Source organism: Dyella sp. 05T440 (assembly GCF_056395965.1).
Window position 1 is genome coordinate 115,344 of sequence record NZ_JBFTKN010000009.1, and the last position, 56,422, is coordinate 171,765.

The window sequence follows — 56,422 nt, forward strand, 5'->3', positions numbered from 1 at the left end:
GCACCATCGAGCCGGTGGCCTGGTCGAGCAGTTCGCAGCTCACCTTGCTGCCGCTGGCGGTGCCGTAGCGCACGCACATCGGCACACCCCAGACCTGCTTGTCGTCACCCTTGCTGCCGGTGGGCAGGTAACGGCTCTGGCTGAGCTTGAGCACGGTCTTGCCGCCTTCCTGGGTCAGCTCGGTCTGCACATACGGCACGCCCGGCTGGTTAAGGAAGCTCTTGAACGCCTGCTTGAAGTTGTCGCCCTTGTCGGCCGCCTTGGCGATGGCGTTGATCAGATCGTCGGCCGTGGCGTTGCCGAACCTGTGCTCCTGGGTATAGGCGCGCATGCCCTGCTGGAACGTCGCCTCGCCGACGTAGCCTTCGAACATGCCCAGCACCGCCGCACCCTTCTGATAGGTGATGCTGTCGAAGGCGGTTTCGATGTCGCCATTGCCGGTGATCGGCTGGCGGATCTTGCGCGTGGTGACCAGGCTGTCGCCGTTCATCGCACCCTGCGCGCCGCGCACGCGGTCGAGATCGGCGCGGTATTCCGGATGCACCTTCTGCGTCACCTTCTGCTGCATCCAGGTGGCGAAGGCTTCGTTGAGCCACAGGTCGTCCCACCAGGCGAGCGTGACGGTATCGCCCGTCCACTGGTGGGCCAGCTCATGCGCAGTGACATTGAACGAGCCGCGCACGTAGTTGGCCGGGGAATCCGGATCGATCAGCAGCAGCCAGTCGCGGAAGGTGACCAGGCCCGCGTTTTCCATCGCGCCCGCGGAGAAATCCGGCGCGGCCAGCAGGTCGAGCTTGTCCCACGGATAGCCGAAGCCGTAGTAGTCCTCCAGCGTGTGGATGATCGTCGGCGTTTCGCCGAGCACATGCTGCAGGCGATGGCCTTCGCCCTTGGCAGCCACGCCGCGAAGTTCCAACGCAGCAGTGCGGTACTGGTTGGACGAAATATCCGGCCCCTTCACCACATCCCACGGACCCACGCCGAAGGCGACCAGATAGGTCGGCAGCGGCTTGGTGGTGGAGAAGGTCAGCCGCTTCCAGCCGTCGCCGGCCTTTTCTTCCTTCACCTGCTTGGTGTTGGCCACGCCCACTTCGTCGTTGGGAATGGTCAGGCGGACATCGAACGGCGTCTTGAAGCCGGGCTCGTCGAAACCAGGGAACGCGAAGCGCGCGCTGATCGGCTCCATCTGCGTCATCGCGTACGGCTGGCCTTCGTGGCTGACCTTGTGCAGGCCCTGCAGCTGCTGGTTGAGCGGCGCGGTGTAGTTGAACGCCAGCGTCAGCTCCTGCGGCTTGAGCGTGCCGCCGAAATCGATGCGCACCACGCCTTCCTTCGGCGCCGCTTCCACGTATTTCGCCGCGTGCGCCTTGCCCGCCGCATCGGTCACGGTGACCTTGCTGACCTTCAGCTCACGGCCGTGCAGCCACAGGTGATCGGACGCCTGGGTCAGCTTCACCTTGATCACGGTGGTGCCGGAAAAATCCTGCTGGCGCGGGTCCACCTTGAAGTCGAGCTGGTAGGACTCCGGCTGGGCCCAGCCCGGCAGGCGGCCATGCGGCTGGTCGTCGGCGGCAGGTGCGGCGAGGGCGGCGCCGCAGCAAGCGGCGAGGGCGGTAAGAACGAGTGGACGGACAAAACGGCGCATGCGCAAAAGCTCCCCTTGGGTAAAGCAAACGCCGACCCTAGGTGCTGCCGTGATTTTCGACACAGTGCCAAAAGGCATGATCGGGCTGTCTTCAGCCAAGTCCTACCACGGGCAGGCGCAGACCTCGGCGCTTGGCGCCCGGCGAGACTGATGGCGCCCCAGGCATTGCCTATGACGATCATCAACCCCACAATCATAGGCGACACCTATCACAAGAACATCGGCTCCGCCCATGAACCTGCGCGACCTCAGCTACCTCGTTGCTCTCGCCGAACACCGCCATTTCGGTCGTGCGGCGGAAGCCAGCTTCGTCAGCCAGCCCACCCTGTCCACCCAGATCAAGAAGCTGGAGGACGAACTGGGCGTGGCGCTGGTCGAGCGCACCCCGCGCAAGGTGTTGCTGACCGAAACCGGTCGCGAGATCGCCCGCCGCGCGCGCGGCGTGCTGTCGGAGATCGACGAGATCAAGGCGATTGCGCAACGCACGCGCGATCCGGAATCGGGCACGCTGCGACTGGGCATCTTCCCCACGCTGGGACCGTACCTGCTGCCGCACCTGGTGCCCCTGGTGCGAAAGAATTTTCCGCGTCTGGAGCTGCTGCTGGTTGAAGAAAAAACCGAGCAGGTGATCCGCATGCTGCGCGAGGGCTCGCTCGATGTGGGCATCCTCGCGCTGCCGCTGCACGAAGACAGCTTGCACACGCAGTTCCTGTTCGAGGAGCCCTTTGTGCTCGCCGTGCCGGAAGACCATCCGCTGGGGCTCAAGCACAAACGCCTGAAGCTCGACGACCTGGCCGACGAAAGCCTGCTGCTGCTCGAAGACGGTCATTGCATGCGCGATCAGGCCCTGGAGGTATGCCAGCTCGCCGGTGCGGGCGAACGCTCCGGTTTTCGCGCCACCAGTCTGGAGACTCTGCGCCAGATGGTCGCCGCGAATGTGGGCATCACCCTGCTCCCCACGCTCGCCATCAAGCCGCCGGTGGCGCGCACCGACAACGTACGTCTGCTGGAATTCGCCGGCCGTGCGCCGAGTCGCCGCATTGCGCTGGTATGGCGCAAGAGTTCGTCGCTGGGGACTTTCCTCAAGCGCTTCGCCGAAGTGATCGGCGATCTGCCGGAAGGTCTGCTCGAGCCGGGCATTGTCGAGGGCAAGCCCGCCGTAAAGTCAGGGCGCTGACGCAGCATGCAACGCTTCATCCTGGTCGGCCTGCTGCTGATTGCACTGCTCGGCGGCTTCAACTGGTGGCGCCATCGCGCCATCACGCACGCCCCCGGCATGCTGGCGACCGACGTGCCCGCGCAGATCGACCTCGGCGAGAGCAACACCTTGCAACGCGGTGACTTCAGATTGCAGACACGTGCACGCTTCGAGCTCATCGCACGGGTACTGTCACGCGAAGACTACCGGTTCGATGCCGGCGCAGCACTGGCGCCGACGGATCTCGCGCTGGGCTGGGGGCGCATGTCCGACAGCGACGTGTTGTCGCAAATCCAGGTCAGCCAGGGCAATCGTTTTTACCACTGGCACGTCGATCATTTTCCGATACCGCGTCGTGAGATCGAGCAATCCAGCGCCAATATGCACATGATTCCCGCCGACGACACCGCTCGCCGCGAGCTGGACCATGTGCGTGCGGGAGAAGTGATCCACCTGCAGGGCTTTCTGGTCGACGCGAGTCGTGCCGATGGCTGGCGCTGGCGCACGTCGATGACGCGCGACGATACCGGTGATGGGGCGTGTGAGCTGGTTTACGTGGAGAGTATCGAGCCGGTATCGCCGTGAGGCGAAGAGCGTCGCGCACAGGGTGCGCTCCCACAAGGTGCGACACCCTTCCCTGTGGGAGCGCACCCTGTGCGCGACGCTCTCCACGACGACAGATCAACCATCAATACCGCAACAACGCCTCCAACGGCGCACTCCCATCCTGCCACCGCTCGCGCCCCTGCAAGCTGGCAAGCTCGATCACCACGCTGGCGCCCACCAGATGCGCGCCCAGCTTCAACACCAGCGCACGCGCCGCGGCCAGGGTGCCACCTGTCGCCAGCACATCATCGACCAGCAACACGCGTTCACCGGGACGCAAGGCATCGTTGCGCGCCTCCAGCCGATCCACGCCATATTCGAGCTGGTAATCCACCGACACCACCGGCGGCGGCAGCTTGTTGGGCTTGCGCAGCGGCACAAATCCCGCGTGCAGTTTCTGCGCCAGCGCCGCGCCGAAGATGAAGCCACGCGATTCGATGCCGCATACCGCCTGTACCGCACTGCCCTGCCAGGGTTCGGCCAGCGCATCGATGCAGCGGGCGAAGCCGCCGGCATCGGCCAGCAGCGGAGTGATGTCGCGAAACATCACGCCGGGCTTGGGAAAGTCCGGTACGGCGCGAATCAATGACGCGATCTGTTGCAGCGTGACATCCATGGGGTGTGACTCCTTAGCAGCCGGGCGGCAACCCGGCAGGGTACCGTGCCACGCGAAACGGGCCGGGGCGACATGACAAACGGAATACCGGCGGCGCCGGCAGGGGGGACGCGCCGTTCAGCAGAAGGCGGGCTGCGGCGCGTCGGGGTCTTCGTCGGGGTCGTTCAGGGCCAGCCGGGCCTCCTGCAGATCCCGTTCGACCTCGCGCACCACTTGTTCGGCGGCGGCCAGGCTGGTTTCGGGAACCAGCACGGCTACGTAGTCCAGGGCAGGTAGTTGTCCCACCGCCCCGGTGAGGTATTCGCCGGAGACGAACGCCGGGATCTCGGCGCGCTCCAGCGCGTCCTTCACCAGGTGGGCGTCGATCAGGCTTTCGGCTCGGTACGCGATACGCATGGCAGCCACGCTACCCCTGCGGCGATATTCCGGCAAGCGCCGCCTGCTTGAGCGTTGCCGGTGCGAAGGCCGCGGTTCACCGAGGATCGACGCCTCTTCCCTGCCCCGGCCAGCCGCTGAAAAACCGCCGAAACACCCCCACGTACCGGACGAGGTAAACTTCACCGTTTCCGCCACCGCGACCGAGCTTCGATTCCCGATGTCCACCGAAAACGCCGCCGTTGAACCCACTGCCTCCGCCGCTGCAGCCCCGCAGGCCGAGGGTCAACGCGCCGATCTACAAAGGGATTTCATTCGCCAGATCATCCGCGAGGACCTGGCCACTGGTAAGCATCACGCCATCCGCACGCGCTTCCCGCCCGAGCCCAATGGCTACCTGCACATCGGCCATGCCAAGGCGATCTGCCTGAATTTCGGCATCGCCAAGGAATTTGCCGGCTGGTGCAACCTGCGCCTGGACGACACCAACCCCGGCAAGGAAGACCCGGAGTTCGTCGAAGGCATCAAGGACGACGTGCGCTGGCTGGGCTACGAGTGGCACGACCTGCGCCACGCCTCGGACTACTTCGAGGTGTTCTACGACTCGGCCATCAAGCTGATCAAGGACGGCGTGGCCTATGTGGACGACCTGAGCCCGGAAGATATGCGCGCCTATCGCGGCACGCTCACCGAGCCGGGCCGCAACTCGCCGTTCCGCGAGCGCAGCGTGGAAGAAAACCTCGACCTTTTCCAGCGCATGCGCGCCGGTGAATTCGCCGACGGCGCCAAGACGCTGCGCGCGAAGATCGACATGACGTCCGGCAACATGAACATGCGCGACCCGGCGATCTACCGCATCCGCAAGGTCACGCACCAGAACACCGGCGACGCGTGGCCGATCTATCCGATGTACGACTATGCGCATTGTCTGTCCGATGCGCTGGAAGGCATCACGCATTCGCTGTGCACGCTGGAATTCGAAGACCACCGCCCGCTGTATGACTGGTTCGTCGACAAGGTCGACCTGGTCAACCATCCGGAGCTGTGGCAGCACCTGCGCGAAGGCGGTTTCCGCACCGAGCCGGCCAAGCCGCGACAGATCGAATTCTCGCGCCTCAACCTGTCCTACTCCATCACCAGCAAGCGCAAGCTCGCCCAGCTGGTGAACGAGAACCTGGTCGATGGCTGGGACGATCCGCGCATGAACACGCTGCGCGGCCTGCGTCGCCGCGGCTTCACGCCGGGCGGCCTGCGCCTGTTGATCGAACGCCTGGGCGTGAGCAAGCAGAACAGCATCATCGATTACTCGATCCTGGAAAACTGCATCCGCGAAGATCTCGACGCGACCGCAGCCCGCCGCATGGCCGTGCTCGACCCGCTCAAGCTGGTGATCACCAATCTGCCGGAAGGCCACGAAGAACAGCTCACCTTCTCCAACCATCCCAAGGACGAGAGCTTCGGCACGCGCCACGTGCCGTTCTCGCGCGAGCTGTGGATCGAGCGCGACGACTTTGCCGAAGTGCCGCCGAAGGGTTTCCATCGCCTCAAGCCCGAGGGCGAAGTGCGCCTGCGTGGCGTGGGCATCGTCAAATGCGACGAGCTGGTGAAGGATGCGAACGGCAACATCACCGAACTGCGCTGCTCGCTCGACCTGGAGTCGCGCCAGGGCATGCCAGGCGCCGACCGCAAGGTGAAGGGCACCATCCACTGGGTGAGCGCCAGGCACGGCGTCGCCACCGAAGTGCGCGTGTACGACCGCTTGTTCAATGTGGCGGATCCGGACGATGAAACCGATGGCAAGACCTGGATCGAGCACATCAATCCGGACGCCAAGCGCGTGGTCACGGCGTGGCTGGAACCGGCCGCGGCGAACGTCGATCCGGAGCAGCGTTTCCAGTTCGAGCGCCTCGGCTATTTCGTCGCCGATCGCATCGACCACAGCTCGGAGAAACCTGTTTTCAACCGTACCGTCACGCTGCGTGATGCATGGGTTAAGCAGGCGGGTTGATATCCGCGTCACAAGGAACGTTGCATGCTGCGTCAACAGATACACCTGACCCTGCCGCCGTGGATCGACGAAGTGGTCGATACGCAAAAGCGCTACATCACCGACGAGGAACGCGTGGCTCTTGCCATCGAACTCTCTCGTTTGAACATCGAGCGCAGCCATGGCGGCCCGTTCGGTGCCGCGGTGTTCGATGGCCAGGGACGCGTGGTCTCGGTGGGCGTCAATCGCGTGGTGCCGCAGACGTGTTCGGTAGCGCACGCCGAAATGATGGCGTACATGAGCGCACAGCAGCGACTTGCCGCGTTCCGGCTCAACGCCGACGGCGGTCGCTACGCGCTCGCCACCAGCGCGCAGCCGTGCTGCCAGTGTTATGGCGCCACCGTGTGGGCCGGCGTGGATGAGCTGCTGATCGGGGCGCGTGCGCAAGACGTCGAAGAACTCACCGAGTTCGACGAAGGCCCGCTGCCGGCCGACTGGATCGGTGAGCTCGAAAAGCGTGGCATTGCCGTGCGCCGCGACATTCTTCGCGACGAGGCGCGCAGCGTGCTGGCGACCTACGGTCAGAGTGGACAGCACTATTGAGCCGCCTGCGCGCCGCTCTTCCGCTGATCCTGCTGGTGTTAGCCGGCATCGCCTTGTTCAGCTCCGGCCTGATGGACCGGCTGCATCCGGAGCAGCTGATCCAGCACCAGGACCAGCTGCGCCAGGAGATCGGGACGGCGCCGTGGCTTAGCCGCTTCACCTTTATCGGCCTGCTTACCCTGGCCATGTCCACCGGCATTCCGGGCACGGTCATCATCATCATCGCCGGCGGTTTCGCCTTTGGCGCGGTGGAAGGCAGCATCTACTCGTCCATCGGGCTCACCCTGGGCACCTTGATCCTGTTCCTGGCCAGCCGCTATGCCTTTGGTGCAGGGAGCAAGCATCCGCCCGCCCTGGTGGACAAGCTGCACCATGGTTTCGAGCGGCATCCCGTGGCCTACACCATGTTCTTGCGCTTTGTGCCGATCGCGCCGTTTGGCCTGATCACGGTGGCGCTGGCCTGGCTGCGCTGTCCGTTATGGCTGTTCATGGGCGCCAGCTGGCTGGGCGGTACGGTCTCGCTGATCTTCGAGACATCCATAGGTGCCGGCCTTGGCGCGGCTCTGGCGCAGAGCAACGGCCATTTCGGCCCGGAGCTGCTGATGCAGCGCGGCGTGTGGATGCCGCTGAGCGCCATTGCGGTGCTGGCCCTGGTTCCGCTGCTGGTGGAACGCTTTACCAGCCGACGCCACAAGACCGCCCTGCCGAGCAGGGCGGGCCATCCTCCAGAGTAAGACCGACAAGCGCCATAGCCCGTTCGGAGGCCCCCAGTCGGCCTGCTGCCTGACTCGAGAAATCGCGCTAGGCTGGCTCAGCCTGACGCATGCAGCGTGCAAGGGGACGTGATGGGTGCAGGGGTCAACTCGCGAACAGTGCAATGGTGGCGTCGCACGTCGCTGATGCAGCGGCTTGCCCTGGTGACACTCATCCCGACCTTGGTCACCGCCACCTTGCTGGTGGCCATGCTGGCGCCGCAGCAAGTGATGACCTTGCGCGGCATGGCGCAGAACACCGCCGATGCGATCGCGACGCAGGCCGCTTCGGTTACCGCTGCACCCTTGCGCGATATGCAGCGGCGCGAACTGGTGCGCATCGCCGAATCCATCAGCGACCTGCCGCACGTCGCCCGCGTGCAGATACGCGCTGCCGACGGCGAGATCCTGGCCGACAGCCTCGGCCGCAGCGGCGCCGACAACAACGAAGGCTTGACCGTGGTGCGCGACGTGATCGACAGCGAGCGCCCGGGGCAGCCCGTGCTCGGCTCGGTCGTCGTCGACGTGAGCCTGCGCGATGCGATTGCGATGCAACAGGCCAGTCTTCGCCACGCGCTGGTGGCGCTGGTGATCAGCCTGTTCGTGGCCGCCATCATTGCGTGGCAGGCCGCGCGCTGGATCAGCGCACCGCTGCGCCGCCTGGTCGATGCCGTGCATCAACTGGGTCGTGGCGACCGGCATGTAGAAGTGGAAGTCACCGACCAGACCGAAATCGGCGAACTGCAGCGCGGTTTCAACAGCGCCGCCATGGCGTTGTTCGACGTGCAGCGCGGCATGGAACGCGAGATCGAACACGCCACGGTGGAACTGGCGCGCAAGAACGCCGCACTCGAAGCGGCCAGCGTGGCGAAGGCGCGCTTCCTCGCGGCGGCATCGCACGATTTGCGCCAGCCGCTCTACGCGCTGACCCTGTTTTCATCGTCGCTTGCCGAAGACGAACGCGACCCGGTGCGCCTGGACCGCATCGCGCATATCCAGGAATGCGTGGAAGCACTCGATCATCTGTTCAGCGAATTGCTCGACCTGTCGCGCCTGGAAACGGGCGCCATGCAGATCGAGATTGCCGAGTTCCCGCTCGACCAGGTGTTCCAGGAAGTCAGCCGCAATTTCCGCATGATCGCCGAGCAGCATGGCCTGCGGCTGATCATGCGCACCACCGATCTGTGGGTGCGCAGTGACCGCACCATGCTTTCGCGCATCCTCAACAACCTGGTGAGCAACGCACTTCGCTACACCAGCCGCGGCGGTGTGCTGGTGGTGGCGCGCCAGCGTGCCGACGGCACAGCGCGCGTGGACGTGTGGGATACCGGCAGCGGCATCGCACCTGAGCATCAGGTGCGCGTGTTCGACGAGTTCTACCGGGTCGAATGCCACAGCAACGAACACGATGTGGGTCGCCGGCGCGGCCTCGGCCTGGGACTTGCCACCGTGCAACGCCTGGCCGAATTGCTCGACACGCAGGTGGAGCTCAAATCCAAGCCCGGGCGTGGCAGCGTCTTCAGCTTCCACCTGCCCGAAGTGCCCGCGCAGCACATCGCCGCGAGCGTCGAAGAGGCCTCGCCCGATGTATCGGGCATGCGCGTGCTGGTGATCGACGACGAGCCCGCCATCCTCTCTGGCATCCGCTACCTGTTGTCCAGCTGGGGTTGCGAAGTGGCGGTGGCCGAGGACCGCGTGCAGGCGTTGCAGGCGGCGGAAGATTGGAACGTGCCGCCGGATATCGTGATTTCCGACCTGCGCCTGCGCGACGGCGAAAGCGGCCTGGACGTGTTGGCCGCGCTGGATGCGCATTACCAGATCGACGGCAATCCGCCCTTCGCGCGCCTGCTCATCACCGGCGAAACGCGCAGTGATCGTCTGCGCGAAATCATGGCCGCGCGCATTCCCGTGCTCTACAAGCCGGTGTCGCCGGAACAACTGCGCGAAGCACTGATGGTCGCGTGGAGCGCCTCGCGCGCCACCACCGCCTGAAGCGCTCAGCCTTTGGGAGCGACGCGGCGCGCCAGCACGCGGTCGGCAGGCAGGAAGCGATTGAACAAGTCGTCGACGAAATCGCCGTTGGGCGCATCGCTGCGCGAGCCGCCCGTCACGTACAGACCTTGCCAGTGCAGACGGCGCTCGCCATGGACTTCGTTCGCCTGAAGCCGTTCGAGGAAACTGCGCAATCCACGCTGCACGCCATATAGGGACTGCAGGAACGCAAAGGCCTCGCGGCGTCGACGTGGATCGCGCTCGCTCGCCAGCACGGCCTGGGCGATGGCGAGCAGGCGATCGGATACGGCGTCGGCATGGGATTCCACGCGCGCATCGAGCACGCCGTCTTCGAGCACCGCGGTGTGGCGCCAGCCCAATACGCGTCGAAACACCGACAAGGGCAGCGCCGAGCGGAACGCCGCATGTCCCGGCAAGGCCTCCAGCCCCGTCACCACCACATACACCGGCAACTGCAATTGCAGGCGACGCGTGGCTTCATCGGCGAGGCGATGCAGGCGATCGGCATGTGCGGCGACAGCGCCGTCGGGCTCGCGCAGGCTCTGCGCGGCGATGCAGATCACCATGCCATCCAGCGGAAGCTTGCGACGCTCCTTGGCCAGCAGGGCCAGCGCCTTGGACCACGGCGCATCGCCATCGCCAACGGTGGCATGCGGATGCGAAAGCCGCGGACCGGGCTCGATCGCCACCAGCGCCCGAAACACCCACCAATGCCATGGCCGCGTGTCATTGGCTCGCGCCAGCTCGCGCGCATGCGGTGCAGCGGCGGCGGCCTGCAACAACGAACGGACATCCGCCGCACTATCGCCCACAAACAGCAACCAGGGGTGCCGCGACAGCTGCCGCCAGCGGCCGCGGCGGCGGAACGGATGCAGGATGGCGCCACGCAGGCGGCGGGCCGCGTCCTTCACTGCCGCCGAGATGCTGCCGACGCCATAGCCTGCTTCTGTACTGTCGGCCACGCGGGTATGGGCGCGCATCATCACCAGGGATTGCCAGGCCAGCACGCTGATCCAGCCCACCACCGCCAAGGCCGCCACGATGAGGCTGCTGGTGAACCATGCCTGCTCGGACAAGGCATGGCTGAAAAGCGGCGCCACGAAAGCGACGAATACCAACACCACCACCAGCGCCGCCACCAGCTGCGCGAGCCGGCGCCCCATCCAGCTCACGGGCAGGCGCAGTACAGGGGAACCGGGTGTCATATAGGGTTGCGGCGTCACCGATTCGCGCTGCAAGGACTGCAGCAGATTCGCCGCACCGGTGCTGGCCGGGCAGTAGAGCGCCTTGATGCGTCCCAGTTCGCCGCTGTCGCCCTGCTCGTAGTAATACTGGCCGGCGAAGCCAAGCAACAGCGCCATGCTGAACACTTCGCGGACTTCATCGTCGCTGCTGCCAAGGCGACCGAGCTGGTCGAAGAATTCGGTGGCCGCCCCGCCGGTACGAAACAGTGTCTGCTGCAGCGGGGTCACCTGGCGCCAGCCGCCGTGACGCGTGACTACTTCGTCAAACCATGCCGAGACGGCAAACGCCGCCAGCTCGACCTGGGCCAGCAGCTTGCCGCGCGCAAACGCCGCGCCGCGGCTTTGTTCCACCAGGGCGACTGCGCGAGCGTGCACGGACGGCAATTCGTCGTCGGAGAGATTCTGACTGGTGGCCTGCTCGTCGATCAGCAGGCCATATGCGAACAGAGGCGCAAAACATTCCAGCAGCCGCATGGCACCTATAGCCGTCAAAGCCTGTTGCATGTCGCTCCATTGCCCCCGCCGGACCACGTTGCCGCGTCGGACGGGGATGAGCGCCGAAGTCTACGACGATACGCCTCGTCGTGCCGACCAAGCAGTGCCCGCCATGAGACCCAGCCCGAAAAACCGGAGACGAGCGCGTCTCCGGGGAAGAGGGCCATCCATGGCGAACCGGCCGTCGCGGGCATTAGATCCCGCATGCCGGAGGTTCCAACGGGTTTCGGGGGAAGACTGGGCACAGCACGCAGTGGCTCGGGCAGGCCGGTGGCGCGTTGCGTGTCATTCATCTGGTGCCAAGTCTCTAGGTATGCGGTGGATCGTGCCAACGGCTTGCACGACCCGAACGCTCCGCTTCCACCCAGCGGCGGTATCGATGAGCGATTCCCCCGATCGCGGCGGCATTTTCACGATTGGCGCGGCGAGGGGCCATATCTCGTTGAGGCTATGCCGTTCGTACGCGCTTTGTGGTTGCCGCGCGAACTGGCTGGGGCTATGTTGCGTAGGCGGACGTGCGGTGATGGGATTACCGTACAGCGCCATGGGGAATGAGATGCGCATATTGATCGCAGACGACCATCGGCTGATCGTCGAGGGTGTCAAGCTCAAGCTGGCCGAGCTTGGGCCGGACACTGATTTTGTGATGGCCATGGATATGGCTGAACTACGCGAGGCCATCCATTCGCCGGAGGCGCCTTCGCTGTCGCTTGCGCTGATCGACCTGGCCATGCCGGGCGTCCAGGGCAGCGAGCACCTGGCCGAAGTGATCGAACATCTGCCTCACGTGCCGGTGATGGTGCTGTCCGGCTCGGAGGACGGCGCGCTGATGAAGAGCCTGCTGGCCATGGGTGTGCAGGGTTTCATTCCCAAGGCCTATTCGCCCGACGTGATGCTGTCGGCGGTGCGCCTGGTGCTGTCCGGCGGCGTCTACGTGCCGCCGCTGCTGTTGCAGGAGCGCGTGGACGGCACGGTGCCGACACCGCCGCCCGCCACGGCGTCGCAGCTGCCGCCCGGCGCCGACTCACTGGAAGAGCGGCTGCGCAAGTTGCTCACCGAACGCCAGATCGATGTGCTGCGCCTGCTCTCGCAGGGCAAGCCGAACAAACTGATTGCCCGCGACCTGGGCATCAGCGAGGGCACGGTGAAGATCCATCTGGCGGCGATCTTCCGCGCGCTGAATGTACGTAACCGCGTCGAGGCCGTGGTGGCCTCGCGCCGCATCAGCGGCCTCTGATCGCCACGCCGCTGATCCGACGGTAGCCCGCCCGCCTATGCGCCTCGCTCCGGATGCACTCGCCGAGAACAGCACAGACGGACAGTTTTCGCGGCCCATCGGCCAGCCTGCGCTGCCGAAGGCCGCCATCGCCGCCCCACGCATCAGGCCAAAGCGGCGCGGTTTCCTGAGGCTGCTGTGCGCGGCCACCCTGCTGCTCGCCGTCATCGGTACATCGGCTGTCGCTGCCGAAGCGCCGCAGCACAGCGGCCACATCAATGCGCTGACCTTCGGCATCCTGCCGATCGGCGGCCCGTCCGAATCGTTGGCGGCCTGGCGTCCCATGCTGGACGACCTCAGTCGTACGCTGCATCTGCCCATCCGTAGTCTCTCGGTCAGCACCTATGAGGGACTGGGCCAGGCCATGGCCGAGGAGCGCGTGGACTTCGCCTTTGTGTCGGGCCGGCTGGCGCTCGATGCAGTCATCCACGACCGCATGCAGGTCATCGCCCAACTCACGCGCAGCAACGGTTCGCGTGGCTATTACTCGGTGCTGCTGGTGGCCAAGGATTCGCCCATCCGCAACCTCGACGACCTGTTCCGCCAGCCGGGCAAGCTGCGTTATGCGCGCGGCGAAGTGTTGTCGGTGTCCGGTTATCTCGTGCCCGAGACCCAGGTCTTTGCCAACCGACGGCTGGACTCGGACACCTTCTTTGCCGGCGTGACGGTGGACAACCACCAGAACAATGCACTGGCGGTGGCCAACGACGAAGCCGACGTCGCTTCCAACAACACTGCCGACATGGAGCGCTTTGCCGAGCGCTTTCCCGATCAGTACGCACGCCTGCGCGTGTTATGGACGTCCAGCCTGATTCCCCATGCCGTGGTGGTGATCCGCACCGATCTGCCGGCGGAACTGCGCCAGCGGGTGGCCGCGGCGCTTACTTCCTATGCCAAGGGCAAGAACGCCCAGGCGGAACTGGCCAAGCTGCACCTGATCCACGACATCAGCGGCTTCTCACCGGCCGGCAACGAGACCCTGGTGCCGTTTGCCGACATCGAATTCAATCTCGACCGGCGCCGCGCCTATAGCGCGCAATGGGTGAGCGACGCAGCCATGCAGACGCGGCTCAAGAAGATCGATGCCGAACACGAGGCGCTGGTGCACCAGCTGATGGCGCCCAGCACCCCGTAGACATCGCCGGCTCAGTGCCCCGGCATATCCTTGATGTTGAAGGTCTGCCCATTGGGCATGATCATGTCGCCCGGCTTCTGCCCCGCCGCGCACTGGCCGATCCAATGGCCGCTGCTGGTCATGGTCATCTCGGCATGACCCATGATCGCCGGGTCGTACTTGATGTGGCCCTGCGTCGAATACGCCGAATCACCCTGATAGTTGGTCTCGCTGTGGCTGGTCATATTGACCTCGCCGCTGGGCGAATTGATCTTGCACACGGCATCGGTGATCACCTTGTTGCCCTGCACATCGATCTTGAACGTGCTGCACATCTGGCCGCTCATGTGCGTGCCCATCTTGTACATGGCGGTATCGGTATCGGCGTCCAGGCAAGCTTTGGTCGTCTGCGCCTGCCCGCCCATGCCGGAGGTCTGCATTTCCCACAGGCCAGGCTTGCGCTTGGGGATATTGGAGGGAATGTCCTGCGCCAGGACAGCACCGGTGAGACCCAGCAGGGAAACCGCAATCAACCAGCGACAACGTGAAGACATGGACTTCTCCGATCCGCCCGGGGTGGGCGTGCGGGTGGCAAGGTAACGCCAATTGCGGCCGCCGTCATGCTGAACCGTTCTGCAGTGCACCACGTCACACTTTCGACCCATAGTCCGTTAGCACTATGGCGCCTCGCGCTAGATCGAACTGTGTATCGAAGGGGCGTACTGGATTCTTTAGAGTGCCAATCAGGGCGCTTGCGTGAAGCGGTGCGCCCATCGAACCAACTTGTTCCCTGCCGGGATCCCGCGTGATGCTGTCAACCTGCCACTGTCTGTACTCAAAGCCCCGACGCCGGCACGACTGCCTGCCGCCGGTGCGCCGTTGCGACCGGGAGGTTTGACGCATGGAGCCGCGAGCGCATCTGCTGCCCCGCCTGTTCATTGATGTGGTCCTGCCCAGCACGATTGCCGCCCTGGCATTGATCCTGGCGCTGTGCCTGCAGCAGACGCACAGCCTGGCCGAGCGCGTGGATGCTGCCGCAAGCCTGCGCCTGGCGCGGCTTGCCGGTGAACTGGCGCTCGCCGAAGGCGTATCGCCGCAGGCGGCGCTCGATCGAACCCTGCACGACGGAAAGACCGACCAGGTGTTGCGCGTGGAATTGCACGGCTCCGACGGCCGCCTGTGGAGCAGCGGCAGCGCAGCGAGCGCCGACAGCGCTACCTATCGCAGCGAGGTGAAGCCGCAGGGCAACATCTCGACGTGGGTGAGCATGGATGTGGACACCCAACCCCTGCGCAAGGCGCAGGCCATGGTGTGGCTGCTCGGTGCGTTGTGCGCCACGGGCATCCTGGTGCTGGCATGGCTGGCGCGCGTGTCGATACGCCACCGCGTGCTCGAACCGCTGTCGCAGGTCCGCTACGCCGTCCATGAACTGGTCAATGCCAGGCATCCGCACATCGACGACACGCCGGTCAGCACGGAGTTTCTCGAACTGCGCAAGACCTTGCAGCGCCTGTCCGAGTTGCAGGAAGCGCAGCGCCGCGACTGGAGCACGATGCAGCACGACAACGCGGTCGAGGCACTCGATCGATTGCGACAGAGCCAGGCCGCCACACGCAGCAAATCGCAGTTCATCGCGCTGGTCAGCCATCACTTCCGCCAGCCGCTGCAGGCGCTGGAACTGTTCGCCGCCGGCCTCGACCAGAACGGGGGCAACGAGCCGCAGTCGCCGTTCCAGCAGATGCGCCACAGCATCGCCTCGATGACGCGCCTGCTCGATGCCTTGCTGGAAATCTCGCGCCTCGACGCCGGCGTGATCGCGGTGAAACCGATCGGCTTCACCGCCGCCGAACTCTTCATGCGCGATCGCACCTCGCTCAATCACGAAGCGCTGCAGCATCACGTCACGCTTGCATGGCGCGGCAGTCACCATCAGCTGCACGGCGATGCGGACGTGGCCGCCAGCCTGCTCTATCAGCTGGCCAGCAATGCCATCGCCAACGCGCCGGAAGGCCGCGTGCTGATCGCGGCACGCCGTCGCGGCCAGGCCATCCGCATCGAGGTGCGCGACAACGGGCCGGGCATCGCCGTGATCCACCAGCAGCGCATCTTCGAGGAATTCGTGCAATTGCAGGCCGGCGAAAGCGAACGCCGCGGCGGCTACGGCCTGGGCCTTGCGATTGCCGAACGCCTGGCGCGACTGCTGGGCACGCGCATCGGCCTGCGTTCGGAGCCCGGCCGCGGCAGCACCTTCTGGTTCGACCTGCCGCGCATGCCCGTGATGGAACGCCACTCCAGCGCCACTGCGCAGAAGCCGGCCGCGCCGGCCTGGCGCCAGGCGAGCTGAACTCGCCCCTGTTTCAGACAAAAAAAGACCCGCGTCGCCGCGGGTCTCCGAGATCTTTTGGTGGGTCGTCCGAGATTCGAACTCGGGACCAATAGATTAAAAGTCTACTGCTCTACCGACTGAGCTAACGACCCATGCGTCAAAAGCCAGCCCGATATTTTATGGGCTGGGCGCCCTGGGCACAAGCAAGAGCGTTCAGACGTAACGGGTGGGGTCCGGCAATCCGGCAGTCTTGAAGCCCTGGGAACGCAGCACACAGGCATCGCAATGCCCGCAGGCGCGCCCTTGCGCGTCAGCCTGATAGCAGCTCACCGTCTCCGAGAAATCCACGCCCAGGCGCTGGCCCTCGCGGGCGATATCGGCCTTGCTCATGCGCATCAGCGGCGCGTGGATGCGGATGCCCGCGCCTTCCACGCCGGCCTTGGTGGCCACGTTGGCCAGCTGCTCGAAGGCCTCGATGAAGGCCGGACGGCAATCGGGGTAGCCCGAATAGTCCACCGCGTTCACCCCGCACCAGATATCGGTGGAACCGAGCACTTCGGCCCAGCCCAGGGCGATCGACAGCATGATGGTGTTGCGCGCCGGCACATAGGTGACCGGAATGCCCTGCTCGCCGGTCTGATCCAGCGGCACGTCGATGTCGGCGGTGAGCGCCGAGCCACCGATGGTGCGCAGGTCCACCTGCACCGTCTTGTGCTCGACCGCGCCGAGCAGGCCGGATACGCGCTCGGAGGCGGCCAGTTCCGCACTGTGGCGCTGGCCATAGGCCACGCTCAGGGCATGCACCTGATAACCCTGTTCACGGGCGATGGCGATGGTGACCGCCGAATCCATGCCGCCGGAGACGAGTACGACGGCCTTGCGGGGAGTTGCTTGGGACATGGGAGAAATCCACTCAAGAGTCAGGCCGGTGATCCGGCCGATTTAGCACCGTCGGCAACACAGGCCGAAGCGCGGAGAGCCGAGTGAGCGACGTTCGATGAGCCATGCATCGGGCACGTTCAAGCGCCCGCTCTCATGCTCGTCTCACACCACTCGCCCGAGCTTTTAGTGTCCTGGCTCGTCGTTCCACAGCAGCTTGTGCAGCTGCAACTGGAAACGCACATCCAGTTTGTCCTCGATGATCCACTCGGCCAGGTCGCGCGGCTTGATTGCGCCGTGCACGGGCGAGAACAGCACCATGCAGCGCTTGACCAGATCATGTTCGGCGACCACGTCGCGCGCCCACTCGTAGTCGGCGCGACTGGCAATGACGATCTTCACCTGATCATGCGGCAGCAAGTGCTCGATGTTGGACCACAGGTTGCGCTTGGCTTCGCCCGAATCGGGCGCCTTGAGGTCCATCACCTTGCGCACGCGCGGATCGACTTGCGCGACATCCAGCGCGCCAGAAGTTTCCAGCGACACGTCGTGGCCGGCATCGCACAGGCGCTTGAGCAGGATCAGGCAGCGCTTCTGCGCGAGCGGTTCGCCACCAGTTACGCACACGTGCTTCGCGCCGTGCGAAGCGACCTCGGCCATGATGTCGTCGATATCGCGCCAGTCGCCGCCGTAGAACGAATACTCGGTATCGCACCACACGCAACGCAGCGGGCAGCCGGTCAGGCGCACGAACACGGTGCGCCAGCCGATGGCATCGGCTTCGCCCTGGATCGAATGGAAGATTTCGGTGATGCGCAGGCGCTCAGCCGGCGCCTGCGTCGACGTGGTGGGTGCCACGCTCGTGCTACTGCCAGTCACAACCACTACCTCAGTTGGCCGGCTGGGCCTGCAGGCGGCGCAGGCGCTCCTGTGCCAGGCCAGCGGCCTTGGAGCCGGGGTACTTCGCAGTGACGTTCTTCAGCGTGGCCTTGCCGGCATCGACCTGCTTGAGTTCGATCTGGCTGTAGCCGACCTTGAGCAAGGCGTCGGGCACCTTCTCGCTCTGCGGGAACTGGCTGATCAGGCGCTGGAAGGCTTCCATCGCCACCTGGTAATTGCTGGTGGCGTAGTAGGACTCGCCCAGCCAATAGAACGCATTGGGCAGCAAGGAGCTGTCCGGGTACTGCTGGATGAAATTGCGGAAATCGCGCGAGGACTTCACATAGTCGCCGGCACGCAGCGACTTGAAGGCATCGTCGTAAGCGGCCTGCGCGGTGGCATCGCCCTTCACTGCTGCCGCGCCAGCAGCACCCTTGCCGGCCGCTGCCGGTGGCGTCACAGCGGGCGGAGGCGGCGCGGCGTTGGCAGCCGGCGCGGTATTGGGATTGGCATTCCCCGCATTTGCGTTCGCTGCACCGGCGCCGCCTTCAAGGCGGCCCAGGCGCGAATCGAAATCCGTGGCCTGCGATTTGTTCTTGTCGTTGGCTTCCTGCAACTGGTGCTGCAGTTCCTCGATCTGGCCCTGCATCTGCTGCAATTGGGACTGCAGTGCCTGGACCTGGTTGACCAGCGTGGTGCCACCCTGATTCTGCTGGCTCTGCGCCTGCTGCTCGAGTCGCGATACGCGGTCGGCGAGGCTGAGCCGGGAATCCTGTGCGTGCACGGAGGCGCCAAAAAGCATGGCGGACGCGATTGCGCCCGCCATGCTCATCCTGGCTGTAAAGCTGTTAGCCAGTCGCTTCTTCATTACTTCGCCGTGTAGACGATCTCGACGCGACGGTTCTTGCTCCAGCAATCTTCGTTGTGCTCACGGCACACCGGCTTTTCCTTGCCGTACGAGATCACGTTGAGCTGGCTGGCCGAGCCGCCGTTGGACTGCAGCGCGCTGGACACGGCATTGCCGCGACGCTCGCCGAGGGCCAGGTTGTACTCACGGGTGCCGCGCTCGTCGGTGTTGCCCTCGAGGCGGATCTGCGCCATCGGGCGATCCTGCAGGTACTTGGCATGGCAAGCCATGATCTGCTGGAACTCAGGCTTGATTTCGTCCTTGTCGAAATCGAAGTACACAACGCGCTGACGGAGGCAGGCGTCGGTATCGAGATCGGCCGGGGTGTACTTGCCAGCGGTCGACGGAGCCGGGGTGGTCATCGGCGCTTCCGGCTGCGGCTGCGGCTTGACTTCCTGCTTCTTCGAGCATGCGGCCGCGCCAACGCAGAGCAGGGCGACCAGGGCGACGCGAACGGTCTTATTCATGGTGGACGTTCCTTCAAACAGGTTTGAGTTCCGACAGTCAATAATGATTGCGGTTACGGGACAGTTTTCGCCGGTGGACCGGCTGTTATTTTGCCATTTTGATGCCGGCGGTGCGCTGTCTCGCGCCGCCTGGCCCGCCTTCCGCGACGGATTGCCACGGCCGGCAAGCTGTTTGATCCATCCGTGTCGTCCAAGACTTCACGCCCGGATCACATGGCCGTGACGCTTACGCGTCACGGCATGAACTGCTTATCGCTGACGATAGGGACCCCAAGCCGGCTCGCGCACATCGCCATCTGCAAGTACCAGTCGCTGACGGACAAGGCCGTCGGCGGACACGGCATACAGCACACCACGGCGGCCTTCAGAGGCGGCATACAGCAGCATGCTTGCGTTTGGCGCGAAACTCGGTGTTTCGTCGATCGGACCCGGCGAGATGAAGCGCACCTGCCCACCCAGACTGCGGTCCATAATGGCAATACGATACACGTTCCCGTTGCCCTGCACCATCGCGATCTGCTTGCCGTCGTAGCTGATCGAGGCGTTGGCGTTGAACTGGCCCTGGAAGGTGATGCGCTCAGCCCCGCCGCCACCGGCCGACATCTGGTAAAGCTGCGGGCGGCCCGAGCGGTCGGAGGTGAAGATGATGCTCTGGCCATCCGGCGTCCAGCGCGGCTCGGTATCGATGGCCAGGTTGTTGGTGAGGCGGGTCTCCGCGCGGGAGCCCACGTCCATCACGTAGATCTCGGGGTTGCCCTGATAGGACAGCGCCAGGGCCAGCTTGCTGCCATCCGGCGACCAGGCCGGCGCACCATTGATGCCCTTGGCGCGGGCCGAGATCAGCTGACGCGAACCGGTGGTGACGTCCTGCACATAGATCGCCGAGTTGCCGCTTTCGAACGACACGTAGGCGATCTTGCGACCATCCGGCGACCACGACGGCGACAGCAGCGACTCGCGCGAGCGGGCCACGACCTGCGGGTTATAGCCGTCCGAATCGGCCACGATCAGCGAGTAGGTGGTGTTGTTACCCAGGCCCACCGCGGTGATGTAGGCGATGCGGGTCCAGAACGCGCCACGCACGCCGGTGATCTTCTCGTAGATGGCATCGGCGATCTGATGGGCGACGCCACGCAGGTCACCGGCCGGCGCGGTGAACGCCTGGGCCAGCAGGCTCTGCTGCTTGTTGACGTCCCACAGCTCGTACTCGACGCGCATCATGCCGCCGCCGGCATCGCTGATGCGGCCGATGGTCAGGTAGTCCTGCTTGAGCAGGCGCCAGGTGGCGAAGTTGACGTCCGCACCCTTCGACGGCGTCTCCACGATTTCGCTCTTGGCCAGCGAGCGGAATTTGCCGGAGCGGTTGAAGTCGTTGCGGATGACATCAGCGATGTCGGTCGGCAGCGGCGCCCCGCCCGCCTGGGCGAACGGCACCACGGCGATCGGCGTGGCCGTCGCCGTGCCGCCGACGATGTCGACGTTGAGCGACTGGGTCTGCTGGGCTGCTGCGGGACCCGCGAACAAGGCGGCTACCAGGAGCAGAACGAAGGAGTAGCTGAAGGTCAGTTTGCGCATGGGGTCCATCACTGCGGTCTGAAAGTGAAATCGATTTGACGCTGGAACACGCTTTCGAAGCCTTTGTAGGGCAACGGCTGCGCGCGCAGCACCGCGTTTTCGATGGAGCGCTTGCCGGCCTCGTCGTAAGGACAACTGGAGTCGACCTTGGCGCTCATCACGTCGCCTCCTGGCAACTGCACAATATGCACCGTGCACGGTGTGTTGGGCATGTTATCCGGGCGAAGCCAATTCTGAGTGACCGCGTTCTGAATCGCGGCCAAATACTGCGCCAGCAGGCCGGCATCAGGGCCGTTCTGGCCAGTCTGGCGCTGGGCTGCCACCGGCACATTGTCCAGGCCGTTGTCCTGGGCGTTCTTCAGGTCCTGCATCTGCTGCTTGGCCTGGTTCGCCTTGCTCTGGGCCTGTTTCACCGACTTGTCGGCCGCGTCCATCTTGGCGAACAGCTCGTCGAGCTTCTTTTGCTCTTCCAGCTTGTGCTTGGCCGCCTGGGCGTCCAATTCGGCCGCGCGCTGGCGCTGCTTCTCTTCCTGTTCCTTCTTGGCGTCTTCGGCCTTCTCTGCCGCATCGGCCACCACCTTCTCCTGATCCTTGGTATCGGGATGCTCGGGCGGCGGCGGCAAGGTCTTGATCTTCGGGGTTTCTTCCGAAGGCGGCGGCGGGATCGAAGGCGGCGGCGGCACGGTCGGCGGCGTCGGCTTGGCCTGGGCAGCCTTCGGCGGCGGCGCGCCGGTCGGGCCCACCAGGGTGGCTTCGATGATTTCGCCCTGCAGCTGGATCGGCTTGGCGCAGGCGATCGGGTTCCAGCTCGCCGGCAGATGCAGCGTCTCGAACAGGCTTTCGTAGAACGAGCACGGCACCACCGCGAGTATCAGGAAACCCACGATGCCCAGATGGAGGATGGCGGAAAGGACAACCGCCTTGGACGTGCCCTTGGGGGTGTCTTCCCTCATTTCTTCTTGCCCGACTCCGGTGCGCTCATCAGGCCGACCTTGGCGACGCCGGCCTGCTGCAGGTCGGCCAGCACCTGATAGACACCGTCGTACTTGCCGTCGCGGTCACCGGCGACGAGCACGCTGACATCGGGGTTCGCCTTGACGAACGCACCGACCTTGGTCTTCATGGTGTCCACATCGATCGGCTGGCGCTTCTCGGTACCCAGGGTGAGATAAAGCTGCCCGTTCTGGTCGACCGCGACGATCACCGGATCCTTCTTGTCCTGCAGCGACTTGGCGTTCGCCTGCGGAAGGTTGATGTCGACGTTCTTGTTGATCATCGGTGCGGTGACCATGAAGATGATCAACAGCACCAGCATCACGTCGATATACGGAACGACGTTGATCTCGGATTTCAGCTTGAGGCGCTTGTGGCGCGCAGAGCTTCGCATGATCGAATCCCTCAGGCCGCTTCGTCGGTCTGGATCTGACGCTGGAGCACCGAAGAAAATTCTTCCTGGAACACTTCATAGCGCGAGGCGACGCGCTCGACCTTGTTGGCGAAGCGGTTGTACGCCCACACCGCCGGGATCGCGGCGAACAAGCCCATCGCGGTGGCGATCAGCGCTTCGGAAATGTGCGGAGCCACCACGGCGATGGTGACGTCCTTCATTTCGCCCAGGCCCTGGAAGGCGCCCATGATGCCGATGACGGTGCCGAACAGGCCGACGTAGGGGCTGATCGAGCCGACGTTGGCGAGGAACTCGAGGTTGCGCTCCAGGCGGTTGATTTCGCGGGTGCCGGCCACGCGCATGGCGCGCTCGGAACCTTCGATCACCACGCGCATGTCATGCACGCGGCGCTGGCGCTGGCGCACGAACTCGCGAAAGCCCGACTCGAACACGTTTTCCAGGCCGCCGTTGCTGGCGCCGCGATTACTCACTTCGCGGAACAGCTGGGCGAGGTCGGCACCGGACCAGAAGCGCTCCTCGAAGCTCTCCGCCTCTTCCATCGCCGCCTTCAGCTGCGACACCTTGCGGATGATGATGACCCACGAGAGGAAGGAGAGCACCAGCAGCGCCAGCATGACGAACTGGACCAGGATGCTCGCTTCCGCGACCAGTTTGAAAATATTGACTCCACCGTTCATTGCTCGAAGGTCCTCCAGCACACGTACTTTTATTTAAGGGAAAAGGCCGGGGATAAGATCGGCCGGAATTTGCACCGGACGCATGCGGCGGACATCGACGCACGCCACGCGCACCTTCGCGCGGATCAGCTCCGCGCCGTCCGCCCGGCGGATCGTCTGGGCGAAAAGGATACTGGCTGCCCGCCGTTCTTTGACTTCGACGCTTACCGCCAGTTCATCATCCAGCAGGGCCGCGCGCAGGAAGTCGATCTGCATTTCGCGGACCAGGAAGGCCAGGCCGGTGCTTTCCTTCACCACGGACTGGTTGATGCCCAGGGCACGCAGCCATTCGCTGCGTGCACGCTCCATGAAACGCAGGTAGCTGGCGTGGTAGACCACCCCGCCCGCGTCGGTATCTTCCCAATAGACGCGCACCGGCCATTCGAAGGGCTCGGTCGCACTGGCTAGCTTGGTATCAGACATCGCTGTTGTCGGCCGTGAAGAGGTCGGCGGGCACCGAGGGTCGGGGCGGCGGGGTCAGGCCCAGATGACGCCAGCCCTTGGCGCTGGCCATGCGGCCGCGCGCGGTGCGCACCAGGTAGCCCTGCTGGATCAGATAGGGCTCGACCACATCCTCGAGCGTGCCGCGATCTTCGCTGAGTGCGGCCGCCAGCGACTCCACGCCCACCGGGCCGCCATCGAAGTTCTCGATGATGATGGTCAGCAGGCGCCGGTCGAGCTCGTCGAAACCCTCGGCGTCGATCTTGAGCATGTCGGTGGCGGCACGCGCGGCGTCGCGGGTGATCTGCCCTGCCGCGCGCACTTCAGCGTAGTCGCGCACGCGGCGCAGCAGGCGGTTGGCGATACGCGGCGTGCCGCGCGAGCGACGTGCGATTTCCTGCGCGCCTTCCAGCTCGCAGGGAATGCCCATGATGCGCGCCGAGCGCCGCACGATGGCGGTGAGCTCGTCGGGCGTATAGAACTCCAAACGCTGCACGATGCCGAAACGGTCGCGCAGCGGCGCCGTGAGCAGGCCGGCGCGGGTGGTGGCGCCAATCAGGGTGAACGGCGGCAGGTCGAGCTTGATCGAACGGGCGGCAGGGCCTTCGCCGATCATGATGTCGATCTGGAAATCTTCCATCGCCGGATAGAGCACTTCCTCCACGATCGGCGAGAGACGATGGATCTCATCCACGAACAGCACGTCGTGCGGCTCGAGGTTGGTCAGCAGCGCGGCCAGATCCCCTGCCCGCTCCAGCACCGGACCGGAGGTGGAGCGCAGGTTGACGCCCAGCTCGTTGGCGATCACATGGCTGAGCGTGGTCTTGCCCAGGCCCGGCGGGCCGAAGATCAGCACGTGATCGAGCGCACCGCCGCGCTTCTTGGCCGCCTCGATATAGATCGACAGCTGCTCGCGCACCGTCTGCTGGCCCAGGTATTCGGTCAGTCGCCTGGGGCGAATGGAGGCTTCGAGGGCCTCGTCGTCCATCTGGGCGGCAGCGGTAACGATGCGGTGTTCGGTCATGGGGCGAAATTATGGCAGAGCACGATGACGCAGGCTTGAAAAAAAGCCCGCTCAGCCAGTCCCCGCCACGAAAAAGGGCGCCGAAGCGCCCTTTTCCTCAAATCTCGACCTGGGCGCCCAGTTCGATCAGGCGATTGCCCGGAATCTGGAAGAACGCCGTGGCCGGCAGCGCATTGCGCGCCATGAAGGCAAACAGCTTGTCGCGCCACAAGGCCATGCCCGGACGCTTGGCGTCCGCGATGATGGTTTCGCGCGAGAGGAAGAAAGTGGTGTCCATCATGTCGAAGGGCAGACCCTTCTTGGAGCACTTGGACAGCGCATAGGGGATGTTCGGATCTTCCGCAAAGCCGAAGCGCAAGGCCAGTCCGTAGAAATCGCCGCCGAGCTCGGTGATTTCGATGCGCTCGCCCAGGTCCGCTGTTGGCGTTTCCAGCATTTCCACCGTGAGCAGCACGTTGCGCTCGTGCAGCACCTTGTTGTGCTTGAGGTTGTGCAGCAGCGCGTGCGGCACGGCGTTCTGGTTGGCGGTAAGGAACACGGCCGTGCCCGGCACGCGCAGCGGCGGATGCTCGGCGATGTTCGCAATGAACGGATCCAGCGCCAGGCCCGATTGCTTGATCTCGCGCACCACCAGTTCACGGCCACGACGCCAGGTGGTCATCACGATGAAGATCGCCACGCCCAGCACCAGCGGGAACCAGCCGCCGTACTCCACCTTGATCAGGTTGGCGCCCAGGAACGACAAGTCGATGGTGAGCAACAGCACGCCGGTTGCGATCACCGTGATGCGGCTCCAGTGCCACTGCCTGCGCGCCACGATCAACGCCAGGATGCTGGTGATGGTCATGGTGCCGGTCACCGCAATACCGTAGGCCGCGCTCAGGTTGTCCGAGCTGCGGAAGCCAAGCACCGCGATCAGCACCATGATCAGCAGGAAGTTGTTCACCCACGGCACGAAGATCTGCCCGGACATCTCGCGCGAGGTATGCACCACCGGCATGCGCATCGAATAGCCCAGCGACATCGCTTCGCGCGTCATCGAGAACGCGCCGGAGATCACCGCCTGCGAAGCGATCACGGTGGCAATGGTGGCCAGGCCGATCATGGGATACAGCAGCGGCTCCGGCGTCAGCTTGAAGAACGGGCTGTCGATGGCTTCCGGATGACTCAGCAGCAAAGCGCCCTGGCCAAAATAGTTGAGCACCAGGGCCGGCAGCACGAAGCTGAACCAGGCGAGGCGGATTGGACGCTTGCCGAAATGGCCCATGTCCGCGTACAGCGCTTCGGCGCCGGTCAACGCCAGCACCACGCCGCCAAGCGCGATGAAAGCCTGCATACCGTGGCTGAAGAAGAACTTCACGCCGTAGACCGGATTGATCGCCAGCAGCACCTGCGGATTCTGCACCACCATGCGCAGGCCCAGCAGCGCAATGACGATGAACCACACCACCATCACCGGGCCGAACAGTCGGCCGACGCGTTCGGTGCCATGACGTTGCAGCGCAAACAGGAAGAACAGGATGACCGCGGTGATCGGCACCACCCAGTGGCCCAGATGAGGTGCGGCCACCTTCACGCCTTCCACCGCCGACAACACCGAAATGGCGGGCGTGATGACGCCATCGCCATAGAACAGTGCCGCGCCAAAGATACCGATGATGGCAAGCAGCCAACGCTGGCGCGCATCGCCACGCACGCTGCGCAGCGCCAGTGCGAGCAGCGCCATGATGCCGCCCTCGCCCTTGTTGTCCGCGCGCATGATGAACACGACGTACTTGAGCGAGACCACGATGATCTGCGCCCAGAAGATCAGCGACAGCACGCCGTAGATGCTCTCGGGCGTCGGCTTCATGCCGTCGTGGCTGAGCGTGGTCTGCAATGTGTACAGGGGGCTCGTGCCGATGTCGCCATAGACCACGCCGATCGCGCCGAGCGCGAGCGTAGCCAGCCGACGTTTGGTGTCAGCGTCGGACATGCCGTGAGAGGAATCAGGGGTCACGTCTCAATGTCCTAGTGCGGCGCGCAGCGCCTTGCGAATGATAGCTTCGGCCGTGTCGCCATCGGCGGCGACCTTCTGCACCAGGCGGGTCACTTCGGCCGGCTTGTAGCCAAGTTGCTGCAAGGCCACGGTGGCTTCGCCCGTCGGGTCCAAAGGTGCGCCATTGGGCGCCGCATGCGAGCCCGGCAGCGTGGTGGCCAATCCGTCCACGCGGTCGCGCAGCTCCACCACCATGCGTTCGGCGGTCTTCTTGCCGATGCCCGGAATCTTGGTGAGCGCCACCACGTCGCCCGTCTGCACGAGACGCGCGAAGTCGTTGGTGGACACGCCCGACAGCACGGCCAGCGCAATCTTCGCGCCGATGCCGCTGACTTTCTGCAGGTTGCGGAACAGGGTGCGTTCGGACTCGTGCATGAATCCGTACAGCGCCACGCTGTCTTCCTTCACCGCGTAGTGCGTGAGCAGGGTGACTTCCTTGCCGGTCTGCGGCAGGTCGTAGATGGTGGACATGGGCGCTTCGAGCTCGTAGCCCACGCCGCCCACTTCCACCATCAGCCACGGCGGCTGCTTGGACACCAGGGTGCCGCGCAAACGACCGATCATCGACGCCTCCAGGCGGTACGGGGAATGCCCACGCGCGCGAGGCTGGCACGGGTATGTGCATGGGTCACTGCGATGGCGAGCGCGTCTGCCGCGTCAGCCTGCAGGGGGCCCTTGAGTCCGAGCAGGACGCCAATCATGTGCTGCACCTGGGTCTTGTCGCCGCGGCCGCTGCCGACCACGGCCTGCTTTACTTCTGTCGCCGCGTACTCGTGCACCGCGATCCCCTGGCTGACCACCGCGCAGATCGCGGCGCCCCTCGCCTGCCCCAGCTTCAAGGCCGAGTCCGGGTTGCGCGCCATGAACACGCGCTCCACGCCGCACTCGTCCGGCCGATGGGCGGCGATGATGGCACACAGCTCGTCAAATATGCGTTTCAGGCGCAGCGGGAAGGTGGCCTCGCCAGCCACCGCCAGCGCGCCATGGAAGACATGGGTCAGCTTGCCTGTGGCGTCGACATCGATGATGCCTACGCCGGTGCGCTGACTGCCCGGGTCGATGCCGATGATGCGGGTCATGGGCGAAGAGTCGTSGCGGGCCGATGAAGGGCCCGCGAACTTAGCTCGCAGCCTCGGCCGGCAGCAGCGCGTTGTGCGAAACCTCGCTGACGTCGTCGAGCGCGTCGAGCTTCTCGAGCAGATCGAGCAGGGTCTCGAGCGCTTCGTCCGGCACCGCGACGCGATTGCTCGGGCGCATGCCCACGCCGGCATGCTGCGCGCTCAGACCCGAGGCGATCAGCGCCTGCTGCACGGCTTCGAAACTCTCCGGAGCGCACAGCACGGTGCTTTCACCATGCTCGTTGACCACGTCGTCGGCACCCGCTTCCAGGGCCGCTTCCAGCACCTTCTCTTCGGCCGCCTCGTTGCCGCCGGTGGCAAACACCAGCTCGCCCACGCGGGAAAACTGGAACGCCACGGAGCCGGTGGTACCCAGGTTGCCGCCGTGCTTGGTCAGCGCGTGGCGCACGTCGGCCACGGTGCGGGTCGGGTTGTCGGTGAAGCAGTCGATGATCAGGGCGATGCCGGCCGGGCCATAGCCCTCATAGCGCAGCTCTTCCATCGCGGCGCCGCCGTCGGCGCCCGAGCCGCGCTTGATCGCGCGTTCGATGGTGTCCTTGGTCATATTGGCCGACAAAGCTTTGTCCACCGCCGCGCGCAGGCGCGGGTTGGCGGATGGATCGGCGATGCCGGCGCGTGTTGCCACGGTGATTTCGCGGATCAGCTTGGTGAACACCTTGGCGCGCTTGGCGTCTTCGGCATTCTTGCGACCTTCGATGGACGGGCCTCTACCCATGGCACTTCCTGCAAATCTGGTGAACGGACGAGGCGCGAATTCTATCGCTTCGCGGCGTAGTACGGGCAAGCGGCACGCGAAAGCGCCTGGGAGTGCGCCCTGTCAGGCCTCGGCGCGATCGAAACGACCCTGCTGGAGGAACTGGGTGACCTGGCGCGCGGCTTCCTGGGAAAACAGCAGCCCCGTATGGTTGGTCTCGATGGCGCAATGGTCGGCAATGCCTGGGAGGAAAGTCTCTTCCAGCGTCACACAGCCGTCGTTATCGCCCTCGAACTGTCCGATCATCGCGCCCAGGCCGAGCGACACCTTGCCGGCGATCACACCCACCTCGCGCTCGCCCTGCCAGCGGTCGAAGCCGTTTTCCAGCAGTTCGCGATTGTGGCCGAGCAAGACCTCGCCACCGCGCCCCATGCCAGCGAAGCGACGCGCGGCGGCGCTGCCCTTGAGCGGCGACCCCAGACAGACCACGCGGCCCGGCGGCAACGCGACTTCGGCGCAGGCGCGCAGCGCCAGCAGGCCGCCCAGGCTGTGTCCGACCAGATGTACCCGCTGGGAGTCCTGCCCAAGCTCATGGATGCGAGCCTGCAGGCTGTTGAGAATGCGCGGCTGCGACGCTGCCACGCTCATATAGTCGAAGCGATGAACGCGAAAGCCCGCCTCCATCATGCGCCGATGCAGCAGCAAGAGCGCGAAACCGCGCATCCAAAGGCCGTGCAGGAGAATGACGTGATCGGTCATGGCGCCAGGGTGTGATGCATCAACGACAGGGCAGATGGCCGCGCGTTGGAAGCGCGGTCATTGTGTAGAGTCGATTGTGCACAAAAAGTTGCGACAGGGTCGCGACGCAGTGCGCGCTGGAGTTTGCTCGTCATCCCGGCACCAGCCGGAATGACGGCAGAAAATCAGACCGGCTTCGCTTCCGCAGCCACCTTCACATGCAGCTCCTTCAGCTGCGCCTCGCTCACCAGCGACGGCGCATCGGTCATCAGATCCTGCGCGCTGGTGGTCTTGGGGAAGGCGATCACGTCGCGGATGGATTCGGTGCCAGCCATCAACGCGGCGATGCGGTCGATGCCGAAGGCCAGGCCGCCGTGCGGCGGCGCGCCGAATTTCAGCGCCTTGAGCAGGAAGCCGAACTTCATCTCGGCCTCTTCCGGCGTGATGCCGAGCAGGTCGAACACCGTGCTCTGCATGTCCGGGCGATGGATACGGATGGAACCGCCGCCGATCTCGTTGCCGTTGAGCACCATGTCGTAACCGCGGCTCACCGCGTTGGACGCATTCGCGCGCAGTTCGGCGATGTCGTCCACCTTGGGCGCGGTGAACGGATGATGCAGGGCGACGAAGCGCTTTTCTTCCTCGTCGTATTCGAACATCGGGAAGTCGGTGACCCACAGCGGCTTCCAGCTGTTTTCGACCAGGCCGCGGTCCTTGCCGACCTTCAGACGCAGCGCGCCCATGAAGTCGGTGACGGCCTTCCACGTGCCCGCGCCGAAGAACAGCATGTCGCCCGATTCGGCGCCGGTGAGCTTGAGCACGCCTTGCAGCGCCTGATCGTCAAGGAACTTGGCCACCGGCGAGTTGATGCCGTCGCGACCCTTGGACAGATCATCCACGCGCAGCCAGGCCAGGCCCTTCGCGCCGTACTTGGCCACGTATTCGGTGAGCTGGTCGATTTCCTTGCGGGTGAACGTCGCGCCGCCCGGCACGCGCAGCGCCGCCACGCGACCGTTGTCGGCATTGGCCGGCTCGGCAAACACCTTGAATTCCACATGCTTCACCGCGTCGGCGATGTCGACCAGCTCGAGCGCGATGCGCAGGTCCGGCTTGTCCGAACCGAAGCGACGCATGGCTTCGGCCCAGGTCATGCGCGGGAACGACGCGTCGAGCTCGACGTTGACCACTTCCTTGAACACGTGGCGGATCAGTTCCTCCACGAAGTCCTGCACGTCTTTTTCTTCGACGAAGGCGAACTCAAGGTCGAGCTGGGTGAATTCGGGCTGGCGATCGGCGCGCAGGTCTTCGTCGCGGAAGCAGCGCGCGATCTGATAGTAGCGGTCGAAACCGGCCATCATCAGGATCTGCTTGAACAGCTGCGGCGACTGCGGCAGCGCGTAGAACTGGCCCGGATGCACGCGGCTGGGCACCAGGTAATCGCGCGCGCCTTCGGGCGTGGCCTTGGTCAGGATCGGCGTCTCGATGTCCTGGAAACCGGCCGCATCCAGATACCGGCGCAGCGACTGCACCAGCTTGATGCGACGGCGCATCATCTGCTGCATGTCCGGGCGGCGCAGGTCGAGGTAGCGATACGTCAGGCGCATCTCCTCGTTGGGATTCTCGTGCATCGCGAACGGCAGGTCCTTCGCGGCGTTGAGAATCTCGACCTGGTCAGCCACCAGTTCCACCGTGCCGGTGCGCAGCTTGTCGTTCACCGACAGGCGCTTGCGGATGGTGCCGGTGACGCGCAGGCAATATTCGTTGCCGATTTCGTTGGCCACGGCAAACGCGGCGGCGTTGTCACGCTCGATCACCACCTGGGCCAGGCCCTCGTGGTCGCGCAGGTCGACGAAAGCCACGTGGCTCTGCAGGCGCAGGGTGTTGACCCAGCCACACAGGGAAACGGTCTGACCGACCAGTGCCTCATCGATGAGGCCGCAAAAATGCGTGCGCATGCGCTTGGAACTCCGGGCCGCTGGGCGGCGTGATGCGTGGACAAGAAGACCCGGAATGTTAACACCGACCCGCCCGGCGGCGGGCAGCAGGCGGGGTTGGAAAACCGCGCCTGCGCCCACGTTTCAGTCCATTACCAGCGGCGATTCACCGAGAACAGGCCGCGGCAGCCCTTGGAAACCCACACGCCGGCACGGTTCCAGCCCCAGCTGTAGCCCTGCTCGCAGGGCGAACCGGACAGCTGGCGCAGCAGCACGGCATTGCCGCGGCCACCCACGTCCACCTGGCAGAAGTGGTACTGCTTGTCGTTGCTTTCGCACTGCAGGCGGATCTCGCGATCCCAGTCGGGACCCGGGCGCCAGCCGCCGTTGTCCGGCGGCCGATAGCCCGGCGGCGGGTAATAGCCACCACCACCCGGCGGGCGGTAACCGCCACCGCCCATTTCGACGAACTGGGCGCGGCAGCCCTGATCCACCCACAGGCCGCCGCGATCGACGCCCCAGGTCCGCCCGCGGATGCACGGGCTGTTCGATTCCTGGCGGATCATTTCGGCGTCGCGCCACGGCACCTGGCAACGCGTGAAGCGGCCATCGTCGCTGCCGCAACGCACCTGGTCGCGACCCTGCGCATGTACGGCCGGCGCCGCCACCCACAGCAGGCCTGCCATGAGACCTGCCGCTACACCCATCAAGCCTGTTCGTATCCGGAACATCAATCCCACTCCTCTGTGACGGCTAGTCACGCTAGTGGGAATATCTTCAACCGGAATTGAATATCTTGCGACTGTTCGTAGAAACCTGCCGGCCGGCTATCCGCCGTTCAGCCATCCGGCTCGCTCAGCTGTCGCTGGAGGAGCTCGATGAGCTGGAGGGCGCGGGCGGGCTCGGCGCACTGGCCGCAGGCGCGGCGCTGTCGCCGGCCAGGTTGCGCTTCTTGTCGCCGTCCTTCTTGAAGTCGGTCTCGTACCAGCCGCTGCCGGCCAGGCGGAAACCCGGGGCGCTCAGGCGTCGCTTCACTTCGGCCACGTCGCAAGCCGGGCACACCGACGGATCGGGATCGGCGATCTTTTGCAGGCGGTCAAAACGGTGGCCGCAGCTGGCGCATTCAAATTCGTAGATAGGCATGGACACTCCGAAGGATCGATCGCCGTGCCGGGATCACGCACCGGCGCATACGGCGACAACTGTCCATTATCGAGGCGAACGGCGGGAATTCAACGATTTGTAGGTGCTGGCAAGGCAAACCGCTAGAGCGCCAGCGCCACCAGTACGGCCGCCTCCGTGAATTCGGTCAGCGCACCGCAGGTATCGCCGGTCATGCCGCCAAGCCGGCGCAGGCAGGTCCATCGCCACCAGGCAAAAACCAAGGCGGCCACCAAGACGGCCCGCAGCCCGTGCCATCCGGCGAACAATGCAACGATCGCGGCGAGCAGCAGCGCCACCGCGCACACCGCCCGCGACTCACCCACCAGGCCGCTGCCCAGGCCGCCGCTGCGCACGTAGGGCGTCGTCATGAACGCCGCGGTGAGCACGGAGCGGCCAAGCAAGGGTGCCACCCATAACATCGCCGATGGCTGCGGGACGCTGGCCAGCGCCGCGAACTTCAACAGCAAGACCAGCACGATCGCGGTAACGCCGATCGGGCCGCTGCGCGGGTCTTTCATGATGGTCAGCGTGCGCTCGCGATCGCCCAGGCCGCCCACCCAGGCGTCCGCGCTGTCGGCCAGGCCGTCCAGGTGCAGTGCGCCCGTGAGCGCCACCCACGCGACCAGCAATAGCGCTGCCGCAAGCAAGGGCGACGCGCCGGACAACAGCCAACCCAGGCACCACAGCAACGCGCCAAGCAACAAGCCCACGGCGGGATACCAGGCCAGCTGTGCCGAGGGCGAGGACGCGCCATCGAACGCGCGCGCCGGCAGCGGCAAGCGCGTGAGAAAGCCGATGGCCGCGAACAGCCCTCGCATCAGGCCTGGTCCTGCTTGCTCGATGGCGCCGCCCACGGCAGCACATGCAGCGATGCGTGCGGCACGTCGATGTTCGCCATCTCGCCGAAGTCGCGCGCTTCCGCCTCGCAACGCAGCAGCCGGATCGCGCCGCCATGGGTCACCACCAGCACGCGCTGGGTTTCCGCCGCTTCGGCGACTTCGTTCAAGGCCGAGCAAAGACGATCGCGAAAGGCCGCGAACGACTCGCCGCCCGGCGGCGGATGCGCGACGGGATCAGCCCAGAAGCGCGCCAGCGCATCGCCCTGTTGCTGGGCCAGCGTCTCGATGGGTACGCCCTGCCAATCGCCGAAGTGGTATTCGGCCAGACGCGAATCGACCCGCATCGGCACGCGGCGTGCACAGGCCAGATCCTGCGCAAACTCCGCGCAACGACGCAGCGGCGACGTGACGATGGCATCCCAGCTGCGTCCGAAAATCGCCGCACGCAATTGACTCCAGCCCAGCGGGCTGAGCGCGTCGTCGAGTTGGCCGCGATAGCTGCGCTGCCCGGTATCGCCATGGCGCAACAAATCGATGCCGGTGTGCTTGCCGATCATGCGCTGCTCACCCCCGCCTGCGCGAAGGTGGCCATGCGCGCGTGCAGATCGCAGGCCAGGCGCATCAGCGGCACGGCCGCGGCAGCACCGCTGCCCTCGCCCAGGCGCAGGCCAAGATCCAGCAACGGATCGGCTTCGAGCACCGAAAGCAGGCGCGCGTGCCCGCGCTCGCGCGAACGGTGCGCGAAGAACATCCACTCACGGCAGGACGGATTGATGCGCACGGCTGCCAGGGCCGCGGCCGTGGTGATGAAGCCATCGACCAGCACCGGGATGCCGCGCTGCGCCGCGCCGATATACGCGCCGCAAAGCGCAGCGATCTCGAAGCCGCCCACGCGACCGAGCCAGGCCAGCGCATCGTCGTCGGCGGGATAGAGCGCCAGCGCGCGCTCGATCACCGCGGCCTTGTGCTGGATGCCCGCGGCATCCAGACCGGTGCCCGCGCCGGCGAGCGCACTGGGCGACTCGCGCAAAAGGCCGCAGGCCAGCGCCGCCGCCGAGGTCGTGTTGGCGATGCCCATCTCGCCACCGATGAAAAGCTTCGCGCCGGCCAGCTGCGCTGCCTCGGCGCTGTCGGCACCGGCACGCAGGGCGAGCTCCAACTGCACGGCGCTCATCGCAGGGCGTTCGCAGAAATTGTTGGTTTGCGGCGCGATGATGGCGCGACGCACATGGGGCAGCTCACCCGGATCATTCACCGTGCCCAGGTTCACCACTTCGAGCATGGCGCCCAGGCTGCGCGCCAGCACGCTGATCGCAGCGCCGCCGTTGGCGAAGTTGCGGATCATCTCGCCGGTCACCACCTGCGGAAACGCCGACACACCTTCGGCGGCCACGCCGTGGTCGCCTGCAAAAATGCTGATCCACACCGACTGCAGCGACGGCATCACCGCGTGCTGCATGCCGGCCAGACGCACGGCCAGTGTTTCCAGTGTGCCCAGCGAACCCGGCGGCTTGGTCAGCTGCGACTGGTGTTCCAGTGCGCGCTGGCGGCTCGCTTCATCGATCGCAAAACAGGGTTCAGTCAGCCAGTCTTGGCTCATGTAAGGCTTCCTTTGAGAGGCATGGGCAATCCGGCAGCGACAAACACCACTCGCTCGCACTGCGCGGCAAGGGCTTGGTGCAAGCGTCCGGCTTCATCTACAAAACGTCGCGTGAGTTCACCCATGGGCACTACGCCCAGGCCCACTTCGTTACTGACCAGGAGCAGCTGTCCCTTCAACGAGGGCAGCAGCTGTAGCAAGGCGTCGCGCTCCTGCGCGAGGCGGGCGTCTTCGGGTGCGCCCAGCAGGTTGCTGAGCCACAGCGTGAGGCAGTCGACCAGCACGCAGCGGCCAGGGCGCGCATGCGCTTCCAGTGCGGCGGCCAAGGCCAGCGGTTCCTCCACGCTGAGCCAGTGGGCAGGACGCTGCGCCCGGTGATGCGCGATGCGCGCGGCCATTTCCTCATCGTGCGCCTGTGCCGTGGCGATATAGACCACCTCGTGCCCCGACTCGGCGGCGAGGCGTTCGGCCAGTGCGCTTTTGCCGGAACGGGCGCCGCCGAGGATCAGGGTGCGCATGGTGTGGACTCCTTCACCGGTTGCAGCAGACGCAGCAGCGCCGGCGTATCGAGATGTGCTTCCACGGCATCTGCCACGCGGTCGATGCTCGCCTCGCGCAACGCGCACAGGTCCAGCGGGGCGGCATGGCGCAGACCTGCCCAGGCGAGCAGGGCCGAGAGCGCCTGCGGCTCATCGAACAGGCCGTGGAGGTAGGTGCCGAAGATCTGACCATCAGGCGACAGCGCACCGTCCGGCTCGCCTGAGGCGAGCACACTCGCCGGCTGCTCCAACGCTGCACCACGACTGACGCCGCAGTGGATTTCATAGCCGCTCACCCGCGCGTCTCCCAGGACCAGTTTCCCCTCCACGCGGCGCAATTGCTTGCGCGATTGAAGCGTGGTCTCCATCTGCAACCAGCCCAGTCCAGCGCTCGAGCCCGGCTCGCTCTCGATGCCCTGTGGATCATGCACGAAGCGCCCCAGCATCTGGAAGCCGCCGCAGATGCCGATCACTTTCCCGCCGTAGCGTAGATGGCGCGTGATGGTTTCGTTCCAGCCCTGCGCGCGCAGCCAGGCCAGGTCGGCGCGGGTGGATTTGGAACCGGGCAGGACGATCAGGTCGGCCGGCGGATGCGCCTCGTCGGGACCCACGAAACGAAGCTCGACGTCCGGGTGGGCGAGCAAGGCATCGAAGTCGGTGTGGTTGCTGATGCGCGGCAAGGCCGGCACCAGCACGCGCAGGCGCGCATCCCTCTTTTGGACTGCGTCGCGCGGCAAGGCGTCTTCGGCCTCCAGGTGCAGGCCGTGCAGATAGGGCAGCACGCCCAACACCGGCTTGCCGGTTTCGCGTTCCAGCCAATCCAGGCCGGACTGGAGCAACGCCATGTCGCCGCGAAAGCGATTGATGACGAAGCCGGCGATGCGTGCACGCTCGCTGTCCGACAGCAGCGCCAACGTACCCACGAGATGCGCGAACACGCCGCCGCGGTCGATATCGGCAATGAGGATCACCGGGCAGTCGACCGCCTCCGCGTAACCCATGTTGGCGATGTCGCGATCGCGCAGGTTGATCTCTGCGGGGCTGCCCGCACCCTCCACGATGATCGCGTCGTAGCGATCGGCCAGGCGGTGATGCGAGGCGAGCACGGCATCCATCGCGATGCGCTTGTAGTCGTGGTAGTGGCGCGCATCCATGTTCGCCACGGGATGTCCATGCACGATCACCTGCGCGCCAATGTCGCTATTGGGCTTGAGCAGGACCGGATTGAAATCGGTATGCGGCTCCAGCCCGGCCGCCTGCGCCTGCACGGCCTGGGCACGGCCGATTTCGCCGCCATCGATCGTCACCGCGGAATTCAAGGCCATGTTCTGCGGTTTGAACGGCGCCACGGCGATGCCGCGTCGGTGCAGCCAGCGGCACAAGCCGGTGACCAGGGTGCTCTTGCCCGCATCAGAGGTGCAGCCTTGCACCATCAGCACGCCAGCGCTCATCGCCGCCTCTCCTTCAAGTCCAGCGCGCGCAGCGCATCGTCGAGTCGCCGTAGCGCAACCTCATCAGGGGGCAGGCCAAAACGCAGACTTGCGGGCGTCTCGAACAGCCGGGTCAGGATGCCTTGCCTGGCCAGCGCTATATGCACTGCTTCTGCGCCTGCGTGCCGCCACCACTGGAAGAACGCGCACCCTGCCGTGGCTGCCATGCCATGACGCAGCAGCACGGCCGCCAGACCTGCGCTCATATCCTGCAGCCAGGAGCGCGCCGTGGCCTGCCATGCGCGATCGGCAAGGGCCAGCCTGAGTACATGACGCGTCGGCCCGCTCAACGTCCACGGGCCCAATCGATCGCCCAGTGTTTCAAGCAACGCAGGATGCGCAGCCACAAAACCCGCGCGCGCTCCGGCCAAGCCAAAGAACTTTCCGGCGGAGCGCAGCACGATCAGCCCGTCGCGGTACGCTTCGCTACACAGGCTTTGCTCTGGCGTGACATCCATGAAGGCCTCGTCGACGATCAACCAACCGCCGCGCGAGGCCAGCGCGGCATGACATGCCAGCAAGACGTCACGCTCGAAGCGCTCGCCGCCGGGGTTGTTGGGATGGATCAGGACGATCACGTCGTAGCGCGATGGATCGGCCAGCAAGCTCGATGCCGACTGCGTTTCCACCGCATGACCCGCGCGGCGCCAGGCATGCGCGTGTTCGTTGTAGCCAGGCGCAATCACTCCCACGCGCGAGGCTTGCCGCAGACTGGGCAGCATCTGGATGGCGGCCTGCGATCCGGCCACGGGCAACAGCTGCGACGCACCGTAGTACTCGCACGCGGCACCGACGAGGCCATCGTCGTCTTCGGGCAATCGCTGCCAGACCGATGCCGGCAGGACGGGCACCGGCCAGGCATAAGGACTGATGCCGGTGGACAAGTCCAGCCACGCATCCGGCGCAATGCCGTAGTCGCGGGCTGCTCGCAACAGGCGTCCGCCATGTTCAAGCATGGCCGGCTCCCCAGCTCACGATGCCCAGCAGCATGATCACCAGCAGCCAGAGCACCACGCAGCGACGCACCAATTGCAGCGCGCGCACGATCGATTGACCATCCGGTGCATCGCCCTCGCCCAGCACCGGGCGCGGCTCCCACACGCCGTCATAAGGCGCCGCTCCGCCGAGGCATACACCCAGCGCGCCCGCACCGGCCGCCATCACTGGTCCGGCGTTCGGGCTGTCCCATTGCGGCGCCTGTACGCGCCAGCAGCGCCACGCCCGCGCCGCGTCGCCCAGCAACAGGTAACTCATGGCAGTCAGGCGTGCCGGCAGAAAATTGAGCACATCATCGATCCGCGCCGCCGCCCAGCCGAAGCGATCGTAGCGCTCCGTGCGATAACCCCACATCGCATCCAGCGTGTTGGCCAGTCGATACAGCACCGCGCCCGGCGCACCCAGCACGAGGAACCAGAACAGCGCGCCGAACACGGCATCGTTGCCATTTTCCAGCACCGATTCCGTCGCGGCCGCGGCGACCTGGGCGTCATCCAGTGCAAGCGTGTCGCGACTGACCATGCGACCTACCGCCGTGCGTGCGCCAAGAATGTCGCCGGCGGCGAGTGCGCGAGCCACCGGCATCGCGTGATCGCCCAGGCTGCGCAAACCAATGGCCAGGTAAAGCACGAGTACATCGAAGAGCAGCCGTAACCAGGACGCTGCATGCCCGAGCCACGTGCCAAGCAACCAGGCCAACGCCACCAGCGGCAGCACCACCACACACCAGGCCAGCACGCCTGACGCACGACGATCCGCGTGCCATCGCGATTCGGCCCAGGCGGCCAGACGTCCAAACGACACCAGCGGGTGCATCTGCCGCGGTTCGCCCAGCCACGCATCCAGCAGCACCGCGAGCAGCATGGCCAGGGCGGTGGTCATGGCCGGAACAAGGCCACGGCCGCCGTCGGGTTCGACGGAAAATAAAGGTGCATGAAGCTCGCCGTGAATCGTTCGCGGCGAAACACGCCTTCCCGGCTCGGACCGCCATCCGGGTTGCTGGCCATCGCCCAGGGCGCCTCGTCGATTTCGGCTAGCGCGTAGTGAAAGGTGTGACCGCGCAACTCGCCTTCGGGCAAGGCAACGGATTGCATGCCTAGCCCACCGAGTCGCGTCTGCATCGTCGCCCGGCCGCGCAGCAGGCCCGCCATCGGAAACGCCGCGCCATCGGTGCCCGCCAGGGAATCCAGCGCGTATAGCATGCCGCCGCATTCGGCCAGCAGCGGGCGACCGGCATTCACATGATCGTGTAAGGCGCTGCGCAAGTTGTCGCTGTCAGATAGCGTCGCCAGATGCAGTTCGGGATAGCCGCCAGGCAGCCATACCGCATCGCATTCGGGCAGCGCGTCACCGGCCAGCGGCGAGAAGTAGCGCAAGTCCGCGCCCGCTTCGCGCAGCAGATCGAGATTGGCCGGATAGAGAAAACAGAACGCCGCGTCGCGGGCAATCGCGATGCGGCAACCCTGCAACTGCTTGGGCACCGGCGCGTGTGACGCTGCGGGAAACGCCACCGGCGGCGGAAGTTCGGCATTGGCATGGGTGCCCCATGCGTCGGCCAGTGCATCCAGGCGCGCGTCGATATCGCCCAGCTCGCCAGCGGCCACCAGACCCAGATGCCGCTCGGGCAAGGCCAGCGCCGCATCGCGCGGCAACGCACCCAACCACTGCAGAGGGGACGGCACACTGCCGGCAAGCAGCTGAGCGTGATACGCACTGCCCACGCGATTGGCGGCGACACCATGCACGCGCAGGCCGTCGCGATAACTCGCCAGTCCCAGCGCCAGGGCACCAAAGGTCTGCGCCATCGCCGAACCGTCGATCACGGCCAGCACCGGCAAACCGAAACGCTGGGCGAGGTCCGCACTCGACTGGCCGCCGTCGAACAAGCCCATCACGCCTTCGACCAGGATGAGATCCGCCTCGCCAGCCGCTTCATGCAAGCGCGCGCGTACGTCGTCCTCGCCGTTCATCCACAGATCGAGCTGGTAGACCGGCGCGCCACTGGCGCGCTCCAACACCATGGGGTCGAGAAAATCCGGACCCGTCTTGAAGACGCGCACGCGCCTGCCCTGCCGGGCATGCCAGCGCGCCAGCGCCGCCGTCACCGAAGTCTTGCCCTGCCCCGACGCAGGCGCCGATACCAGCAAGGCAGGACAGGAGGCGATCTGGTCAGTCATCGGTGAACTCCGTCGTTGGTGCCGCTTGCCACGCCGAACCGTCGCGTCAGAGCTCGATGCCCTGCTGCGCCTTGATGCCTGCCTGGAAGGCGTGCTTCACCAGGCGCATTTCCGTCACCGTATCGGCCAGTTCCACCAGGCCATCCGGCGCGCCGCGCCCGGTGATCACCACGTGCTGGCGTGGCGGGCGCGCCCTCAGCGCGGCGCACACGATGTCCAGGTCGATATAGCCCTTGACCAGGGCGATATTGAGTTCGTCCAGCAGTACGAAGTCGAGCGACTCATCCACCAGCATATTGGCCGCCACCTGCCAGGCCGCTTGCGCCGCCTGGATATCGCGCGCCTTGTCCTGCGTCTCCCACGTATAGCCTTCGCCCATCACGTGGTAATCGAGCTCATCGGGAAAGCGGCGGAAGAACGCTTCCTCGCCGGTGGAGAAACTGCCCTTGATGAACTGCACCACGCCACAGCGAAAACCATGGCCGAGCGAACGCGCCAGCATGCCGAAGCCCGAGGAGCTCTTGCCCTTGCCGTTACCGGTATTCACCACCAGCACGCCGCGCTCGATGGTGGCGCGGGCTATCTTGCGATCGACCAGCTCCTTCTTGCGCTGCATGCGCTCGCGGTGGCGTTCTTCGGCATTCGGCGTTTCGGGCGTGTCGCTCATGCTCAGGCTCCCTTCTGGTGTGCCGTAGAAGACGATGCCGCGCGCACGATCACAGCATGCAGCACCAGGGCTGCCGCGACGTAGCCCAGGGTGGTGCGCACGAACAGCGGCCCCCACTGCCACAGGCGCGCCAGGTATTCGCTCATGTGCGGCTGCGCATAACGGCCGCCCAGCCAATAGAACGAGCCATTGGAGATGGCGAACGAAGCCACGGCCGCCAACACGGCCACGCCCAATGCTCCGAGCAGCGACAACGCGCCCTGATTCACGCGCGGCGCATACCAGCGTCCGGCGTACCAGAGCACTGCGTAAGCCAAGGGCAAAAACGAGTACGCCAGCGTCACGCAGAAGGCGCTCACGCCCGCGTAGCTGATCGAAATCCAGTCCAGCGCCACCGCAAGCAGCACCATCACCACGAAGGTCCAATGGCGGCGCAGATAGAGACCACCAAGGAAGAACAACGCCATCGAAGCATCAGGCAGATGCAGCGTGTCGCCGAAATGCTTGAAGCGGGTGGCGATCATCACCGCGACCAGTACCAGCCACAGCGCGTTGAAACGGGAACCGGAAAGAGCTTTCACGAAACGACTCCTGGTCGAATGCATGGAAAAACGCCGGGGCCTTCGCGGGCCCCGGCGTCATGGATTACTGCGCGGGCTGATAACGCAGGGTCAACATGTAGTTGCGACCTGGCTGGTTGAAGTACCAGGCGGTCTCGTAGTCCTTGCCGAAGGCGTTGTTCAATGCCAGTTGCAGCTTGAAATCGCGCGAGATGGCATAGGCTACGCGCAGGTTGGTGATGGCGTAGCCGCCCAGCGGATGCTGGTTGGCCAGATCATCGTAGCGACGGCCCGAGACGAACCACGTGCCACCCACGCTGAAGTCGCCGAAGCTGCGATCGAGGTCGATATTGCCGGTCTGGCGCGCACGGCGCGGCAGCAGGTTGCCTTCGTACGCGGTCGACTCGTCGCGTGGGTCCAGCCAGGTGGCCGTGCCCGTCACCAGCCAGCCCAGCACGTGCCCGCTCACCACGCCTTCCGCACCACGGATGCGCGCCTGGTCCACATTGCCCGGCGCCTGGGTGGCGGCGTCGTAGGTGATCAGGTCGGTCACGTTGTTGCGGAACGCGTTCAACGACCAGTAGCCCCAGTCGTAGCTGCCGCGCAGGCCGAGTTCGAAGTTCCTCGAACGTTCCGGCTTGAGATTCGGGTCGCCGTAGAACGGGTAGTACAAATCGTTGAAGGTCGGCGCCTTGAACGCGGTGCCATAGCTCGCGGTGAGGCGCAGGGTTTGGGTGAAGTCCCAGCCCCACAACAGGCTGCCGGTGTTCTTGCTGCCGAACTGGCTGTTGTCGTCGTGACGCACGCTGGCCTGCACCGACTGGCTGCCGAAGGTCTGCTGCCACTGCACGAAGCCGCCGCGGTCGATGCGGCTGTTCACCGGCTCGCCGGTAAACGCATTCATGTAACCGGCGGTGCTGTCCACGTGGTCGCGCTGCCAGTCGAAGCCGGTCGTCAGCAGGCCGCCCCAGAAACCGATATCGGCCTGGAACGAACCCAGATCGCGATGCGTGTCGAAACGATCGACGTACACGCCCTGGTAGAAGTCCTTGCTGAAATCGCCGCTGGTGCCGAGGCTGAGCGTGAGCTTCACATTGGACGCCGGACGATAGTGCACGCTGCCGCCCACCACTTGCGTGGCGCTCTTGTCGGAGTCGGTGTACGTGCCGTCGTAGTAGTTGTGGCCTTCGCTGCGGAACAGGCGCACATCGGCATCCCACTGTTCGTCGAACTTGTAGCCGCCCTGCAGGGTCAGCGCATTGTTGCGATAGCCATCCTTGTCCGGCTGGTCGGCAAAGCAGGCTGCGCCCACTTCAGCTGCACCCACGCGGCAGGAATTGATGCCGTGCGTCTGATCGTGCGAGGCCTCCAGCGAGTACCAGCCGTCGCCGCTCTTGCCGGCAAAACCGGCCGAGCCGTTCAGATGGCTATAGCTGCCGACGCCCAGGCTGAAGGACGGCACGAAGGCGCCTTCCGGGCGACGCGTGAAAATCTGGATCACGCCGCCGATCGCTTCGGAGCCGTACAGGCTGGAGAACGGGCCGCGCACGATTTCGATGCGCTCGATCTGGTCGACCGGGATGTCCTGCAACGCCGCCGTGCCCAGCGTCGCCGAGCCGATCTTGACGCCGTCGATCATCACCAGCACGTGGTCGGCTTCGGTGCCACGCAGGAACGCGCTGGTTGCCTTGCCGGGGCCGCCGTTGTTGGCAATCTGCATGCCAGGCGTGCCGCGCAGCAGGTCTGCCAGCGAAGACGGCTGCAGGCGTTCGATATCGGCGCGGTCGATCACCGTCACCGCGGACAACGTCTGGTTCTGCGTCTGCTCGGTACGCGTGGCCGTCACCACCACGCCGTCGAGGTTGGTCGTGTCGTCGGCGAACGCCGGGAAGACGATGGTCGAAAGTGCCGTCGCCAGTGCGGCGCGACGGATCATGGAAAGTCGGATGGTCAAAGTACTGCTCCTCAACCGCGCCTGCCCGCGCGGAACGCATGGGAAATAGACAGGCAGGAGGAGCGTGGCGGCCGTGCGCGTGCACGACATCCATGACACGGCCCACCGCCTGTCTGGTCGTACCTCAAGGCCGGTCTCCGGGCTCGCGGGCGAAGACGCAATGTCTTCCGGAACGACGCCTTCCCATGCGCTTGGCACAGTGGCTCGATGTCGCTCCGTCGATCCCCATCTGGATCGCGCCTGCCTACCGTTGCGGGGGCAGCTCCGGAATAGGCGCATCAGCGCCGCACCGGATTCCCGTTTCAACTCCCAACCGACTGGCTGGGGGTCACCTCAGGTGGGGCGCATGGTAGCAGAGTGGGGGCTGGGGCCGTTGGGGTGAGCCGTCTCCCCCGTTTCGTCCGTGCACGCCTTCCTGTGGGAGCGCACCCTGTGCGCGACAGCCACGCTGGGATGTATCGCTCCGTAGGTTCGTCGCGCACAGGGTGCGCTCCCACAATAGATCTGCGGCTCTTGGCTCCGGCTCTTGGCTCTTGGGGGTCCCCGTATGACGCGGCGGGCGGGTGGAGGAAAGCCCGCAGGGTGGCCGCAGGGATGCGGCCAATTTTTCGACAGGACAGGGATGTCCTGTCGAAAAAACCCGGAGCCCGCACGCTCACCTGGAGGGTCGAAGACCCGGAAGGCGCGTCATCCGGGGGGCCCTTTCTTTTGGTTACTTTTCTTCACTCCGGGCATCCTGCCCTCCGCCCTGCGGGCCGGCTTCGCCGTTCGCACGCGCTCCTGCGCGTGCGTGGGCAAGCAAAGAAAAGTAACCCGGGCCGCGGCAGCGGCACGGAAGCCCGCGGCAGGCGAGCCAGGTCGCCGTATCGCTAGAACCAAAGACCGAGGTTCTGGATGACCAGCCTTCAGCTGTTGAAGAGCGCTTCCGGCCTGCGCCGGGATGACGAATAGAAAGGTTCCCGCGAGCACCCGCCCCTCACCCCAGCCCTCTCCCCGGCGGGGAGAGGGAGCAAAGCGGCGCGCCTTTGAAAGGCCACGCAAAACAAAACGCCCGCCCTGTTCGCACAGGACGGGCGCCACAACCATCAACATCCAAACCGCGCGTTACTGCGTGTGGAACACCAAATGCCCCTGCTCCGCCTCCACCACGATGGTCGCGCCAGCAGCAAACTTCCCTTCCAGGATCTGCCGCGCCAGCGGATTCTCCAGCTGCTGCTGGATCGCCCGCTTCAACGGCCGCGCGCCATACACCGGATCGAAGCCCACGTTGCCCAGCAAATCCAGCGCCTTGTCACTGATCTCCATCCGTAGCTGACGCTCGGCCAGACGCTTCTCCAGATAGGTCAGCTGGATCAGCGCGATCTTGCGGATCTGCTTCTTCTCCAGCGGGCGGAACACCACCAGCTCATCGAGTCGGTTGATGAACTCCGGGCGGAAGTGCGCCTGCACCACGCCCAGCACCGCTGCCTTCATCTGCAGATAGTCCGCTTCGCTGTCGCCCGCCTGCTCCTGGATCATCTGCGAGCCAAGGTTGGAGGTCATCACGATGACGGTATTGCGGAAATCCACTGTGCGACCCTGGCCGTCGGTGAGGCGACCATCGTCCAGCACCTGCAGCAGGATGTTGAACACATCCGGATGCGCCTTCTCCACCTCGTCCAGCAGAATCACGCTGTACGGACGACGACGCACTGCCTCGGTGAGATAGCCGCCTTCTTCGTAGCCCACATAGCCCGGAGGCGCACCGATCAGGCGGCTCACGGAGTGCTTCTCCATGAACTCGCTCATGTCGATGCGCACCATCGCATCCTGCGTGTCGAACATGAACTCGGCCAGCGCCTTGCACAGTTCGGTCTTGCCCACGCCGGTGGGGCCGAGGAAGAGGAACGAGCCATTGGGGCGATTGGGATCGGAAAGGCCAGCACGGGAACGGCGAATCGCATCGGACACCGCACGCACGGCTTCATCCTGGCCGACCACGCGCTTATGCAACGCGTCTTCCATATGCAGCAGCTTGTCGCGCTCGCCTTCGAGCATCTTGTTGACGGGGATACCCGTCCAGCGCGACACGACCTCGGCGATTTCCTCCTCGGTCACGCGATCCTGCACCAGCTTGAAGTCCTGCTTTTCCGCAGCTTGTGCGGCGGCGAGCTGCTTTTCCAGCTCCGGCAGCTTGCCGTATTGGATCTCGCTCATCTTGGCGTAGTCCTGCTGACGCTGGGCGGCGTCCAGTTCCACGCGCGCGGCTTCGATCTGTTCCTTCACCTTGGTCGCGCCCTGCAGCGCGGCCTTTTCGGACTTCCAGATCTCGTTGAGATCGGAGAACTCGCGCTCGAGCTTTTCGATGTCGCTTTCCAGATCGGCGAGGCGCTTCCTGGACGCGTCGTCGGTTTCCTTCTTGAGCATCTCGCGCTGGATCTTCAACTGGATGAGGCGACGCTCCAGGCGATCAAGCTCCTCCGGCTTGGAATCGATTTCCATGCGGATGCGCGAGGCCGCCTCGTCCATCAGGTCGATGGCCTTGTCCGGCAGCTGGCGATCGGGGATATAGCGGTTGGACAGCGTGGCCGCCGCGACGATGGCCGGATCGGTGATCTCCACGCCGTGATGCACGGCGTAGCGCTCTTTCAGGCCGCGCAGGATGGCGATGGTGTCTTCCACGCTGGGCTCGCCTACGTAGACCTTCTGGAAGCGGCGCTCCAGCGCGGCATCCTTCTCGATGTACTTGCGGTATTCGTCCAGCGTGGTGGCGCCGATGCAATGCAGCTCGCCGCGCGCCAGCGCGGGCTTGAGCATATTGCCGGCATCCATGGCGCCATCGGCCTTGCCGGCGCCGACCATGGTGTGCAGCTCGTCGATGAAGAGAATGACGCGACCTTCCTGCTTGGAAAGATCATTGAGCACGCCCTTGAGGCGCTCCTCGAACTCGCCGCGAAATTTTGCGCCGGCAATCAGCGCGCCCATGTCCAGCGCGAGCACGCGGCGATCACGCAGGCCTTCGGGCACTTCGCCCTTGACGATGCGCTGGGCCAGGCCTTCGACGATGGCGGTCTTGCCCACACCGGGCTCGCCGATCAGTACCGGATTGTTCTTGGTGCGACGCTGCAGCACCTGGATGGTGCGGCGGATTTCCTCGTCGCGACCGATCACCGGATCGAGCTTGCCCGACTCGGCGCGCGACGTAAGATCGATGCAATATTTCTCCAGCGCCTGGCGCTGGTCTTCAGCGTTCTCGCTTTGCACTTTTTCGCCGCCGCGCAGCTTCTCGATGGCAGCCTCGACGTTCGCCTTGGTAGCGCCGGCGGCCTTTAGCGCGGCGCCCAGTTCGCCCTTGTCCTCCAGTGCCGCAAGCACGAACAATTCGCTGGCGATGAACTGATCGCCGCGCTGCTGCGCCAGCTTGTCGGTGAGGTTGAGCAGGCGCGTCAGCTCGTTGCCGACATGGATATTGCCCTCCTGTCCCGTGACGCGCGGCAGGCGGTCGACCATCTCGTTGATGCGCTGGCGCAGCGTGGGTACGTTGACCTGCGCCTGGGTGAGCAGCGGTCCCGTGGAACCGCCCTGCTGGTCCAGCAGCGCGGCCATCACGTGGACCGGTTCAAGCATGTTGTTGTCGCGTCCGACGGCAAGCGACTGGGCGTCCGCCAAGGCCTGCTGAAAACGCGAGGTGAGTTTGTCCATCCGCATGGGTTGTCCCCTCGATCAATAGGATTTGGCAGATCAGGGCATCCCTGACTGCCACTGCCAAAACAGATGCGGATCACCCGCGCGTGATTCAAGCCACGTCAACGTCAGGTGTACGACTTTTCTTCAGCCAACGCACGCCGCACCCAGAGCTTGCCTTCACATTTGCCTTGATAGTCTGCGCTCGTGCTATCCCCCGTGCCCCACTCCGCCATGTCCGCCCAGACGCCTCTTCCGGCTCCGCCTATGCCTGGCGTGGATGACCGCTGGGCGTTGTTTCTTGACGTGGACGGCACGCTGCTGGATTTTGCCGATCATCCCGATCAGGTCTGCGTGGATTCGCGCCTGCGCGAACTGGTCGAAGACCTCTACGGCGCGCTCGATGGCGCGCTCGCCCTGGTAAGCGGTCGCGGGCTCGACGACCTCGACGACTTGTTTGGCCATCCGCCGTGGGCGATGGCGGGTTTGCATGGCCTGGAATTGCGCGGCGCCGACGGTCGCTATCGTGGTGTGCATATCGGCGCCACCCGTCGCTCGCTGGTTCGCGATATCGCCGGCGCCATCGTTGCGGAATTGCCCGGCGTCATGCTGGAAGACAAGGGCATGGCGGTGGCCCTGCATTGCCGCACCTCGCCGCAGATGTTCGAACGTTTGCGCGAGCGCGTGCAGAAAGTGCTGCCGTCGCTGGCCGGCTACGAGATGCAGCCGGGCAACCTGGTCATCGAACTGAAGCCCGAAGGCATGGACAAGGGTTCGGCCGTGGCCACGCTGATGTCGGCCTGGCCGTTCCGCGATCGCCTGCCGGTCTACGTGGGCGACGATCTCACCGACGAACATGGCTTCGCCACGGCCAATCTCCAGAACGGGTTGAGCGTACGCGTGGGTTCGCGTGAACCGAGCGTGGCCCGCTATTCGCTGCCGGAGCCTGCCGCCGCGCGGGCCTGGCTGTTCCGCGTGCTGCACGCACTCAAGCATGGAGCCCTCGCGCATGCCCATTCCTCAGGAGGAAACGCCTGACACCCAGCCTGACCCAGGAGCGAAATCGTCCCTGGAACTGGGCGTCATCGGCAACGGCAGTGTTGCCGCACTGATCGACGGACGCGGTCGCATCGTCTGGTGTTGCCTGCCGCGCTTCGATGGCGACGCCAGTTTTTGCGCACTGTTGTCGCCTAAACGCGACGGTGGCGACTGGTCGATCGAGCTGGAAGACATCGACCGCGCCGAACAGCACTACATGCCCAATACCGCCGTATTGGTGACCCGCCTTTACGACCATCATGGTTCGGGCGTGGAGATCGTCGACTATATGCCGCGCTTTCGTGCGCGCGGCCGTTTCTATCATCCCGTCCTGATCGCGCGGCGCGTGCGGCCCATCGGCGGCTCGGCGCGGATTCGCGTGCGGCTGCGCCCGCTCTGCGGGTACGGCAGCGAAGTGCCGCAGACGACCTCGGGCAGCAACCATATCCGCTTCATGCTCGATGGCGTGGTGCAGCGACTGACCAGCGACGTGTCGTCCACCATGATCGAACGCAGCCTGCCGTTCTTCCTGGAAAAGCCCGCGCATTTTGTGTTCGGACCGGACGAAACGCTGACGGAAAGTCCGGCGGACTTCATCCATCACACGCTGGAAAACACGCTTACCTATTGGCGCGAATGGGTGCGCAATCTGTCGGTTCCCTACGAATGGCAGGAGCCGATCATCCGCTCCGCCATCACCTTGAAGTTGTGCCAGTACGAAGCGACCGGCGCGATTGTCGCCGCGCTCACCACCTCCATCCCCGAGTCCGCCAATTCCGGCCGCAACTGGGACTATCGCTACTGCTGGCTCCGCGACGCCGCTTTCACCGTGCGCGCACTCAACCGTCTCGGCGCCACCCGCAGCATGGAGGAGTACATCCGCTACGTCTTCAACCTGGTCGCCGATGGCGACGGCGAGATCGGACCTGTGTTTGGCATCACCTTCGAACATGACCTGATGGAAACGCAGGTGGAAAGCCTGGCCGGCTATCGCGGCATGGGTCCGGTGCGCGTGGGCAACGACGCGTGGCGGCAGCGGCAGAACGATGTGTATGGGTCGGTGGTGCTCGCTTCGGCGCAGATTTTTTTCGATCGCCGCCTTGAACATCCCGGCGACGAGCTCACCTTTCGCCGGCTCGAACGCATGGGTGAATTGGCCCTGCGCGTGGCCGAAACACCGGATGCGGGGCTATGGGAATATCGCGGCCGCGCCGCCGTGCACACCTATTCCGCCGCCATGTGCTGGGCCGCCTGCGATCGCCTGGCGCATATCGCCACCGAGCTTGGCCTCGATGACCGTGCGCGCTACTGGCATGACGAGGCGGTCGCCTTGCATGAACGCATCGAAGCGCATGCCTGGAACGAAAAGCTCGGCACCTTTGTCGATGCGTACGACGGCGAACACCTGGATGCAAGCCTGCTCTTGCTGGCCGATATCGGTTTCGTCAATGCGATGGACCCGCGCTTCATCGCCACCGTGGACGCCATCGGCCACGCGCTGGGTCGCGGCGACTATCTGTTCCGCTACATCGCCCCGGACGATTTCGGTGCGCCGGAAACCAGCTTCAACATCTGCACGTTCTGGTACATCGAAGCGCTGGCCGCCACCGGGCGCCGGGAGCGCGCGCGCGAGATGTTCGAGCACATGCTGGCGCAGCGAAATCCCCTGGGCCTGTTGTCCGAAGACATCGCACCGGCCAACGGCGAGCACTGGGGCAACTTTCCGCAGACTTATTCGATGGTGGGCCTGATCCAGGCCGCAATGCGCCTGTCCAGGCGCTGGGAGGATGCATTGTGACGATGGCTGGAAGAAACAGCGGTCAGGGACGACTGATCGTGGTTTCAAATCGAGTGGCACTCCCCGACCAGACCGCAACCGGTGGCCTGGCGTCGGCCATGCGGGCCGCCCTGCAGGAGCGCGGAGGCGTCTGGTTTGGCTGGAGCGGCAAGATCTCGCGTCAAACCGCCAGCGAAGTGCACAAGCAAAGCGATGGTCCGGTGGAATACGCCACCATCGATCTTTCCCGCACGGATCACGACGATTTCTACGACGGATTCGCCAATCGCACCTTGTGGCCGCTGCTGCACTACCGGCCCGACCTGGTCGACTACGACCGCAAGCACCTGGCCGGCTATCTGCGCGTCAACAATCTGTTCGCCGAGAAGCTGATCTCGCTGATCGGGCCCAACGACCTGGTCTGGATCAACGACTACCACCTGATTCCATTGGCCGCCATGCTGCGCGAACGCGGCGTGCACAATCGCATCGGTTTCTTCCTGCATACGCCGCTGCCGGCCGCCAGCCTGCTGATCGCGCTGCCGCGCCATCTGGAATTGCTTGAGACCCTGGCCTGCTATGACCTGGTCGGCCTGCATACAGCACGCGACCAGCGAGCCCTGCAGGAGTACTTCCTGTTCGAGGTGGGCGCGAGCATGCGCCGGGACGGGCGCATCCGAACCCCGGCAGGACACACCTTCCGCGCTGAAGTGTTTCCCATCGGCATCGACACCGCGCAGGTCGCCGAGTCGGCCAGCCATGCGGACGAGCATGAAGAAATCCACGATCTGAAACAGAGCCTGGAAGGGCGTGCGCTGATCATTGGCGTCGACCGCCTGGATTACTCCAAGGGCCTGCCCGAGCGCTTCCATGCCTATGCGCGCCTGCTGGAGCGCTCCCCGCAATTGCATCGCAAGGTGACCTTCCTGCAGATCGCCCCGCCCTCGCGCGGCGGCGTGCTGGAATACCGCCAGATCCGCCGCGAGCTCGAACGCATGGCCGGCCATATCAACGGCATGTATGCGGCGCCGGACTGGGTGCCGATCCGCTACGTCAACAACTCGTTTCCGCACAGCCTGCTCAGCGGCTACTACCGCACCGCGCGCGTGGGCTTGGTCACGCCGCTGCGCGATGGCATGAATCTGGTGGCCAAGGAATACGTGGCCAGCCAGGATCCGGAAGATCCCGGCGTGCTCGTGCTGTCGCGCTTCGCCGGCGCTGCGCAGGAGTTGCGTGATGCGCTGCTGGTCAATCCGGCCGATACCGAGGAACTGGCCGAAGCGCTGGGTATTGCGCTGGAGATGCCGCTGCATGAGCGGCGCGCGCGCTGGCGCCGGATGATGGACGTGTTGGAGAAGCAGGATGTGACGGCGTGGCGGAATGCGTTTTTGCGGCGGTTGGCCGATTGACGTGATCTCTCCCTTGTAGGAGCGCACTTGTGCGCGACCGCCACGCGGATGGGCTCGATAACATCAGCCCAGGCGACAACAGGGGCTTCATAATGATGCCCAGAGGTGCACTGCCATTCCGCGGTCGCGCACAAGTGCGCTCCTACAAGGGGACCGTCGCGTCCAAGGGGATCGATAGGTCCCTTCAGCCTTCGAGCCAGATCAAGCTGGCGAAGCGCCCGCTCTGCGCGCCATCGCGGCGGTACGAATAGAAACGATCGTCGGTACGGGTATCAAAGCCACCGCCGTAGACCCGATCGACGCCCGCCGCCTGCAAACGGCGACGCGCCAGCCAAGCCAGATCGCACAACCAGTGCCCAGGACGCGTCGGCTCGAAACCCTCAGCCGCACCGCCATCGAGCGCCACGAAGGCATCGCGCACTTCAACCCCCACTTCATAGCTGGCCTTGCCGATGCACGGCCCCAACCAGGCCATCACCTGGGCAGGCGGCGCCTGCAGGGAATTCAATGCAGCTTCCAGCACGCCGGCCTGCAAACCGCGCCAGCCCGCGTGGGCAGCGGCCACGGCGCGGCCGTCGGCGGTGCAGAACAGCACCGGCAGGCAGTCGGCAGTGAGGATGACCAGCGGCTCGCCCGCACGCTGGGTGACGGAGGCGTCAGCGCGCGGCTCCTGCCCATCGTCTGAGCGGTCGACATCGGCGACATCCACGCCATGCACTTGCTGCAGCCAATGCGGATCGCGCTCAAGACTCAGGGCGGTACGCACGGCGGCTCGATTGGCCGCCACTGCCTCGGGCGTATCGCCGCAACGGGCGCCAAGATTGAAGCGCCCCCAGGCGCCCTGCGAGACGCCCGGCCCCTGCCGCGTGCTGACCGCCGCCCGCACACGGGCGGGCGCCGGCCAGTCCGGCACGAGCCAGGCGCTATCCAGGGTCACCGCCAGTCGCTCGGATCGGCCTGGGCGGTATCGGCGCGCAAGGCGTCGATCAGCGCCTGCTGGTCGGCCGGGCGATCGGCGCTGAACGACATCGGTTCATGCGTCACCGGGTGTTCGAAGGCCAGCCGCTCGGCGTGCAGCGCCTGTCGGCGGAAGCCGCGCAAGGCCGCCACCAGCTCGGGCGTGGCGCCCTTGGGCAGGCGCAGGCCGCCGCCGTACAGCGGATCGCCGACCAGGGGATGGTTGATATGCGCCAGGTGCACGCGAATCTGATGGGTGCGGCCGGTTTCCAGGCTGCACTGGATCAGGCTGTGCCCGCGGAAGCGCTCGCGCAGGCGATAGTGGGTGACGGCGTGCTTGCCGTCCTCCTCGTCGCGCACGGCCTGGCGCAGGCGGTCGCCCATATGCCGGCCAATCGGCGCATCCACCGTGCCGCCGGCCACCAAGGTGCCCAGCACCACGGCCTCGTACTGCCGTTCCACATCGTGGCGCGACAGCATGTCCACCAGGCCCGTATGGGCCGCCAGGGTCTTGGCGACCACCATCAGGCCCGAGGTGTCCTTGTCCAGGCGATGGACGATGCCCCCGCGGGGCAGCTCGGCCAGCTTCGGATCGTGGTGCAGCAAGGCGTTCAGCACCGTGCCGGCACTATTTCCTGCGCCCGGATGCACCACCAGGCCGGCCGGTTTGTTCAGCACCAGCAGGTAGTCGTCCTCGTGGACGATGTCCAGGGCGATGGCCTCCGGCTCGAGCTCCACTTCGGTCTCAAGTTCCGCTTCTACCTGGACTTTTTCCCCGCCACGCAGCAATTGGCGAGGCGGCGCGACGGCGCCGTCCAGGGTCACGGCACCGGCCTTGATCCACGCCGTGAGACGCGACCGCGAGTAGTCCGGGAACATCTCGGCCACTGTCTGGTCGAACCTCCGACCCGCGGCCGACAGGGGTACCGTGGCGTCATGACGAATCATCGTCATGGTCGGCCGCCCGGCCGCCCGGCCGTTTCGGCTATCATCCCTTTTCGCTCAAACATCTGAACCCTTCTCATGCGCGTAACCAAGCTGCCGGCTTTCAAAATTTTTGTCGTGCTCGCCATCGTTTTGTCGATGAGCGCATGCTCGATGTTCCATCACAAGAGGGACACCAACGATACGCTGCCGGTAGACAAGCTTTACGACAAAGCTCACGACTCACTGGAACACGCCGATTATTCGGCCGCCAGCAAAGCCTACCAGCGCCTGATCGCGCGCTTCCCGTCCGGTAATTACAACGAGCAGGCTCAGCTCGACCTGGCCTATGCGCAGTACAAAGACAACCAGCCGGACGACGCTTACTCCACGATCAACCGCTTCATCAAGACGTATCCGACCCACAAGCACGTAGATTATGCCTATTACTTGCGCGGTCTGATCAATTTTGATCGCACCGGCGGCGCCATGGAGCGCCTGCTGCAGAAGAACGAGGCGCAGACGCGTCGCGACCAGGGCTTCAACCTGAAGTCGTTCGACGACTTCTCGGAGCTGTCTCGCCGCTTCCCGGACAGCGCCTACACCGCCGACGCGCGCCAGCGCATGATCTACCTGCGCGACGTGCTGGCGCAGTTCGAGATCAACGTGGCCGAGTACTACCTGCGCAACAAGGCCTACGTGGCCTCCGCCGACCGCGCCCAGTATGTGATCGAGCATTACCAGCAGGCCCCGCAGACGGGCGACGCGCTGGCCATCCTCACCCGCAGCTACCTGGGCATGGAACAGAAGAACCTCGCCGACCAGACCCGCCAGGTGCTGGCCCTGAACTACCCGGATCACCCGTACCTGAAGGATCCGAAGTGGCCGCACGCGCCGTCGCTGCTGCGCAAGGCGGTGCCGTTCTCGGGGCATCATTGATTCGAGAAGGGGATTGCCGGTCGCTTTGCGACCTGCGAAGAGTTAAGCCGGTCGCTTTGCGACCTCGGAATGGAAAAAGCCGGTGGCCTTGGGCCGCCGGCTTTTTTTGTGTCTTACGTCGGGTAGCGCCCCACCCACTGTGGGAGCGCACCCTGTGCGCGACCGCGGCGCTGAATCCCGCCGCAGTTTCTGGTTGTCGCGACGCCATCTGGCGACACCGAGGTACATCTCATCTCCGCGGTCGCGCACAGGGTGCGCTCCCACAGAGGACGTACACGCTCGCGCTATTTCCAGCCCGACGTAATCGGATACCGCCGCTCGCGCCCAAACGCACGCGTCGTCACGCGCGGCCCCGGCGCCGACTGCCGCCGCTTGAACTCATTGAGCAGCACCAGCCGCACGACGCGACGCACGGTATCGGCATGAAAGCCCTGCGCAGCGATTTCCGCCTGCGACTGCTCCGCTTCGATGAAGCGCGCAAGAATCGCGTCGAGTTCGTCGTACGGGGGCAGCGAATCCTGGTCGGTCTGGTTGTCGCGCAGTTCGGCCGAGGGCGGGCGATCGATTACCGCCGAGGGAATCGCTTCGGGCTCGCCCATGCGCGCTGCATGCTCGTTGCGCCAGCGCGAGAGGCGGTAGACGACGGTCTTGTAGACGTCCTTCAGCGGCGCATAAGCACCGCACATATCGCCGTACAGCGTGGCGTAGCCCACCGCCATCTCGCTCTTGTTGCCGGTCGCCAGCAAGAGGCGGCCGTGCTTGTTGGAGAGCGCCATGAGGGTGACGCCGCGCGTGCGCGACTGCAGGTTTTCCTCGGTGGTATCCGCGGCCTTGCCCGCGAATGCCGGAGTAAGCGCCCCCAGAAACGCATCGACCATCGGCTCGATATTGATGATGTGGTAATCGACGCCCGCCTGCACGGCCTGCGCCCGTGCACCATCGAGCGACAGCTGCGAGGTGTAGCGCGTGGGCATCATCACCGCGGTGACGCGGTTGGCGCCAAGCGCATCGACGGCCAGCGCCAAAGTCAGGGCGGAATCGATGCCGCCGGAAAGGCCTAGCAGCACGCCCGGAAAACCATTCTTCTCGATGTAGTCGCGAATGCCGCGCACCAGTGCCGCGTAGAGCGTGGCTTCGATCGACGCATCGGCCGCGGTGGGCCAGTTCTCAGCGCGCAGGGTGCGCGTTTCGCCGTCGAATTCGGCCCATAGCATCACGTCCACGAAATTCGGGGCGCGCGCGGCGATGCTGCCGTCCGCGTTCACCAGCAGCGAGCCGCCGTCGTAGACCACTTCGTCTTGGCCACCGACCAGGTTCACATAGGCGATGGCGCAGCCGGTTTCCAGCGCACGCTGGGTGAGCACGGCCTCGCGCGATGACTGCTTGGCGTCGTCCCAGGGCGAGGCGTTGATGACCACGATCAGCTCGGCACCCGCCGCCGCAGCCTTGGCCGCCGGCTCGGGTTGCCAGATGTCTTCGCAGATCAGCATGCCGACGCGCACGCCCTCGATCATCGCCACGGCGCTGTCATGGCCAGGGCGGAAATAGCGCTTGTCGTCGAACACGCCGTAGTTCGGCAAGGCCTGCTTGTGCGTGGTCAGCTCGATGCTGCCGCCGCGCAGCAGGCTGGCCGCGTTGTACACCTCGCCCTCGCTGTGCGGATGACCGACCAGCGCGGCCACGCCATTGGTGCCGCCAGCAAGCGCATTGAGCTCGCACTGGCAGGCCGCCAGAAAGCTAGGGCGCAGCAACAGGTCTTCCGGCGGATAACCGCTCAGGGTCAACTCGGGGAACGCCACCAGCGCCGCGCCGCCATCGCGCGCCTGCGCCAGCAGGTCGCCCACTTTGGCCGCATTGGCCGCAACCGCGCCTACGGGAAAATCGAACTGGGCCAGCGCGAAGCGTAAGGAGGGCATGCCGGGGAATCCATACTCTTGGGGCCTGAAATTGTACCCGAGGCCCGCCTTGGCCCACCGCCGGGCGGTACCGCCTGCGAGTCAGGCCACGGGCTGTCGCAGCAGAACGACGGCCAGCGTCAGCATGAATACGGCGATCGCCACATCGAAGACGCGCCAGGCCAGCGGGCTGCGGAACACCGGCAGCAGCAGACGCGCGCCGTAGCCCAGCGCGAGGAACCAGATCACGCTGGCCGTCGCTGCGCCGCCAGCAAAGAGCCATCGCGCGCCGTCGTCGTAATGGGTGGAAAGACTGCCGAGGAGCACCACCGTATCCAGGTAGACGTGCGGATTGAGCAAGGTGAACGCCAGGCAGGCCAGCACCACGCGGCCCCGGCTCTGCGCGCCATCACCGGCTGGCTGCAGTCCGCTTTCGCCCTGCCACGCGCGCCGCAACGCCATGGCGCCATAACCCGCCAGGAACGCCGCGCCGGCAAAGCGCAGCCACTGCAACAAGCTGGGATGTTGCTGCACGATCAGGCCCATGCCCGCCACGCCCAGCAGGATCAGGCCGACGTCGGCAAGGATGCATACGCTCACCACGGCGCCCACGTAGTGCCGCTGCAGGCCTTGCCGCAGGACGAAGGCGTTTTGCGCACCAATGGCGATGATCAGCCCCGCGCCTGTGGCGAGGCCGGCCAGGCAGGCCGTGGAAATCATGGGGATACTCCGAAAAGACGGCTAC

General features: G+C 65.3%; 52 protein-coding genes, 1 tRNA gene and 1 riboswitch (1 of these 54 running past the window's edge). Of the genes, 13 read left to right on the forward strand and 40 right to left on the reverse strand.

What is annotated here, in order from left to right:
- Positions 1–1,645, reverse strand: partial view of a M1 family metallopeptidase gene (locus AC1DE1_RS13285; RefSeq protein ID WP_477179112.1) — the 5' portion only. 1,040 nt of this gene lie to the left of the window's left edge; the window shows 1,645 of its 2,685 coding nt (coding positions 1–1,645); the start codon lies at positions 1,643–1,645; its stop codon lies beyond the left edge, outside the window.
- Between the two features lie 232 nt (positions 1,646–1,877).
- Between AC1DE1_RS13285 and oxyR the strand changes: the two genes are divergently transcribed.
- Positions 1,878–2,822 (forward strand): DNA-binding transcriptional regulator OxyR, encoded by a 945-nt coding sequence (gene oxyR, locus AC1DE1_RS13290; protein WP_441603116.1) that lies wholly within the window; start codon positions 1,878–1,880, stop codon positions 2,820–2,822.
- A gap of 6 nt (positions 2,823–2,828) precedes the next feature.
- Positions 2,829–3,428 carry a hypothetical protein gene (locus tag AC1DE1_RS13295; RefSeq protein ID WP_477178418.1) on the forward strand — a complete coding sequence of 200 codons (600 nt, stop codon included), beginning with the start codon at positions 2,829–2,831 and terminating at the stop codon, positions 3,426–3,428.
- A gap of 103 nt (positions 3,429–3,531) precedes the next feature.
- Here AC1DE1_RS13295 and AC1DE1_RS13300 read toward each other — a convergent pair whose 3' ends face one another.
- Both AC1DE1_RS13300 and AC1DE1_RS13305 read right to left on the reverse strand, forming a co-directional pair.
- Entirely contained in the window at positions 3,532–4,065 is a 534-nt protein-coding gene (locus AC1DE1_RS13300) for an adenine phosphoribosyltransferase (RefSeq protein WP_477176262.1), read from the reverse strand.
- Between the two features lie 117 nt (positions 4,066–4,182).
- A complete protein-coding gene (locus AC1DE1_RS13305; RefSeq protein WP_441603119.1) occupies positions 4,183–4,461 on the reverse strand; it encodes a putative signal transducing protein in 279 nt (92 codons plus the stop codon).
- Positions 4,462–4,660: 199 nt separating this feature from the next.
- Between AC1DE1_RS13305 and AC1DE1_RS13310 the strand changes: the two genes are divergently transcribed.
- The 4 genes from AC1DE1_RS13310 to AC1DE1_RS13325 all read left to right on the forward strand — a co-directional run bounded on the left by AC1DE1_RS13310 (position 4,661) and on the right by AC1DE1_RS13325 (position 9,774).
- The gene (locus AC1DE1_RS13310) at positions 4,661–6,448 is read left to right on the forward strand and encodes a glutamine--tRNA ligase/YqeY domain fusion protein (protein ID WP_477176263.1); all 1,788 of its coding nucleotides are present in this window, start codon (positions 4,661–4,663) and stop codon (positions 6,446–6,448) included.
- A 24-nt stretch (positions 6,449–6,472) separates the two neighbouring features.
- The gene (locus AC1DE1_RS13315) at positions 6,473–7,030 is read left to right on the forward strand and encodes a nucleoside deaminase (protein ID WP_477165508.1); all 558 of its coding nucleotides are present in this window, start codon (positions 6,473–6,475) and stop codon (positions 7,028–7,030) included.
- On the forward strand, positions 7,027–7,764 hold the full coding sequence (locus tag AC1DE1_RS13320; RefSeq protein ID WP_477176264.1) for a TVP38/TMEM64 family protein: 738 nt from the start codon (positions 7,027–7,029) through the stop codon (positions 7,762–7,764). Before AC1DE1_RS13315 ends, AC1DE1_RS13320 begins: the two co-directional genes overlap by 4 nt.
- A 111-nt stretch (positions 7,765–7,875) precedes the next feature.
- On the forward strand, positions 7,876–9,774 hold the full coding sequence (locus AC1DE1_RS13325) for an ATP-binding response regulator (RefSeq protein WP_441603123.1): 1,899 nt from the start codon (positions 7,876–7,878) through the stop codon (positions 9,772–9,774).
- A 5-nt stretch (positions 9,775–9,779) separates the two neighbouring features.
- Here AC1DE1_RS13325 and AC1DE1_RS13330 read toward each other — a convergent pair whose 3' ends face one another.
- The gene (locus AC1DE1_RS13330) at positions 9,780–11,543 is read right to left on the reverse strand and encodes a type VI secretion protein IcmF/TssM N-terminal domain-containing protein (protein WP_477176265.1); all 1,764 of its coding nucleotides are present in this window, start codon (positions 11,541–11,543) and stop codon (positions 9,780–9,782) included.
- Between the two features lie 547 nt (positions 11,544–12,090).
- Between AC1DE1_RS13330 and AC1DE1_RS13335 the strand changes: the two genes are divergently transcribed.
- The gene (locus AC1DE1_RS13335; protein ID WP_441603125.1) at positions 12,091–12,771 is read left to right on the forward strand and encodes a LuxR C-terminal-related transcriptional regulator; all 681 of its coding nucleotides are present in this window, start codon (positions 12,091–12,093) and stop codon (positions 12,769–12,771) included.
- Positions 12,772–12,808: 37 nt separating this feature from the next.
- Positions 12,809–13,945: a phosphate/phosphite/phosphonate ABC transporter substrate-binding protein gene (gene phnD, locus AC1DE1_RS13340; RefSeq protein WP_477176266.1), complete on the forward strand. Its 1,137-nt coding sequence runs from the start codon at positions 12,809–12,811 to the stop codon at positions 13,943–13,945.
- Between the two features lie 11 nt (positions 13,946–13,956).
- Here phnD and AC1DE1_RS13345 read toward each other — a convergent pair whose 3' ends face one another.
- Positions 13,957–14,478: a DUF3617 domain-containing protein gene (locus tag AC1DE1_RS13345; RefSeq protein WP_441603127.1), complete on the reverse strand. Its 522-nt coding sequence runs from the start codon at positions 14,476–14,478 to the stop codon at positions 13,957–13,959.
- A gap of 347 nt (positions 14,479–14,825) precedes the next feature.
- Between AC1DE1_RS13345 and AC1DE1_RS13350 the strand changes: the two genes are divergently transcribed.
- Positions 14,826–16,268 carry a sensor histidine kinase gene (locus AC1DE1_RS13350; RefSeq protein ID WP_441603128.1) on the forward strand — a complete coding sequence of 481 codons (1,443 nt, stop codon included), beginning with the start codon at positions 14,826–14,828 and terminating at the stop codon, positions 16,266–16,268.
- A gap of 58 nt (positions 16,269–16,326) precedes the next feature.
- Here AC1DE1_RS13350 and AC1DE1_RS13355 read toward each other — a convergent pair.
- The 31 genes from AC1DE1_RS13355 to clpB form a co-directional block, all read right to left on the reverse strand.
- Positions 16,327–16,402: transfer RNA gene (locus AC1DE1_RS13355), tRNA-Lys, on the reverse strand.
- 61 nt (positions 16,403–16,463) lie between these two features.
- On the reverse strand, positions 16,464–17,150 hold the full coding sequence (gene queC, locus AC1DE1_RS13360) for a 7-cyano-7-deazaguanine synthase QueC (RefSeq protein WP_477176267.1): 687 nt from the start codon (positions 17,148–17,150) through the stop codon (positions 16,464–16,466).
- A 165-nt stretch (positions 17,151–17,315) separates the two neighbouring features.
- Complete coding sequence (gene queE / locus AC1DE1_RS13365; protein ID WP_477176268.1) at positions 17,316–17,987, reverse strand: 7-carboxy-7-deazaguanine synthase QueE; 672 nt, start codon at positions 17,985–17,987, stop codon at positions 17,316–17,318.
- Between the two features lie 31 nt (positions 17,988–18,018).
- Positions 18,019–18,876 carry a tol-pal system protein YbgF gene (gene ybgF, locus AC1DE1_RS13370; protein WP_477176269.1) on the reverse strand — a complete coding sequence of 286 codons (858 nt, stop codon included), beginning with the start codon at positions 18,874–18,876 and terminating at the stop codon, positions 18,019–18,021.
- Positions 18,876–19,382: a peptidoglycan-associated lipoprotein Pal gene (gene pal / locus AC1DE1_RS13375; RefSeq protein WP_441603132.1), complete on the reverse strand. Its 507-nt coding sequence runs from the start codon at positions 19,380–19,382 to the stop codon at positions 18,876–18,878. The genes ybgF and pal overlap by 1 nt, the downstream gene beginning before the upstream one ends.
- Before the next feature lie 249 nt (positions 19,383–19,631).
- The gene (gene tolB / locus AC1DE1_RS13380) at positions 19,632–20,957 is read right to left on the reverse strand and encodes a Tol-Pal system beta propeller repeat protein TolB (protein ID WP_441603133.1); all 1,326 of its coding nucleotides are present in this window, start codon (positions 20,955–20,957) and stop codon (positions 19,632–19,634) included.
- Between the two features lie 8 nt (positions 20,958–20,965).
- Positions 20,966–21,910 carry a cell envelope integrity protein TolA gene (gene tolA / locus AC1DE1_RS13385; RefSeq protein WP_441603134.1) on the reverse strand — a complete coding sequence of 315 codons (945 nt, stop codon included), beginning with the start codon at positions 21,908–21,910 and terminating at the stop codon, positions 20,966–20,968.
- Positions 21,907–22,344, reverse strand: a complete 438-nt coding sequence (gene tolR / locus AC1DE1_RS13390) for a protein TolR (RefSeq protein WP_477176270.1) — start codon at positions 22,342–22,344, stop codon at positions 21,907–21,909. Before tolR ends, tolA begins: the two co-directional genes overlap by 4 nt.
- A gap of 11 nt (positions 22,345–22,355) precedes the next feature.
- Positions 22,356–23,042 carry a protein TolQ gene (tolQ, locus tag AC1DE1_RS13395; RefSeq protein ID WP_121882443.1) on the reverse strand — a complete coding sequence of 229 codons (687 nt, stop codon included), beginning with the start codon at positions 23,040–23,042 and terminating at the stop codon, positions 22,356–22,358.
- A 33-nt stretch (positions 23,043–23,075) separates the two neighbouring features.
- Positions 23,076–23,504: a tol-pal system-associated acyl-CoA thioesterase gene (gene ybgC / locus AC1DE1_RS13400; protein ID WP_477176271.1), complete on the reverse strand. Its 429-nt coding sequence runs from the start codon at positions 23,502–23,504 to the stop codon at positions 23,076–23,078.
- A complete protein-coding gene (gene ruvB, locus AC1DE1_RS13405; RefSeq protein WP_441603136.1) occupies positions 23,497–24,546 on the reverse strand; it encodes a Holliday junction branch migration DNA helicase RuvB in 1,050 nt (349 codons plus the stop codon). Before ruvB ends, ybgC begins: the two co-directional genes overlap by 8 nt.
- Positions 24,547–24,643: 97 nt before the next feature.
- Positions 24,644–26,521, reverse strand: coding sequence for a potassium transporter Kup (locus AC1DE1_RS13410; protein ID WP_441603161.1), 1,878 nt, complete (start codon positions 26,519–26,521; stop codon positions 24,644–24,646).
- 27 nt (positions 26,522–26,548) lie between these two features.
- Positions 26,549–27,148 carry a Holliday junction branch migration protein RuvA gene (ruvA, locus tag AC1DE1_RS13415; protein ID WP_441603137.1) on the reverse strand — a complete coding sequence of 200 codons (600 nt, stop codon included), beginning with the start codon at positions 27,146–27,148 and terminating at the stop codon, positions 26,549–26,551.
- A complete protein-coding gene (gene ruvC / locus AC1DE1_RS13420; protein WP_477176272.1) occupies positions 27,145–27,663 on the reverse strand; it encodes a crossover junction endodeoxyribonuclease RuvC in 519 nt (172 codons plus the stop codon). The genes ruvA and ruvC overlap by 4 nt, the downstream gene beginning before the upstream one ends.
- A gap of 40 nt (positions 27,664–27,703) precedes the next feature.
- Positions 27,704–28,438: a YebC/PmpR family DNA-binding transcriptional regulator gene (locus tag AC1DE1_RS13425; protein WP_441603139.1), complete on the reverse strand. Its 735-nt coding sequence runs from the start codon at positions 28,436–28,438 to the stop codon at positions 27,704–27,706.
- Positions 28,439–28,540: 102 nt separating this feature from the next.
- On the reverse strand, positions 28,541–29,176 hold the full coding sequence (locus tag AC1DE1_RS13430; protein ID WP_477178423.1) for an esterase/lipase family protein: 636 nt from the start codon (positions 29,174–29,176) through the stop codon (positions 28,541–28,543).
- 164 nt (positions 29,177–29,340) lie between these two features.
- Positions 29,341–31,110 (reverse strand): aspartate--tRNA ligase, encoded by a 1,770-nt coding sequence (gene aspS / locus AC1DE1_RS13435; protein WP_441603140.1) that lies wholly within the window; start codon positions 31,108–31,110, stop codon positions 29,341–29,343.
- Between the two features lie 131 nt (positions 31,111–31,241).
- Entirely contained in the window at positions 31,242–31,820 is a 579-nt protein-coding gene (locus AC1DE1_RS13440) for a DUF3011 domain-containing protein (RefSeq protein ID WP_046971060.1), read from the reverse strand.
- A 124-nt stretch (positions 31,821–31,944) separates the two neighbouring features.
- The gene (locus AC1DE1_RS13445) at positions 31,945–32,232 is read right to left on the reverse strand and encodes an FmdB family zinc ribbon protein (RefSeq protein ID WP_441603141.1); all 288 of its coding nucleotides are present in this window, start codon (positions 32,230–32,232) and stop codon (positions 31,945–31,947) included.
- A gap of 122 nt (positions 32,233–32,354) precedes the next feature.
- Entirely contained in the window at positions 32,355–33,074 is a 720-nt protein-coding gene (locus AC1DE1_RS13450) for an adenosylcobinamide-GDP ribazoletransferase (RefSeq protein ID WP_477176302.1), read from the reverse strand.
- Complete coding sequence (locus AC1DE1_RS13455) at positions 33,071–33,649, reverse strand: histidine phosphatase family protein (protein WP_477178424.1); 579 nt, start codon at positions 33,647–33,649, stop codon at positions 33,071–33,073. Before AC1DE1_RS13455 ends, AC1DE1_RS13450 begins: the two co-directional genes overlap by 4 nt.
- On the reverse strand, positions 33,646–34,692 hold the full coding sequence (cobT, locus tag AC1DE1_RS13460) for a nicotinate-nucleotide--dimethylbenzimidazole phosphoribosyltransferase (protein ID WP_477176275.1): 1,047 nt from the start codon (positions 34,690–34,692) through the stop codon (positions 33,646–33,648). Before cobT ends, AC1DE1_RS13455 begins: the two co-directional genes overlap by 4 nt.
- Positions 34,689–35,210 (reverse strand): bifunctional adenosylcobinamide kinase/adenosylcobinamide-phosphate guanylyltransferase, encoded by a 522-nt coding sequence (cobU, locus tag AC1DE1_RS13465; protein WP_477176276.1) that lies wholly within the window; start codon positions 35,208–35,210, stop codon positions 34,689–34,691. Before cobU ends, cobT begins: the two co-directional genes overlap by 4 nt.
- Entirely contained in the window at positions 35,198–36,682 is a 1,485-nt protein-coding gene (locus tag AC1DE1_RS13470) for a cobyric acid synthase (protein ID WP_477176277.1), read from the reverse strand. The genes cobU and AC1DE1_RS13470 overlap by 13 nt, the downstream gene beginning before the upstream one ends.
- Positions 36,679–37,677: a threonine-phosphate decarboxylase CobD gene (gene cobD / locus AC1DE1_RS13475; protein WP_477176278.1), complete on the reverse strand. Its 999-nt coding sequence runs from the start codon at positions 37,675–37,677 to the stop codon at positions 36,679–36,681. The genes AC1DE1_RS13470 and cobD overlap by 4 nt, the downstream gene beginning before the upstream one ends.
- Positions 37,670–38,581: an adenosylcobinamide-phosphate synthase CbiB gene (gene cbiB, locus AC1DE1_RS13480; protein WP_477176303.1), complete on the reverse strand. Its 912-nt coding sequence runs from the start codon at positions 38,579–38,581 to the stop codon at positions 37,670–37,672. Before cbiB ends, cobD begins: the two co-directional genes overlap by 8 nt.
- A gap of 14 nt (positions 38,582–38,595) precedes the next feature.
- Positions 38,596–39,894, reverse strand: a complete 1,299-nt coding sequence (locus tag AC1DE1_RS13485) for a cobyrinate a,c-diamide synthase (RefSeq protein ID WP_477176279.1) — start codon at positions 39,892–39,894, stop codon at positions 38,596–38,598.
- A gap of 46 nt (positions 39,895–39,940) precedes the next feature.
- Positions 39,941–40,561, reverse strand: a complete 621-nt coding sequence (cobO, locus tag AC1DE1_RS13490; protein WP_477176280.1) for a cob(I)yrinic acid a,c-diamide adenosyltransferase — start codon at positions 40,559–40,561, stop codon at positions 39,941–39,943.
- A gap of 2 nt (positions 40,562–40,563) precedes the next feature.
- Complete coding sequence (locus tag AC1DE1_RS13495) at positions 40,564–41,142, reverse strand: hypothetical protein (protein WP_477176281.1); 579 nt, start codon at positions 41,140–41,142, stop codon at positions 40,564–40,566.
- A gap of 64 nt (positions 41,143–41,206) precedes the next feature.
- Positions 41,207–43,165 (reverse strand): TonB-dependent vitamin B12 receptor, encoded by a 1,959-nt coding sequence (btuB, locus tag AC1DE1_RS13500; RefSeq protein ID WP_477176304.1) that lies wholly within the window; start codon positions 43,163–43,165, stop codon positions 41,207–41,209.
- Positions 43,166–43,186: 21 nt separating this feature from the next.
- Positions 43,187–43,426: riboswitch (cobalamin riboswitch) on the reverse strand.
- A gap of 753 nt (positions 43,427–44,179) precedes the next feature.
- The gene (gene clpB / locus AC1DE1_RS13505) at positions 44,180–46,762 is read right to left on the reverse strand and encodes an ATP-dependent chaperone ClpB (protein ID WP_477176282.1); all 2,583 of its coding nucleotides are present in this window, start codon (positions 46,760–46,762) and stop codon (positions 44,180–44,182) included.
- Between the two features lie 243 nt (positions 46,763–47,005).
- Between clpB and otsB the strand changes: the two genes are divergently transcribed.
- Genes otsB through otsA form a run of 3 tightly spaced genes read left to right on the forward strand, consistent with a single transcriptional unit; the run spans position 47,006 to position 50,962 of the window.
- Complete coding sequence (gene otsB / locus AC1DE1_RS13510; RefSeq protein ID WP_477176283.1) at positions 47,006–47,776, forward strand: trehalose-phosphatase; 771 nt, start codon at positions 47,006–47,008, stop codon at positions 47,774–47,776.
- Positions 47,748–49,574: a glycoside hydrolase family 15 protein gene (locus tag AC1DE1_RS13515; protein ID WP_477176284.1), complete on the forward strand. Its 1,827-nt coding sequence runs from the start codon at positions 47,748–47,750 to the stop codon at positions 49,572–49,574. Before otsB ends, AC1DE1_RS13515 begins: the two co-directional genes overlap by 29 nt.
- Positions 49,575–49,576: 2 nt before the next feature.
- Positions 49,577–50,962, forward strand: a complete 1,386-nt coding sequence (gene otsA, locus AC1DE1_RS13520; RefSeq protein WP_477176285.1) for an alpha,alpha-trehalose-phosphate synthase (UDP-forming) — start codon at positions 49,577–49,579, stop codon at positions 50,960–50,962.
- A gap of 184 nt (positions 50,963–51,146) precedes the next feature.
- Here the strand turns inward: otsA and pgeF are convergent, their stop codons facing one another.
- On the reverse strand, positions 51,147–51,893 hold the full coding sequence (pgeF, locus tag AC1DE1_RS13525; protein ID WP_477176305.1) for a peptidoglycan editing factor PgeF: 747 nt from the start codon (positions 51,891–51,893) through the stop codon (positions 51,147–51,149).
- A gap of 2 nt (positions 51,894–51,895) precedes the next feature.
- A complete protein-coding gene (rluD, locus tag AC1DE1_RS13530; protein ID WP_441605334.1) occupies positions 51,896–52,873 on the reverse strand; it encodes a 23S rRNA pseudouridine(1911/1915/1917) synthase RluD in 978 nt (325 codons plus the stop codon).
- A 69-nt stretch (positions 52,874–52,942) separates the two neighbouring features.
- On the opposite strand from rluD, the gene AC1DE1_RS13535 reads away from it, so the two are divergent.
- Complete coding sequence (locus AC1DE1_RS13535; protein WP_046972119.1) at positions 52,943–53,782, forward strand: outer membrane protein assembly factor BamD; 840 nt, start codon at positions 52,943–52,945, stop codon at positions 53,780–53,782.
- 284 nt (positions 53,783–54,066) lie between these two features.
- Here the strand turns inward: AC1DE1_RS13535 and AC1DE1_RS13540 are convergent, their stop codons facing one another.
- Entirely contained in the window at positions 54,067–55,698 is a 1,632-nt protein-coding gene (locus tag AC1DE1_RS13540) for an NAD+ synthase (RefSeq protein ID WP_477176286.1), read from the reverse strand.
- 81 nt (positions 55,699–55,779) lie between these two features.
- Positions 55,780–56,397 (reverse strand): LysE/ArgO family amino acid transporter, encoded by a 618-nt coding sequence (locus AC1DE1_RS13545; protein ID WP_477176287.1) that lies wholly within the window; start codon positions 56,395–56,397, stop codon positions 55,780–55,782.
- Positions 56,398–56,422 lie beyond the last annotated feature (25 nt).

Excerpts from the sequence above, each read along its gene's own strand:
- ruvA (WP_441603137.1), bottom strand. The coding sequence starts at position 27,148 with ATGATCGGTCGTTTGCGCGGCACCCTGGTGTCCAAGCAGCCGCCGTGG.
- AC1DE1_RS13330 (WP_477176265.1), bottom strand. The coding sequence starts at position 11,543 with ATGCAACAGGCTTTGACGGCTATAGGTGCCATGCGGCTGCTGGAATGT.
- AC1DE1_RS13485 (WP_477176279.1), bottom strand. The coding sequence starts at position 39,894 with ATGACTGACCAGATCGCCTCCTGTCCTGCCTTGCTGGTATCGGCGCCT.
- AC1DE1_RS13545 (WP_477176287.1), bottom strand. The coding sequence starts at position 56,397 with ATGATTTCCACGGCCTGCCTGGCCGGCCTCGCCACAGGCGCGGGGCTG.
- AC1DE1_RS13470 (WP_477176277.1), bottom strand. The coding sequence starts at position 36,682 with ATGAGCGCTGGCGTGCTGATGGTGCAAGGCTGCACCTCTGATGCGGGC.
- AC1DE1_RS13410 (WP_441603161.1), bottom strand. The coding sequence starts at position 26,521 with ATGTCCGACGCTGACACCAAACGTCGGCTGGCTACGCTCGCGCTCGGC.
- AC1DE1_RS13315 (WP_477165508.1), top strand. The coding sequence starts at position 6,473 with ATGCTGCGTCAACAGATACACCTGACCCTGCCGCCGTGGATCGACGAA.
- cobD (WP_477176278.1), bottom strand. The coding sequence starts at position 37,677 with ATGCTTGAACATGGCGGACGCCTGTTGCGAGCAGCCCGCGACTACGGC.
- cbiB (WP_477176303.1), bottom strand. The coding sequence starts at position 38,581 with ATGCTGCTCGCGGTGCTGCTGGATGCGTGGCTGGGCGAACCGCGGCAG.
- AC1DE1_RS13350 (WP_441603128.1), top strand. The coding sequence starts at position 14,826 with ATGGAGCCGCGAGCGCATCTGCTGCCCCGCCTGTTCATTGATGTGGTC.
- ybgC (WP_477176271.1), bottom strand. The coding sequence starts at position 23,504 with ATGTCTGATACCAAGCTAGCCAGTGCGACCGAGCCCTTCGAATGGCCG.
- AC1DE1_RS13425 (WP_441603139.1), bottom strand. The coding sequence starts at position 28,438 with ATGGGTAGAGGCCCGTCCATCGAAGGTCGCAAGAATGCCGAAGACGCC.
- tolR (WP_477176270.1), bottom strand. The coding sequence starts at position 22,344 with ATGCGAAGCTCTGCGCGCCACAAGCGCCTCAAGCTGAAATCCGAGATC.
- queC (WP_477176267.1), bottom strand. The coding sequence starts at position 17,150 with ATGTCCCAAGCAACTCCCCGCAAGGCCGTCGTACTCGTCTCCGGCGGC.
- AC1DE1_RS13335 (WP_441603125.1), top strand. The coding sequence starts at position 12,091 with ATGCGCATATTGATCGCAGACGACCATCGGCTGATCGTCGAGGGTGTC.
- AC1DE1_RS13305 (WP_441603119.1), bottom strand. The coding sequence starts at position 4,461 with ATGCGTATCGCGTACCGAGCCGAAAGCCTGATCGACGCCCACCTGGTG.
- AC1DE1_RS13310 (WP_477176263.1), top strand. The coding sequence starts at position 4,661 with ATGTCCACCGAAAACGCCGCCGTTGAACCCACTGCCTCCGCCGCTGCA.
- AC1DE1_RS13445 (WP_441603141.1), bottom strand. The coding sequence starts at position 32,232 with ATGCCTATCTACGAATTTGAATGCGCCAGCTGCGGCCACCGTTTTGAC.
- pal (WP_441603132.1), bottom strand. The coding sequence starts at position 19,382 with ATGAATAAGACCGTTCGCGTCGCCCTGGTCGCCCTGCTCTGCGTTGGC.
- clpB (WP_477176282.1), bottom strand. The coding sequence starts at position 46,762 with ATGCGGATGGACAAACTCACCTCGCGTTTTCAGCAGGCCTTGGCGGAC.
- cobO (WP_477176280.1), bottom strand. The coding sequence starts at position 40,561 with ATGAGCGACACGCCCGAAACGCCGAATGCCGAAGAACGCCACCGCGAG.
- tolA (WP_441603134.1), bottom strand. The coding sequence starts at position 21,910 with ATGAGGGAAGACACCCCCAAGGGCACGTCCAAGGCGGTTGTCCTTTCC.
- tolB (WP_441603133.1), bottom strand. The coding sequence starts at position 20,957 with ATGCGCAAACTGACCTTCAGCTACTCCTTCGTTCTGCTCCTGGTAGCC.
- AC1DE1_RS13440 (WP_046971060.1), bottom strand. The coding sequence starts at position 31,820 with ATGTTCCGGATACGAACAGGCTTGATGGGTGTAGCGGCAGGTCTCATG.
- btuB (WP_477176304.1), bottom strand. The coding sequence starts at position 43,165 with ATGTCGTGCACGCGCACGGCCGCCACGCTCCTCCTGCCTGTCTATTTC.
- tolQ (WP_121882443.1), bottom strand. The coding sequence starts at position 23,042 with ATGAACGGTGGAGTCAATATTTTCAAACTGGTCGCGGAAGCGAGCATC.
- aspS (WP_441603140.1), bottom strand. The coding sequence starts at position 31,110 with ATGCGCACGCATTTTTGCGGCCTCATCGATGAGGCACTGGTCGGTCAG.
- rluD (WP_441605334.1), bottom strand. The coding sequence starts at position 52,873 with ATGACGATGATTCGTCATGACGCCACGGTACCCCTGTCGGCCGCGGGT.
- AC1DE1_RS13455 (WP_477178424.1), bottom strand. The coding sequence starts at position 33,649 with ATGATCGGCAAGCACACCGGCATCGATTTGTTGCGCCATGGCGATACC.
- AC1DE1_RS13300 (WP_477176262.1), bottom strand. The coding sequence starts at position 4,065 with ATGGATGTCACGCTGCAACAGATCGCGTCATTGATTCGCGCCGTACCG.
- otsB (WP_477176283.1), top strand. The coding sequence starts at position 47,006 with ATGCCTGGCGTGGATGACCGCTGGGCGTTGTTTCTTGACGTGGACGGC.
- AC1DE1_RS13295 (WP_477178418.1), top strand. The coding sequence starts at position 2,829 with ATGCAACGCTTCATCCTGGTCGGCCTGCTGCTGATTGCACTGCTCGGC.
- AC1DE1_RS13325 (WP_441603123.1), top strand. The coding sequence starts at position 7,876 with ATGGGTGCAGGGGTCAACTCGCGAACAGTGCAATGGTGGCGTCGCACG.
- cobT (WP_477176275.1), bottom strand. The coding sequence starts at position 34,692 with ATGAGCCAAGACTGGCTGACTGAACCCTGTTTTGCGATCGATGAAGCG.
- otsA (WP_477176285.1), top strand. The coding sequence starts at position 49,577 with ATGGCTGGAAGAAACAGCGGTCAGGGACGACTGATCGTGGTTTCAAAT.
- cobU (WP_477176276.1), bottom strand. The coding sequence starts at position 35,210 with ATGCGCACCCTGATCCTCGGCGGCGCCCGTTCCGGCAAAAGCGCACTG.
- AC1DE1_RS13515 (WP_477176284.1), top strand. The coding sequence starts at position 47,748 with ATGCCCATTCCTCAGGAGGAAACGCCTGACACCCAGCCTGACCCAGGA.
- AC1DE1_RS13540 (WP_477176286.1), bottom strand. The coding sequence starts at position 55,698 with ATGCCCTCCTTACGCTTCGCGCTGGCCCAGTTCGATTTTCCCGTAGGC.
- AC1DE1_RS13430 (WP_477178423.1), bottom strand. The coding sequence starts at position 29,176 with ATGACCGATCACGTCATTCTCCTGCACGGCCTTTGGATGCGCGGTTTC.
- ruvC (WP_477176272.1), bottom strand. The coding sequence starts at position 27,663 with ATGACCCGCATCATCGGCATCGACCCGGGCAGTCAGCGCACCGGCGTA.
- phnD (WP_477176266.1), top strand. The coding sequence starts at position 12,809 with ATGCGCCTCGCTCCGGATGCACTCGCCGAGAACAGCACAGACGGACAG.
- oxyR (WP_441603116.1), top strand. The coding sequence starts at position 1,878 with ATGAACCTGCGCGACCTCAGCTACCTCGTTGCTCTCGCCGAACACCGC.
- AC1DE1_RS13345 (WP_441603127.1), bottom strand. The coding sequence starts at position 14,478 with ATGTCTTCACGTTGTCGCTGGTTGATTGCGGTTTCCCTGCTGGGTCTC.
- ybgF (WP_477176269.1), bottom strand. The coding sequence starts at position 18,876 with ATGAAGAAGCGACTGGCTAACAGCTTTACAGCCAGGATGAGCATGGCG.
- ruvB (WP_441603136.1), bottom strand. The coding sequence starts at position 24,546 with ATGACCGAACACCGCATCGTTACCGCTGCCGCCCAGATGGACGACGAG.
- AC1DE1_RS13535 (WP_046972119.1), top strand. The coding sequence starts at position 52,943 with ATGCGCGTAACCAAGCTGCCGGCTTTCAAAATTTTTGTCGTGCTCGCC.